Annotated in this window: 45 protein-coding genes (2 of these 45 cut by a window edge); 31 read left to right on the top strand and 14 right to left on the bottom strand. The window is 72.4% G+C overall.

The annotated features are described in order from the left end of the window. Positions 1-1,276 carry the 3' portion of a SpoIIE family protein phosphatase gene (locus ACH4TG_RS30735; RefSeq protein WP_398245856.1) on the top strand. It extends 1,253 nt beyond the left edge of the window, so the window shows 1,276 of its 2,529 coding nt (coding positions 1,254-2,529); its start codon lies off the left edge, out of view; its stop codon occupies positions 1,274-1,276. 256 nt (positions 1,277-1,532) lie between these two features. Beyond that, complete coding sequence (locus tag ACH4TG_RS30730; protein WP_398245934.1) at positions 1,533-4,100, top strand: SpoIIE family protein phosphatase; 2,568 nt, start codon at positions 1,533-1,535, stop codon at positions 4,098-4,100. Here the strand turns inward: ACH4TG_RS30730 and ACH4TG_RS30725 are convergent. The 6 genes from ACH4TG_RS30725 to ACH4TG_RS30700 form a co-directional block, all read right to left on the bottom strand. Further along, positions 4,097-4,813, bottom strand: coding sequence for a PspA/IM30 family protein (locus ACH4TG_RS30725; RefSeq protein ID WP_398245855.1), 717 nt, complete (start codon positions 4,811-4,813; stop codon positions 4,097-4,099). The two genes, ACH4TG_RS30730 and ACH4TG_RS30725, sit on opposite strands and share 4 nt — an antisense overlap. Positions 4,814-4,895: 82 nt before the next feature. After that, positions 4,896-7,025: a TPM domain-containing protein gene (locus ACH4TG_RS30720; protein WP_398245854.1), complete on the bottom strand. Its 2,130-nt coding sequence runs from the start codon at positions 7,023-7,025 to the stop codon at positions 4,896-4,898. A 107-nt stretch (positions 7,026-7,132) separates the two neighbouring features. Continuing rightward, positions 7,133-7,903 (bottom strand): succinate dehydrogenase/fumarate reductase iron-sulfur subunit, encoded by a 771-nt coding sequence (locus tag ACH4TG_RS30715; protein ID WP_398245853.1) that lies wholly within the window; start codon positions 7,901-7,903, stop codon positions 7,133-7,135. After that, complete coding sequence (locus ACH4TG_RS30710) at positions 7,900-9,834, bottom strand: fumarate reductase/succinate dehydrogenase flavoprotein subunit (RefSeq protein WP_398245852.1); 1,935 nt, start codon at positions 9,832-9,834, stop codon at positions 7,900-7,902. The genes ACH4TG_RS30715 and ACH4TG_RS30710 overlap by 4 nt, the downstream gene beginning before the upstream one ends. Before the next feature lies 1 nt (position 9,835). Further along, positions 9,836-10,666 carry a hypothetical protein gene (locus ACH4TG_RS30705; RefSeq protein WP_398245851.1) on the bottom strand — a complete coding sequence of 277 codons (831 nt, stop codon included), beginning with the start codon at positions 10,664-10,666 and terminating at the stop codon, positions 9,836-9,838. Between the two features lie 159 nt (positions 10,667-10,825). Continuing rightward, a complete protein-coding gene (locus ACH4TG_RS30700; protein WP_398245850.1) occupies positions 10,826-11,113 on the bottom strand; it encodes a hypothetical protein in 288 nt (95 codons plus the stop codon). Between the two features lie 358 nt (positions 11,114-11,471). Between ACH4TG_RS30700 and ACH4TG_RS30695 the strand changes: the two genes are divergently transcribed. Beyond that, entirely contained in the window at positions 11,472-13,256 is a 1,785-nt protein-coding gene (locus ACH4TG_RS30695; RefSeq protein WP_398245849.1) for an ABC transporter family substrate-binding protein, read from the top strand. A 478-nt stretch (positions 13,257-13,734) separates the two neighbouring features. On the opposite strand, the gene ACH4TG_RS30690 is transcribed toward ACH4TG_RS30695, so the two are convergent. Continuing rightward, on the bottom strand, positions 13,735-14,889 hold the full coding sequence (locus ACH4TG_RS30690; RefSeq protein WP_398245848.1) for a hypothetical protein: 1,155 nt from the start codon (positions 14,887-14,889) through the stop codon (positions 13,735-13,737). A 208-nt stretch (positions 14,890-15,097) separates the two neighbouring features. Here ACH4TG_RS30690 and typA point away from each other — a divergent pair, with 208 nt between their 5' ends. From typA to ACH4TG_RS30660, 6 genes are all read left to right on the top strand, one after another. After that, on the top strand, positions 15,098-16,966 hold the full coding sequence (gene typA, locus ACH4TG_RS30685) for a translational GTPase TypA (protein WP_398245847.1): 1,869 nt from the start codon (positions 15,098-15,100) through the stop codon (positions 16,964-16,966). A gap of 507 nt (positions 16,967-17,473) precedes the next feature. Next, on the top strand, positions 17,474-19,114 hold the full coding sequence (locus ACH4TG_RS30680) for an ABC transporter substrate-binding protein (protein ID WP_398245846.1): 1,641 nt from the start codon (positions 17,474-17,476) through the stop codon (positions 19,112-19,114). Positions 19,115-19,248: 134 nt separating this feature from the next. Then, positions 19,249-20,172 carry an ABC transporter permease gene (locus tag ACH4TG_RS30675; RefSeq protein ID WP_398245845.1) on the top strand — a complete coding sequence of 308 codons (924 nt, stop codon included), beginning with the start codon at positions 19,249-19,251 and terminating at the stop codon, positions 20,170-20,172. Continuing rightward, positions 20,165-21,100 (top strand): ABC transporter permease, encoded by a 936-nt coding sequence (locus tag ACH4TG_RS30670; RefSeq protein WP_398245844.1) that lies wholly within the window; start codon positions 20,165-20,167, stop codon positions 21,098-21,100. The genes ACH4TG_RS30675 and ACH4TG_RS30670 overlap by 8 nt, the downstream gene beginning before the upstream one ends. Positions 21,101-21,112: 12 nt before the next feature. After that, positions 21,113-22,138: an ABC transporter ATP-binding protein gene (locus ACH4TG_RS30665; protein WP_398245843.1), complete on the top strand. Its 1,026-nt coding sequence runs from the start codon at positions 21,113-21,115 to the stop codon at positions 22,136-22,138. Beyond that, positions 22,131-23,192 (top strand): ABC transporter ATP-binding protein, encoded by a 1,062-nt coding sequence (locus tag ACH4TG_RS30660; protein WP_398245842.1) that lies wholly within the window; start codon positions 22,131-22,133, stop codon positions 23,190-23,192. Before ACH4TG_RS30665 ends, ACH4TG_RS30660 begins: the two co-directional genes overlap by 8 nt. 298 nt (positions 23,193-23,490) lie before the next feature. Here ACH4TG_RS30660 and ACH4TG_RS30655 read toward each other — a convergent pair whose 3' ends face one another. Continuing rightward, complete coding sequence (locus tag ACH4TG_RS30655; RefSeq protein WP_398245841.1) at positions 23,491-24,267, bottom strand: D-Ala-D-Ala carboxypeptidase family metallohydrolase; 777 nt, start codon at positions 24,265-24,267, stop codon at positions 23,491-23,493. Positions 24,268-24,493: 226 nt separating this feature from the next. Between ACH4TG_RS30655 and ACH4TG_RS30650 the strand changes: the two genes are divergently transcribed. The 7 genes from ACH4TG_RS30650 (at position 24,494) to ACH4TG_RS30620 (ending at position 32,243) form a co-directional block, all read left to right on the top strand. Continuing rightward, on the top strand, positions 24,494-26,128 hold the full coding sequence (locus ACH4TG_RS30650) for an ABC transporter substrate-binding protein (RefSeq protein ID WP_398245840.1): 1,635 nt from the start codon (positions 24,494-24,496) through the stop codon (positions 26,126-26,128). 64 nt (positions 26,129-26,192) lie between these two features. Further along, a complete protein-coding gene (locus ACH4TG_RS30645; RefSeq protein ID WP_398245839.1) occupies positions 26,193-27,116 on the top strand; it encodes an ABC transporter permease in 924 nt (307 codons plus the stop codon). Next, the gene (locus ACH4TG_RS30640; protein WP_398245838.1) at positions 27,109-28,110 is read left to right on the top strand and encodes an ABC transporter permease; all 1,002 of its coding nucleotides are present in this window, start codon (positions 27,109-27,111) and stop codon (positions 28,108-28,110) included. Before ACH4TG_RS30645 ends, ACH4TG_RS30640 begins: the two co-directional genes overlap by 8 nt. Before the next feature lie 10 nt (positions 28,111-28,120). After that, a complete protein-coding gene (locus ACH4TG_RS30635; protein ID WP_398245837.1) occupies positions 28,121-29,161 on the top strand; it encodes an ABC transporter ATP-binding protein in 1,041 nt (346 codons plus the stop codon). Beyond that, positions 29,139-30,212, top strand: a complete 1,074-nt coding sequence (locus tag ACH4TG_RS30630; protein WP_398245836.1) for an ABC transporter ATP-binding protein — start codon at positions 29,139-29,141, stop codon at positions 30,210-30,212. Before ACH4TG_RS30635 ends, ACH4TG_RS30630 begins: the two co-directional genes overlap by 23 nt. Before the next feature lie 116 nt (positions 30,213-30,328). Then, positions 30,329-31,213 carry a PP2C family protein-serine/threonine phosphatase gene (locus ACH4TG_RS30625; RefSeq protein WP_398245835.1) on the top strand — a complete coding sequence of 295 codons (885 nt, stop codon included), beginning with the start codon at positions 30,329-30,331 and terminating at the stop codon, positions 31,211-31,213. Between the two features lie 28 nt (positions 31,214-31,241). After that, complete coding sequence (locus ACH4TG_RS30620) at positions 31,242-32,243, top strand: MASE1 domain-containing protein (protein ID WP_398245834.1); 1,002 nt, start codon at positions 31,242-31,244, stop codon at positions 32,241-32,243. A gap of 70 nt (positions 32,244-32,313) precedes the next feature. Here ACH4TG_RS30620 and ACH4TG_RS30615 read toward each other — a convergent pair whose 3' ends face one another. The 4 genes from ACH4TG_RS30615 to ACH4TG_RS30600 form a co-directional block, all read right to left on the bottom strand. Next, on the bottom strand, positions 32,314-34,812 hold the full coding sequence (locus ACH4TG_RS30615) for a hypothetical protein (RefSeq protein ID WP_398245833.1): 2,499 nt from the start codon (positions 34,810-34,812) through the stop codon (positions 32,314-32,316). 154 nt (positions 34,813-34,966) lie between these two features. Then, positions 34,967-35,329, bottom strand: a complete 363-nt coding sequence (locus tag ACH4TG_RS30610; protein WP_398245832.1) for a DUF6113 family protein — start codon at positions 35,327-35,329, stop codon at positions 34,967-34,969. After that, positions 35,326-36,195 (bottom strand): N-acetyl-1-D-myo-inositol-2-amino-2-deoxy-alpha-D-glucopyranoside deacetylase, encoded by an 870-nt coding sequence (mshB, locus tag ACH4TG_RS30605; protein ID WP_398245831.1) that lies wholly within the window; start codon positions 36,193-36,195, stop codon positions 35,326-35,328. The genes ACH4TG_RS30610 and mshB overlap by 4 nt, the downstream gene beginning before the upstream one ends. Positions 36,196-36,227: 32 nt before the next feature. Beyond that, positions 36,228-36,422 (bottom strand): hypothetical protein, encoded by a 195-nt coding sequence (locus tag ACH4TG_RS30600; protein ID WP_398245830.1) that lies wholly within the window; start codon positions 36,420-36,422, stop codon positions 36,228-36,230. A gap of 280 nt (positions 36,423-36,702) precedes the next feature. Between ACH4TG_RS30600 and ACH4TG_RS30595 the strand changes: the two genes are divergently transcribed. Continuing rightward, on the top strand, positions 36,703-38,883 hold the full coding sequence (locus ACH4TG_RS30595) for an alpha/beta fold hydrolase (RefSeq protein ID WP_398245829.1): 2,181 nt from the start codon (positions 36,703-36,705) through the stop codon (positions 38,881-38,883). Positions 38,884-39,032: 149 nt separating this feature from the next. Here the strand turns inward: ACH4TG_RS30595 and ACH4TG_RS30590 are convergent, their stop codons facing one another. After that, positions 39,033-40,334, bottom strand: coding sequence for a proline-rich domain-containing protein (locus tag ACH4TG_RS30590; protein WP_398245828.1), 1,302 nt, complete (start codon positions 40,332-40,334; stop codon positions 39,033-39,035). 460 nt (positions 40,335-40,794) lie between these two features. On the opposite strand from ACH4TG_RS30590, the gene ACH4TG_RS30585 reads away from it, so the two are divergent. From ACH4TG_RS30585 to ACH4TG_RS30525, 13 genes are all read left to right on the top strand, one after another. Further along, the gene (locus ACH4TG_RS30585) at positions 40,795-41,826 is read left to right on the top strand and encodes an ABC transporter permease (protein ID WP_398245827.1); all 1,032 of its coding nucleotides are present in this window, start codon (positions 40,795-40,797) and stop codon (positions 41,824-41,826) included. A gap of 112 nt (positions 41,827-41,938) precedes the next feature. Further along, positions 41,939-43,732, top strand: coding sequence for an ABC transporter substrate-binding protein (locus ACH4TG_RS30580; RefSeq protein WP_398245826.1), 1,794 nt, complete (start codon positions 41,939-41,941; stop codon positions 43,730-43,732). Between the two features lie 108 nt (positions 43,733-43,840). Then, entirely contained in the window at positions 43,841-44,824 is a 984-nt protein-coding gene (locus ACH4TG_RS30575; protein ID WP_398245825.1) for an ABC transporter permease, read from the top strand. 56 nt (positions 44,825-44,880) lie between these two features. Next, complete coding sequence (locus ACH4TG_RS30570; RefSeq protein WP_398245824.1) at positions 44,881-45,942, top strand: ABC transporter ATP-binding protein; 1,062 nt, start codon at positions 44,881-44,883, stop codon at positions 45,940-45,942. A 22-nt stretch (positions 45,943-45,964) separates the two neighbouring features. After that, the gene (locus tag ACH4TG_RS30565; RefSeq protein ID WP_398245823.1) at positions 45,965-47,080 is read left to right on the top strand and encodes an ABC transporter ATP-binding protein; all 1,116 of its coding nucleotides are present in this window, start codon (positions 45,965-45,967) and stop codon (positions 47,078-47,080) included. A 192-nt stretch (positions 47,081-47,272) separates the two neighbouring features. Beyond that, positions 47,273-48,253 (top strand): ABC transporter ATP-binding protein, encoded by a 981-nt coding sequence (locus tag ACH4TG_RS30560; RefSeq protein ID WP_398245822.1) that lies wholly within the window; start codon positions 47,273-47,275, stop codon positions 48,251-48,253. Next, positions 48,250-48,990 (top strand): ABC transporter permease, encoded by a 741-nt coding sequence (locus tag ACH4TG_RS30555; protein WP_398245821.1) that lies wholly within the window; start codon positions 48,250-48,252, stop codon positions 48,988-48,990. Before ACH4TG_RS30560 ends, ACH4TG_RS30555 begins: the two co-directional genes overlap by 4 nt. Before the next feature lie 7 nt (positions 48,991-48,997). Beyond that, a complete protein-coding gene (locus ACH4TG_RS30550; RefSeq protein WP_398245820.1) occupies positions 48,998-50,230 on the top strand; it encodes a sensor histidine kinase in 1,233 nt (410 codons plus the stop codon). A 153-nt stretch (positions 50,231-50,383) separates the two neighbouring features. Beyond that, positions 50,384-51,502 (top strand): hypothetical protein, encoded by a 1,119-nt coding sequence (locus tag ACH4TG_RS30545; RefSeq protein WP_398245819.1) that lies wholly within the window; start codon positions 50,384-50,386, stop codon positions 51,500-51,502. Positions 51,503-51,598: 96 nt separating this feature from the next. Continuing rightward, positions 51,599-52,105 carry a hypothetical protein gene (locus tag ACH4TG_RS30540; protein WP_398245818.1) on the top strand — a complete coding sequence of 169 codons (507 nt, stop codon included), beginning with the start codon at positions 51,599-51,601 and terminating at the stop codon, positions 52,103-52,105. Continuing rightward, positions 52,102-53,325 (top strand): sensor histidine kinase, encoded by a 1,224-nt coding sequence (locus ACH4TG_RS30535; protein WP_398245817.1) that lies wholly within the window; start codon positions 52,102-52,104, stop codon positions 53,323-53,325. The genes ACH4TG_RS30540 and ACH4TG_RS30535 overlap by 4 nt, the downstream gene beginning before the upstream one ends. Continuing rightward, the gene (locus ACH4TG_RS30530; RefSeq protein ID WP_398245816.1) at positions 53,322-53,930 is read left to right on the top strand and encodes a response regulator; all 609 of its coding nucleotides are present in this window, start codon (positions 53,322-53,324) and stop codon (positions 53,928-53,930) included. Before ACH4TG_RS30535 ends, ACH4TG_RS30530 begins: the two co-directional genes overlap by 4 nt. Before the next feature lie 901 nt (positions 53,931-54,831). Further along, the gene (locus ACH4TG_RS30525) at positions 54,832-56,664 is read left to right on the top strand and encodes a TIGR03767 family metallophosphoesterase (protein WP_398245815.1); all 1,833 of its coding nucleotides are present in this window, start codon (positions 54,832-54,834) and stop codon (positions 56,662-56,664) included. Between the two features lie 34 nt (positions 56,665-56,698). Here ACH4TG_RS30525 and ACH4TG_RS30520 read toward each other — a convergent pair whose 3' ends face one another. Beyond that, positions 56,699-57,163 (bottom strand): hypothetical protein, encoded by a 465-nt coding sequence (locus ACH4TG_RS30520; RefSeq protein WP_398245814.1) that lies wholly within the window; start codon positions 57,161-57,163, stop codon positions 56,699-56,701. 214 nt (positions 57,164-57,377) lie between these two features. Between ACH4TG_RS30520 and ACH4TG_RS30515 the strand changes: the two genes are divergently transcribed. Beyond that, positions 57,378-57,671, top strand: the 5' portion of a protein-coding gene (locus ACH4TG_RS30515; protein WP_398245813.1) for a hypothetical protein. Its footprint extends 93 nt past the window's final position; only the first 294 of its 387 coding nucleotides appear in the window; it begins with the start codon at positions 57,378-57,380; the stop codon falls past the right edge of the window.

Raw genomic sequence — 57,671 nt, 5'->3', positions numbered from 1 at the left:
GCTGGCGCTGCCGCTGCGGGCGCACGGGGCGGTGCTCGGGCTGCTGGTGGTGAGCCGGGCGCGCGGGCGCGAGCCGTTCGACCAGGACGACCTGGCCCTGGCCGCGGAGCTCGCCGACCGGGCCGGCGCCGCCCTGGACAACGCGCGGCTGTACGTCCGGGAGCGGGAGGGCGCGCTGATGCTCCAGCGCAGCCTGCTGCCGCAGTCCGTGCCGCAGCCGCCGGGCGTGGCCGTCGCGTTCCGGTACGTGCCGGGCAGCAGCGGCGCGGAGGTCGGCGGCGACTGGTTCGACGTGATCCCGTTGGCCGGCGGGCGACTGGCGTTCGTGGTCGGCGACGTGATGGGCCACGGGCTGGGGGCCGCGGCCACCATGGGCCGGCTGCGGACCGCGGTGCGCACGCTGGCCGGGCTGGACATGGCGCCCGACGAACTGCTGCGCCGCGTCAACGAGTTGGGCGACGACCTGGCGCGCGGCCAGAGCGAGGGCTGGATGGCCACCGCGGTCTACGCGGTGTACGACCCGTCGACCCGGCGCTGCACCCTCGCACAGGCCGGGCACGTGCCGCCGGTGCTGGTGGAGCCGGAGCCGCGACCCGAGGACCCGGGGCGGTGCCGCGCCCGGCTGCTGCAGCTGCCGACCGGCGTCCCGCTGGGCGTCGGCGGGGTGCGGTTCGAGAGCACCGAACTGGAGGTGCCGGACGGCGCGGTGCTGGTGCTGTACACCGACGGGCTGGTGGAGTCCCGCACCAGCGACATCACCGCGGGCCTGGAGCGGCTGCGCGACACGCTGTGCCGGCCGCTGCACTCGCTGGAGGACGCCTGCGACGAGCTGCTGGCCACCATGGAGCCGGGCCGCGAGCCGGACGACGTGGCGCTGCTGATGGCCCGCCTCGGCGGCCTGCCCGCCGGCTCCACCGCCGCCTGGACGTTCCCCGCGGAGGCCAGCGCGGTGCGGCTGGCCCGCCGCCGGGTCCGCGACACCCTGGTGCACTGGGACCTGACGCCGCTGTCGGACGTGACGGTGCTACTGGTCAGCGAGCTGGTCACCAACTCCCTGCGGTACGCGCACGGTCCGATCGGCGTCCGCATGGTCCGCGGCTCCTCTCTGCTGGTGGAGGTGTCCGATCCGCTGCCCGACCCGCCGCAGGAGCGCACCGCCTCCGACACCGACGAGGGCGGCCGGGGACTGCAGTTGGTCGCCAGGACCTCCCGGCGCTGGGGCACCCGGCACGGACCGCTCGGAAAGACCGTCTGGTTCGAACTCGCCCTGCCCTGAAGGCCCGTTGGCCGGCCGCCGGAGGCGCCCACCCCCGGCCGGGGGTGGCACATGATTCGACGCGACTGTGCCGGGTATGCCGAAGAGGCGGAAGCGAAAGGTGCGGCCGTGGTGTTCCGGGGTCGAGCCCCCGTACCCCGGGAGCCGAGATGATGCTGTGATCGACAAGACCGTGTGCTGGACGGTCTGCATGCTGAATACTCGGCTCCAACCGGTCCATGTGTGCTGAGCTGGAGGGGTCGGGCGAGTGAGCGACATGCCGGCAGGGGCGGTTCCCCTCGGTGACGACGCGGACCTGGCTGCGCGCGCCGGGGTCTGGCAGTCGAGTCCGCCCGGCTCGATGTACGACTACATACGGGTCGCCTCCTTCTCGCTGGACCGCGCCGGCCGCATCGACCACTGGAGCAAGCGGGCCGAGGAGTTCTTCGGGGTCACCGCCGAGGAGGCGCTGGGCCGGGACCCGATCGCCGCCTTCGCGCCGTCCGACGTCCAGGTGCGCGCCCACGAGCGGCTCGCGCAGATCCTCGACGGCCGCGAGTGGAACGGCCTGGTGCCGTACAAGGACGCCTCCGGCGGCAGCGGGCTGGCCGAGGTGTACGTGATGCCGGCCGAGGACGGCGCCCTGTGCATCGCGCTGGACGTGGCCACGCTGCGGCAGATCGAGACGGACGTGGCCGCCTCCCAGGCCGTGTTCGGGCAGTCCCCGATGGGCTTCGTGCTGTTCGACACCCACCTGCGGCTGATCCGGGTCAACGAGCGGTTCGCCGAGGTCTTCGGGCGGCCCGCCGCGGGGCATCAGGGCCGCGGCCCGCACGACTTCCTGTCCCGGGTCGAGGCGGACCGGCTCAGCGCCGCGCTGCGGCAGGTCCTGGAGACCGGCGAGCCGGTGCTGGACATGCCGCTGATCGGCACGGTGCCCGGGGACCCGGCCAGGCGCCGCTGGTCGATGTCGCTGTACCGGCTGCACAGCGGCGGCACCCCGGGCGGCGGCGGGCGGCCGATCGGCGTGGCGGGCCTGGCCATGGACGTCACCGGGCGTCAGCGCGCGGAGCGCGAGGCCGCGCACGCCCGGCGCAACCTGCAGCTGCTCAACGAGGCCGGCTCGCGGATCGGCACCTCGCTGGACCTGGAGACCACCGCCCGCGAACTGCTCGACGTCGCCGTCCCGCACTTCTGCGACCTGGCGTCCGTCGACCTCTACCAGGTGCTGCTGTCCGGCGAGGAGGAGCTGACCGGCACCTCCGACGGCAGCGGCGAGGTGCGCCGGGTCGCCTTCGCCAGCGCGGTCTCCGACGCCCCGGTGGTGATGGCGGGCGACGACGACGCGAGTCCCGGCGACGGCCCGGTCTCGGTGGGCGCGGTGCACCGCTACCGGTTCGGCTCGGCCAGCGCCCGCGCGCTGCGCACCGCGCAGCCGCAGGTGCTCGACGGCGAGGGCGCCAACGACCTGGGCGGCACGCTGGTGCAGTCCACGCTGGTGGTGCCGATGGTGGCCCGCGACACCGTGCTGGGCCTGGTGCAGTTCTCCCGGGCCAAGGGCAGCGAGCCGTTCACCGAACGCGACCGGATGCTCGCCGAGGAACTCGCCGCCCGCGCCGCGATCTTCCTGGACAACGCCCGGCTGTACCGCAGGGAGCACGAGCGCGCGCTGATCCTGCAGCGCAGCCTGCTGCCGCCGGACGACCCGGAGGCGGCCGGCCTGGACATCGCCTGCCGCTACCTGCCCGGCAGCATGGAGACCGAGGTCGGCGGCGACTGGTTCGACGTCATCGAGCTGCCCGGGCACCGCACCGCGCTGGTCGTCGGCGACGTGATGGGCCGCGGGCTGCGGGCCGCCGTCGCGATGGGCGAACTGCGCACCGCTGTACGGACCCTGGCCATGCTGGACCTCGAACCCGCCGAGGTGCTGGCCGCGCTGGACGAGGTCGTCGGCGGCCTCGGCGCCCCCCGGCGGGGCGCGGCCCGCCGCGCCAAGGACCCGGGCGACGCCGACCTCGCCGAGGTGTACCTCGCCACCTGCATCTACGTCGTCTACGACGCGGTCACCCGGCGCTGCACCATCGCCAACGCCGGCCACATGCCGCCGGTCGTGGTCGAGCCGGGGGAGGACCCGCTGCTGCTCGAACTGCCGCGCGGCGTACCGCTGGGCGTCGGCGGCGAGCCGTTCGAGGAGATCGAGGTCGAACTCACCGACGGGGCGCTGCTGGCGCTCTACACCGACGGCCTGGTGGAGTCCCGCAGCCACCCGCTGGACGAGGGCCTGGACGCGTTCCGCGCCTCGCTCGCCGGCCCGCCGCGGCCGTTGGAGGACGTCTGCGACCACGTGCTGGCCACCCTGGACACCGCGCACGGCGAGGACGACATCGCGCTGCTGATGGCCAGGATCCGCGGCCTGTCGCAGGACAAGGTCGGCGACTGGACGCTGGAGGCCCAGCCCACCTCGGTGGCCAGGGCCCGCGAACTGGCCCGCGACCAGCTGCTGGCGTGGGGCCTGGACGATCTGGTGGACACCACCGAACTGCTGGTCAGCGAGCTGGTCACCAACGCGCTGCGGCACGGCTACGGCGACATCAGGCTGCGCCTGCTGCTGGACCGGACGCTGGTGTGCGAGGTGTGGGACAACGCGCTGATGCAGCCGCGCCGCCGCCGCGCCCGGGACACCGACGAGGGCGGGCGCGGCCTGCAGCTGGTCGCGATGCTCAGCCAGAGCTGGGGCAGCCGCCGCACCCACCGCGGCAAGACCGTCTGGTTCGAACTCGCCCTGCGCGGCACCGGCCCCGCCTCCGCCGGCCCCTCGGTGGAGGACCTGCTGAGCATGTACTAGCGCGCGGTGGACTTGAGCTGGGCGAGGCGGGCGTCGATCTCGGCGGCGTCGGAGAGGGAGTCCAGGGACTCGAACTGGGCGTCCAGCGAGGACGCGGCCAGCTCCTGCTTGCCCGTGGCGCGGGCCTCCTCGCGGCGGACCTTGTCCTCGAACCGGCCCAACTCGCTGGTGGGATCGAGGACGTCGATGTTCTTGACCGCGTCCAGCATGGTGTTCTGGGCGTGCGCGGACCGCGAGCGGGCCACCAGCTCGTCCCGCTTGGCCTGGAGCTGCGCCAGCTTGGCCTTCATCTGGTCCAGGCCGGACTTGAGCCTGTCGACCATCTCGTTCTGCGAGGCGATGATCGGCTCCGCGGTCCTCGCCTCCTTCTCCGACTGGAGCTGGCGGCCGAGCGCGATCTTCGCCAGGTTGTCGAAGCGGTCGCCCTCGGCCGCGTCGCCGGCGCCGCGCAGCTCGTCGGCCTTGCGGCTGGCGGCGGCCGCCTTGCCGCCCCACTCCGCCGCCGCGGCCACGTCCTCCGCGTGGTCCTGCTCCAGCAGCCGCAGATTGCCGATGGTGTCGGCGACCGCCGTCTCGGCCTCGCCGATGTTGCCGGTGTAGTCCCTGATCAGCTGGTCGATCATCTTCTGGGGGTCCTCGGCCTGGTCCAGCAGCGCGTTGACGTTCGCCCTCGCGAGCTGCGCCACCCGGCCGAGGATGGTCTGCTTGGTCATCCGTACTCCCTGCTCCGTGGGGTGTGGCCGACGCGGCCGCGGGGCCGCCGAGGTCACGGGGCTTGCTGGGCCCGCTGGATCGTCAGAATCTGCCCCCGCCGCCCATCCGGCCGCGGGTCTGGCCGCCGCCGAAACTGCCCGGCCCCCCGCCGTAGCCGCCGTAGCCGCCGCCCATGCCGCCGCGGCCGCCGAAGCCGCCGCCTCCGCCGCCGAGCACGCCGCCCAGCAGGATCCCGCCGAGCACCGCGCCGCCCATGCCGCCGAGCCCCGCCGTACGCCTGCCCCCGCCGAAGCCGCCGTACCCGCCGAGGTCCCCGAAACCGCTGACGTCCTGCCGGGCGAACTGCTGCGCCTCGCGGGCCAGCCGGTCCGCCTCATGGGCGTGCTGGAGTGCGGCCGCGGCGTCCGCGACGGCGGAGGACTCCGCGACGCGCAGCCGCCGCTCGGCCTCGGCGAGCCGGGTGCGGGCCTGGCTGCCGATCGCGCCGCGGTGCGTGGTGATCACGTCCCGGGCCGCCGCGACCTCGCTGCGCGCGGCCAGCAGGGCCTGGTCGAGCAGGCCGCGGGCGCGCCGGTCGGCGTCCTCCCGCTCCCGGGCGCCGGCCAGCGACTCGTCGAGGGCCGCGTCGGCCTCCTCCACCCGGCGCAGCGCCGCGATCGGGTCGTACCGGCCGGCGGCCAGCTCCTGCTGCACGGCGGCCGCGACGGCCTCGGCGCGGGCGATCCTGCCCTGCAGGTCGGCAGCCGTGCCCTCGGCGGAGCCGCCGAGCACGCCGCGGGCCTCGGCGAGGTCGGCGCTCGTCTCGGCGAGCGCGGCGCGCAGCTGGGCGTCGGCGGCGTGCAGTTCGTGCTCCCGGCGGGTCACCGAGTCGGCGAGGGTCGCGGCCTGGTCCAGCGCCCCCTCGGCGGCCCGGACGAAGACCGCGGCCCGGCCGTGGTCGGTGGCGAGCGCGGTCCGCGCCTGGCCCAGGCTGGTCCTGGCGAACTCCAGCCGGTCCCTGGCCTCCGCCGGATGCCCGGCGACCGGCTCCAGCGCGGCGTCGGAGTAGCGCTCGGCCAGCGGGACCAGCGCGCCCTCGGCGGCGGCGATCCGGCCCGGCAGCGCGGCCAGCGCCTGCTCGGCCTGCGCCAGCACCTGCGGGGCGTTGGCCTCCATCGCCCGCAGCCGGTCGAACGCCTCGGACTCCGCGTCCAGCCGCCGGTTGGCCTGGGTGCAGCGGGACAGGATCTCGTCCAGCATCTGCCGCCGGGTGTCGTCGTCCTCGGGGAAGGCGTCGTCGAGCCGCTGCCGCAGCCGGAACGCCGCGGTCAGCTCGCCCCTGGCGTAGTCCACGGCCTCGCCGAAGGGCTTGGCGGCCTCGTCGCCGAACTGCGCGGCGGCGAACCCGACGTCCTCCTGGCTGGTGCGCACCGCGTCGTCGGTGGCGACCAGCAGCTGGCGGGCCTGGGCGTCCAGTTCGGGCAGCGGGGTCAGCGGGGTGGGCCGCTTGGCGGGCCGGCCGCCGGAAGGGGTCCGCCAGGCCGGGGCGGTCCGGCCGCTGGGCGGGCCGGCCGACGGCACCCGCCGTCTGCGGTACGCCCACAGGCCGAGGAAGCCGGCCGCGGCGACCGCGGCCACCGGGATCCACAGCGCGGCGGCGCCGTTGGCGGTGGCGTCGCCCGGGGCGCCGCCGGGGTCCGGGGCGCCGGGGGAGATGGCCGGCGGTGTCACCGCCCGGCCGGCGAGCACCGCGTCGTAGCCGGTGGAGGCGCCGATCGCGGCACCCGCCCAGTCGTTCTCGCGCAGCGCGGGCTCGATGGCCCGGTCGCTGACGTCGTTGAGCTGGGCCTGCGTCAGGCCCGCGTCCTGGTCGGCGGAGACCGCGTACTGCCGGTCGTGGGTGGCCACCGCCAGCAGCAGGTCCTTGCGGCCCAGGCCGTTCTTGACGGCGGTGGCGTTCGCCCAGTCCTGCGGGGTGCGGCCGGAGAAGGTGCTCACGTACGCCACGAACAGCTGCAGCCGCTGGGCGGCGTACAGCTGCTGGAGGGCGGTGCGGACCTCGGTCGCCCGGTTGCCCAGCGCGCCCACCCGGTCGGTGACCTGGCCCGTCCGGGCGAGCGGGACGGGGGTCTCGCCCGGGCGGCTCGCCGCCCGGGCGGGTGCCGCGGTGCCCAGGGCCAGGGCTGCGCAGGCCGCGAGCACGGCCGGGAAAGCCTGACGTCTCGTCCGCACCGCGCCGCCTCCCGCTGCCGCGCCACGCCCCTCCGGGTGGCTCCATTTCGGAGGCTATGTGCGGTTCGTCCGTGGCGCGACTCCAGCCGGCGGCAGGGCCGCCCGGGCTACTGGCCCCGGCGGCGGATCTTGGACCCCAGCCAGACCAGCGGGTCGTACTTGCGGTCCACCGCCCGCTCCTTGAGCGGGATCAGCGCGTTGTCGGTGATGTGGATGCCCTCCGGGCACACCTCCGTGCAGCACTTGGTGATGTTGCAGTAGCCGAGGCCGTGGTCGTCCTGCGCGGAGGACGCGCGGTTGACGCCGGTCTCGTCGGCGGCGTCCAGCGGGTGCATGTCCAGTTCGGCGATGCGCATCAGGAACCGCGGCCCGGCGAACGCCGGCTTGTTCTCCTCGTGGTCGCGCACCACATGGCAGGTGTTCTGGCACAGGAAGCACTCGATGCACTTGCGGAACTCCTGCGAGCGCTCCACGTCCTGCTGCGCCATCCGGTACTCGCCGGCCGGCACGCCCTTGGGCGGGACGAACGACGGCACCTCGCGGGCCTTGGTGTAGTTGAACGACACGTCGGTCACCAGGTCGCGGATCACCGGGAAGGTGCGCATCGGGGTGACCGTCACCGTCTCCTCCCGGCTGAACACCGACATCCGGGTCATGCACATCAGCCGCGGCCGGCCGTTGACCTCGGCGCTGCACGACCCGCACTTGCCGGCCTTGCAGTTCCACCGCACCGCGAGGTCGGACGCCTGCGTGGCCTGCAGCCGGTGGATGATGTCCAGGACGACCTCGCCGTCGTTCACCTCCACCTGGAAGTCCTGGAGGCCGCCGCCGTCCGCGTCGCCGCGCCACACCTTGAAGTGCGCCTGGTAACTGCTCACGCGTCGAGCTCCTCGTCGGTCAGGTATTTGAGCAGCTCGTCCCGTTCGAACAGGGCGAGCAGGTCGGGACGGATCGCGTCCATCGGGCGGCGGTGCAGGCTCACCGCGGCCGTCCCCGCCTCCGGGGCGCCCGGGGTCAGCTCGCACACGAGGTTGACCTTGCGCCAGGTGCGGTCCATGTCGGGGTGGTCGTCGCGGGTGTGGCCGCCGCGGCTCTCGGTGCGCTCCAGCGCGGCGCGCGCCACGCACTCGCTGACCAGCAGCATGTTCCGCAGGTCGATGGCCAGGTGCCAGCCCGGGTTGAACTGGCGGTGGCCCTCGACCAGGGCGTGCCGGGACCGCTCGCGCAGGTCCGCCAGGTGCTCCAGCGCCTTGGCCATCTCGGGCGCGCGGCGGATGATGCCGACCAGGTCGTTCATCACCTGCTGGAGCTCCTGGTGCAGGGTGTACGGGTTCTCCGGGCCGTCGCCGCCGGAGGCCCCGGAGCCGACCTCGGCGTCCGTACCGAACGGCCGCAGCGCCTCGGCCGCCGCCGCGTCGATCTGCTCCTCGCCGGCCGCCGGCCGGTCCGCCTGGGCGAGCGCGGCCGCGTACTCGGCGGCGAACAGGCCCGCGCGGCGGCCGAAGACCAGCAGGTCGGACAGCGAGTTGCCGCCGAGCCGGTTGGAGCCGTGCATACCGCCGGCGACCTCGCCGGCCGCGAACAGCCCGGGGACCCCGGTGGCCGCCGCGGTGTCCGGGTCCACGTCGACGCCGCCCATCATGTAATGGCAGGTGGGGCCGACCTCCATGGCCTCGGCGGTGATGTCGACGTCGGCCAGCTCCTTGAACTGGTGGTGCATCGACGGCAGGCGCCGCTTGATCTCCTCGGCCGGCAGCCGGGTCGACACGTCCAGGAACACCCCGCCGTGCGGGGTGCCGCGCCCGGCCTTCACCTCGCTGTTGATCGCGCGGGCCACCTCGTCGCGCGGCAGCAGCTCCGGCGGGCGGCGGTGGCGGTCGGGGTCGGCGTACCAGCCGTCGGCCTCCTCCTCGCTCTGCGCGTACTTCTCCTTGAACACGTCCGGGATGTAGCCGAACATGAACCGCTTGCCCTCGCTGTTGCGCAGCACCCCGCCGTCGCCGCGCACCGACTCGGTGACGAGGATGCCCTTCACCGACGGCGGCCAGACCATGCCGGTCGGGTGGAACTGGATGAACTCCATGTTGATCAGCGGGGCGCCGGCCAGCAGCGCCAGCGCGTGCCCGTCGCCGGTGTACTCCCAGGAGTTGGAGGTCACCTTGAACGACTTGCCGACGCCGCCGGTGGCCAGCACCACGGCCGGCGCGTCGATGACGAACAGCCGGCCGGACTCGCGGACGTAGCCGAAGATCCCGGACACGCGGTCGTCGTCCTTCAGGATCCGGGTGACCGTGCACTCCTGGAAGATCTTCAGCCGGCTCTCGTAGTCGCCGGTCTCGGCGTGGTCCTCCTGCTGCAGCGAGACGATCTTCTGCTGGAGGGTGCGGATCAGCTCCAGGCCGGTGCGGTCGCCGACGTGGGCCAGCCGCGGGTACTCGTGGCCGCCGAAGTTGCGCTGCGAGATCCTGCCGTCGGGCGTGCGGTCGAAGAGCGCGCCCCAGGTCTCCAGCTCCCACACCCGGTCGGGCGCCTCCTTGGCGTGCAGCTCGGCCATCCGCCACTGGTTGAGGAACTTGCCGCCGCGCATGGTGTCGCGGAAGTGCACCTGCCAGTTGTCGTGCTCGTTGACGTTGCCCATGCTGGCCGCGATGCCGCCCTCGGCCATCACCGTGTGCGCCTTGCCGAACAGCGACTTGCAGATCACCGCCGTGCGCATCCCGCGCTCGCGCGCCTCGATGGCCGCCCGCAACCCCGCCCCGCCCGCGCCGACCACGACCACGTCGTACGCGTGCCGTTCCACATTCGTCATCTCAGAAGAACCTCGGATCGTCGAAGGCGCCGCTGGACACCAGGAACACGTACAGGTCCGCGACACCGACGCTGATCAGCGAGGACCAGGCGAGCAGCATGTGGCGGGCGGTCAGCGTGCCGACCCAGCCCCACAGCCGGTAGCGGACCGGATGCTTGGAGAAGTGCCGGAGCTTGCCGCCGATGACGTGCCGGCAGGAGTGGCAGGACACGGTGTACGCCCAGATCAGCGCCACGTTCGCCAGCAGGACCAGCGTCCCCAGGCCCATGTGGCCCCAGTTGCCGTGCGCGTCGCGGAAGCCCAGCGCGGCGTCGTAGGTGAGGATGCCGGCGACGACCACCGCCAGGTAGAAGAAGTACCGGTGGGAGTTCTGCAGGATCAGCGGGAAGCGGGTCTCACCGGTGTACTTCGCGTGCGGCTCGGCGACCGCGCAGGCCGGCGGGGACGACCAGATCCCCCGGTAGTAGGCCTTGCGGTAGTAGTAGCAGGTCAGCCGGAAGCCCAGCGGGAAGATCAGCACCAGCAGCGCGGGGGACAGGCCCCACCAGCTGCCGAACAGGGCCCAGTCGGCGCCGCCCTTCATGTCCACGCAGTTCGAGGCCAGGCACGGCGAGTAGAAGGGGGAGATGTAGGGCGCCGCGTAGTAGTGGCTGTTGGCGAACGCGCGCCAGGTCGCGTAGACGACGAAGATGCCCAGGCCGACGGCGGTGACCAGCGGCGGTACCCACCACCGGTCGGTCCGCAGGTGCGGTGCCGCGATCGCGGCGCGTCCGGGCGAGCGGACACCGCGTTCCTCTGAGGCTGGGGTGGTGGGTGTGGTTCCGGTGGCCAAAGGGTGACTCCGAACGGACGGGGGATGGGGCGCGGCGGCAGCGCGGGGGCTGGTGCGCGGTGGACGAGCCGGACAGGACGCGGGGCGAGCTGTGCGGGGACGGGAACGCGGGTGCGCGGCGCCCGTCGGCGCCGTGTGCGGTCCGCGTCAGCCGGGAGTTCAGGGCGCGTGCCGGTGCGGCGAACCCAGCCCCTCGTCCTCGGCGTCCACCCACAGCATGCGGTCGTACGGGTCGTCGGGGACGGTGACCATCTCGACGGTGCGGGCGCCCGCGGCGGCCGGCGCGGAGTCGCGCAGCAGCGCCAGGCTCTCCCGCAGGTGTCCGGCGTCCGCGCGTACCCGGCGCATGTCGAGGCTGTCGCCGGCGTGCTCGTCGAGGCGGGCCACGCATCGCATCAGGTCGTCGAGCCGTCGTTGGACCGAAGTCAGGTCGTCGTGCAGGGACATGGCACTGCCCTCACCATCTGCCGCCGTGCGGTGGGTGACGCTTCGCTGTCGCGGAAGCGAGTGTTGCGCGTCACACCACGCCTTGTGAAGACGCCTGCACCGATTCCCATCGGACGTGGTAACGCATGTGGCCCCCTCAGGTTGACGCGGCGTCGCGAGGGGAGTCCGGCCGAACAGGTTGTCGGCCGGACGGGTGGTCCCGGACGGCGGTCCGGCGGGTCGGCGGCGGGTGGCGGCGGACCTGGGGTGCCATGAGCGCGGTGAATGTCCGACAAACGGCATGTCAGACCACATGATCATGTCCCGGCCGGTGCGCGCTGCCACCGACGAGCCGCCGGGCCCGCGGAGGTGTCCCCCCATGAACCGCAGCACGAACCCGACCGCTCCCGCACCCGGGCTCCGGGCGGTGCGCATCGCCGTGGCCCTGACCACGGGAGCCGTGCTCACGCTCACCGCAGCCTGTTCGTCCTCGGGCACCCACGCGGCCGGCACCGCGGGCTCCGACGTGGCGACCGTCGCCCGCGCCGGCGTGCGCGACGGCGGCACCATGCGCTGGGCCGTCGACGAGATGCCGCCCACTCTCAACGCCTACCAGTCCGACGCCGACGCCGGCACCACCATGATCGCGGCCGCCACGCTGCCGCAGATGTTCCGGCTGGACGAGCACGGCACGCCGCAGCTCGACCGCGACTTCGTGACCGCCGCGAAGGTCACCTCGACGGACCCGCGGCAGGTCGTCACCTACGACCTGAACCCCAAGGCCAAGTGGAGCGACGGGCGGGCGGTGGACGCCGGTGACTTCACCTCCCAGTGGAAGGCGCTCAGCGGCAAGAACGCCGCGTACTGGACCGCGCGCAACGCCGGGTACGACCGGATCTCGGCGATCGCCCAGGGCGCCGGCGCCCACCAGGTCAAGGTCACCTTCGCCAGTCCCTACGCCGACTGGCGGTCGCTGTTCAGCCCGCTCTACCCCGCCGCGGTGACCGGCAGCGCGGACGCCTTCAACGACGCGGCCCGCACCAAGCTGCCCGCGGCGGCCGGACCCTTCGAGGTCAAGGCCATGGACACCAAGGCCGGCACCGTCACCCTGGTCCGCAACGACTCCTGGTGGGGCGACCGGGCCAAGCTCGACTCGCTCGTGCTGACCGCGGTGCCGCGCGCCCAGCGGGCCGCGCAGCTGGCCGCCGGCAAGCTGGACGTCGCCGACATCGACCCCGGCGCGCTCGGCGCGGTGACCAGGACCAAGGGCGTCGGCGTGCGCAAGGCGCCGGACGCCGCCTACGCGCAGCTCGCCATCAACGGCTCGTCCGGCGCGCTCACCGACGAGCGGGTGCGCCACGCGGTGGCCAGGGCCATCGACCGCAAGCAGATCGCCGCGGCCGTGCTCAAGCCGCTGGGGCTGCCCCCGCAGCCGCTCGGCAACCACCTGGTGCTGCCCTCCCAGAACGGGTACGCCGACCACAGCTCGGCGCTCGGCAAGACCGACCTGCAGCAGGCGCTGGCGCTGCTGGCCGACGCGGGCTGGGAGCGGTCGACCGCCAAGACCGGTGAGAAGGCGGCCGGGCCCGGCCGGAGCGCGGCGTCCGGCACGCTGACGGTGGTCGAGCCCAGCCGGGTGCTGGCCAAGAATGGCAAGCAGCTGTCGCTGCGGATGGTGCTGCCGTCGGACTCCCCGACGCTGGACGACGTCGGCGGGCGGATCGCCCGCATGCTCTCGGTGATCGGGGTGCGCACCGAGATCGACAAGGTCGCCGACGCCGGCTACTTCCAGGACCACATCGCCGCCGGCGACTTCGACCTGGCGCTGTACTCGTGGCCGGGCAGTGCGTACCCGGCCACCGACGACACGCCGATCTTCGCCAAGCCGGTGCCGGCGCCCGACGGGTCGCTGGCGGTCGCGCAGAATTACAGCCGGGTCGGCACGGACCAGATCGACCAGTTGCTCAGCCGGGCCGGGGCTGAGCTCGACCCGTCGGCGGCCCGCTCGCTGACCGCCGAGGCCGACGCCCGCATCTGGGCTGCCGCCGGCTCCATCCCCCTCTACCAGCGCCCCGATGTCGTGGCGCTGCGTACCACCGTCGCCAATGCGGGCGCCTTCGGCTTCCAGACCCCCACCTACCAGAACGTCGGCTTCCGCAAGTAACCCCTCTCCCGCTGCCCGCGCGCAGCACGTGCCCCGCCAGGGGCACGTGAACCCCGCACGGACCATGCGACGGCGACGCTGCCCCAGGGGCAGGGCGTGCCCCGTAGGGGCGCGGGGAACTGCGCGCTCAGCCACGGCGGTGGCGCGGGTCGTCACCGGCCCGAAGGGGCAGTTCGGTACGTCCCGGACCACCGGCCGGTGGGTGGCTGGTCGCGCTGGGGGCACCTCCCAGGCGCAGCTCTGGGGGACCCCGCGCCCCTTGGGGGTGCACCCCGCCGTGCGGACAGCGGGCCGCCGTCGTGGCTGGGCGCGCAGTTCCCCGCGCCCCTTGGGGGCGGACCCGTCGTGGGGACGGGGGGCCGCCGTCGTGGCTGGGCGCGCTGGGGGCACCTCCCAGGCGCAGCTCTGGGGGACCCCGCGCCCCTGGTGGGGCGCACCCCGCCGTGCGGACAGCGCGCCACCGCGCCGGCGGAGGGGCTCAGAGGGGGGAGTGGCGGGAGGCGCGGGTGAGGGCGCGGGCGGCCTGGGGGGCGGAGCCGGTCCAGGTGAGGGCGGCGGCCAGAGTACGCAAGGCGTGGGCTCGGGTGAGGGCGTCGGGCGCCGTCGCGACGGCGTTGCGGGCCAGCCGCGTCCCCTTCACGGGATCCCCGTGGAGCAGCGCCTCGATCGCCCCGAGATCGGTGAACCTCAGGAGAGCCGGCCGCGTGGCCCGCAGCACCGCGAGCGCCGCCTCGAACGCGGGCAGCATCCGCTCCCGCGTCCAGACCCCGGCCGCCGCGCCGTCCGCCAGCGCCCGCGCGTAGATGACCAGCGCGGTCGACCGGTCCTGCTCCAGGCCGCTCCCCTGGTACAGGGCGTACGCCCTGTCCGCGGCCTCCGCGTACCGCCCCTCGGCCTCCGCCACCGCGGCCGTCGCCCACAGGTGGCGGAAGCTCCGCGGGTTCGCGGCCGTGTCGAGGGCGGCCCGGGCGGCCCGCACCCGGCCGGCGCTCAGCGCCCGCGCCACGTCCACCAGGGCCGGCTCGTGCGCCAGCCGGTCCAGCGGATCCGGGCGGAACGGCATCCGCAGCAGGATCCAGGCGCGCGAGCCGGCCGTCGCCGGGTTGCAGAAGGACACCAGCGCGGTCATCACCAGCACGCCCCAGCCCAGCGCCGCCACGTCCGGGCCGCCGAGGGCGACCAGCGCCGCGCCCGCCGCCAGCTGGACGCCGACGGCCGTCGCCGTCCCGCACCACAGCCGCCGCCGCAGGGTCGGCCGGTCCACGATGGCCAGGCAGCCGGTGAACGGGATCAGCGGCAGCCAGCGGAAGGTGACGAGCCGGCCGCGGAGCACCGCCGAGCCGGCCCAGCGCCCGCTGCCGACGGCCGCCCACACCACGGCGAGCCCCGACGGGCGGGCCAGCGCGGCGAGCAGCGCGTTGCTCACGCTCAGTGCCCCGAGGAAACCGAGGATGAACAGGGAGAAGGCGCCCCGGTGGTCGACGAACCCGATGCGGTGGGAGGCGGCGAGGTAGCCGAAGACGGCACCTGCGGCCGCGGCGATCAGCCGCTGCACCGGGCGCAGGCCGGCCTTGCGGACGCCCGGCGGGGCGGAGGGGAGGGCGAACTGCTGCTCGCCGGATATCTGTGGCATGGACACGAAGCGTGATCCTGGCACCTGCGCCCCCGCCGCCACCAGCGGAGGGGCTGGTTCCGCGGCGCCCGCGGGACCCCGTCGGGCGGCCGTGCGCCCGGCGGCCCCGTACCATGGGGTAAGGCCGTGGCGGGAGTGCGCCCGGCAGGCGTGTGCGTCGGGCAAGGGACGTGACGTCATCCACGATTTCCGGGAGAAACGCCACCGCATGTCCACGCGCCACGACATCCGTAACGTCGCCATCGTCGCCCACGTCGACCACGGCAAGACGACCCTGGTCGACGCCATGCTCAAGCAGGCGGGGGCGTTCGCCGCCCACCAGCACGTGGACGACCGCGTGATGGACTCCAACGACCTGGAGCGCGAGAAGGGCATCACCATTCTCGCCAAGAACACCGCCGTGAAGTACCACCCGAAGGACGGCGGCGACCCGATCACCATCAACATCATCGACACCCCCGGCCACGCCGACTTCGGCGGCGAGGTCGAGCGCGGCCTGTCGATGGTGGACGCGGTGGTCCTGCTGGTGGACGCCTCCGAGGGCCCGCTGCCGCAGACCCGGTTCGTGCTGCGCAAGGCGCTGTCCGCCCGGCTGCCGGTGATCCTGTGCATCAACAAGACCGACCGCCCGGACTCCCGGATCGACGAGGTCGTCAACGAGACGTACGACCTGTTCCTGGACCTGGACGCGGACGAGGACCAGATCGAGTTCCCGATCGTCTACGCCTGCGCCCGCGACGGCATCGCCTCCCTCACCAAGCCGGAGAACGGCACGGTGCCGGCCGACTCCACCAGCCTGGAGCCGTTCTTCTCCACGCTGCTGGCGCACGTCCCGGCCCCGACGTTCGAGGAGGAGGCGCCGCTCCAGGCACACGTCACCAACCTCGACGCCGACAACTTCCTCGGCCGTATCGCGCTGCTGCGGGTCGAGCAGGGCCACCTGAAGAAGGGCCAGACCGTCGCGTGGATCAAGCGCGACGGCAGCATCGCCAACGTCCGCATCAGCGAGCTGATGATGACCGAGGCGCTGACCCGCAAGGCCGCCGAGAGCGCGGGCCCCGGTGACATCTGCGCGGTGGCCGGCATCCCGGACATCATGATCGGCGAGACCCTCGCCGACCCGGAGAACCCGATCGCGCTGCCGCTGATCACCGTGGACGAGCCGGCGATCTCCATGACCATCGGCACCAACACCTCGCCGCTGGTCGGCAAGGGCGGCAAGGGCCACAAGGTCACCGCCCGGCTGGTCAAGGAGCGGCTGGAGCGCGAGCTGGTCGGCAACGTCAGCCTGCGCGTGCTGCCCACCGAGCGCCCGGACGCCTGGGAGGTGCAGGGCCGCGGCGAGCTGGCGCTGGCCATCCTGGTGGAGACCATGCGCCGGGAGGGCTTCGAGCTGACCGTCGGCAAGCCCGAGGTCGTCACCAAGGACGTCGACGGCAAGGTGCACGAGCCGATCGAGCGGATGACCATCGACTCGCCCGAGGAGCACCTGGGCGCCATCACCCAGCTGATGGCCTCCCGCAAGGGCCGCATGGAGACCATGACCAACCACGGGTCCGGCTGGATCCGGATGGAGTGGATCGTGCCGTCCCGCGGCCTGATCGGGTTCCGCACCGAGTTCCTCACCCAGACCCGCGGCACCGGCATCGCGCACTCCATCTTCGAGGGCCACGAGCCCTGGTTCGGCGAGCTGCGCACCCGCAACAACGGCTCGCTGGTCGCCGACCGCTCCGGCGCGGTGACCGCCTTCGCGATGACCAACCTCCAGGAGCGCGGCGTGCTCTTCATCGAGCCCGGCACCGAGGTCTACGAGGGCATGATCGTCGGTGAGAACTCGCGGTCCGACGACATGGACGTGAACATCACCAAGGAGAAGAAGCTCACCAACATGCGGTCCTCGACCGCCGACGTGGCGGAGTCCATCGTGCCGCCGCGGAAGCTGTCGCTGGAGCAGTCGCTGGAGTTCTGCCGCGACGACGAGTGCATCGAGGTGACCCCGGAGACCGTGCGGATCCGCAAGGTCGTCCTGGACCAGAAGGAGCGCGGGCGCGCCGCCTCGCGCGCCAAGCACGGCTAAGGGCCCCGTCAGGGCCCGTCAGGGGCGCGGGGAACTGCGCGCTCAGCCACCGCGCGCCGCGGGTCGTCAACGGCCCGGCGGGGCAGCTCGGTCCGTCCCGGACCACCGGGCCGGCGGGTGGCTGGTCGCGCAGTTCCCCGCGCCCCTTTGGGTTGCCCCCGCCCGCGCAGGGCGAGCCCCTGAACGAGGCGGCGACGTCCGTTATTCGGACACTGTTCACCGTTGAGCGGAGTGATACTGCTCACCATGCCCGATTGATTCCTGTCTGCGTACGTTCCGGAATGTCCGGATTCCGGACGCGATCGTGACCATAGCGAGACCCGGGACGGCGCCATCCGCCCCCATACGTGCCGGATAGTGGACGAAGTTGAGCTCGGGTCAATGGGTCACGCGCTGCTGGCAGCGCCGACTCACGAGCAGAGAAGGCCGCCGCGGCTGTCAGGGGTGTCAGCCCACGTTCGGCCTTCTCTTTCACGTAGTGACAGTGACTCCTGAGGAGGCATACCCATGCGCGGTGCCAAGAGCGCCAAGTGGGTCATAGGTGCGGCAGTCGTCGCCCTGGCAGCGACCGCCTGCGGTTCCGGCTCGGACAACGCGGGCGGATCCAACGACGGCATCGTCCGGGCCTGGTGGGGCGACCCGCAGAACCCGCTGGAGCCGGCCAACACCAATGAGGTGCAGGGCGGCAAGGTCCTGGACATGATCTTCATGAACCTCAAGGAGTACGACCCCCAGACGGGGAAGGCCAACCTTGAGGCCGCGGACTCCATCACCACCACCGACCAGCAGAACTTCACGATCAAGCTGAAGCCGAACCTGAAGTTCTCGGACGGCACGCCCGTCACCGCCAGCTCCTTCGTGGACGCCTGGAACTACGGCGCGCTGGTCACCAACAAGCAGCTGAACTCGTACTTCTTCGCGGACATCGACGGCTACGACGCCGTCCACCCGGAGAAGGAGGGCGCCGCCCCGACCGCCAAGACCATGTCCGGTCTGAAGGTCGTCGACGACAGCACCTTCACGGTCAAGCTGACCCAGAAGTTCTCGACCTGGCCGGACCGCCTGGGCTACAAGGCCTTCGCCCCGCTGCCGAAGTCGTTCTTCACCGACCACGCCGGCTACCTGAACAAGCCGGTCGGCGACGGTCCGTACAAGGTCGAGTCGTACAGCAAGGGCTCCAGCATGAAGCTGGTCCCGAACCCGTACTACACCGGCCCGAGCAAGCCCAAGAACAAGGGCGTGCTGCTGAAGGTCTACACCGACAGCAACACCGCGTACGCCGACCTGCAGGCCGGCAACCTGGACGTCCTCGACGACATCCCGGCCGAGCAGCTCAGCCACGCCAAGTCCGACCTGGGCGGCCGCTACCTGAACCAGCCCGCGGGCATCATCCAGACCGTCTCGTTCCCGCTGAACCAGAAGTCCTGGAACGCCCCCGGCATGGACAAGGTCCGCCTCGGCCTGTCGATGGCGATCGACCGGAAGACCATCACCCAGAAGATCTTCCAGGGCACCCGCACCCCGGCGAGCGACCTCACCTCCCCGGTGCTGGGCGCGTCCGGCGGCTACAGCGCGGACATCGCCGGCCAGGCCACGACCTACGACCCGGTCAAGGCCAAGCAGCTGATCCAGGAGGGCGGCGGCATCCCCGGCGGTCACATGACCATCGGCTACAACGCCGACTCCGGCTCCCACAAGCAGTGGGTGGACGCGGTCTGCAACAGCATCAACAACACGCTGGGCAACGACAAGGCCTGCGTGGGCGCCCCGACCGGCACCTTCGCGGACTTCCGCAACCAGATCACCAAGGGCCAGATGACCCAGCCGTTCCGCTCCGGCTGGCAGATGGACTACCCGCTGATCGACGACTTCCTGACGCCGCTCTACGCGACCGGCGGCAGCTCGAACGACTCGCACTACAGCAACCCGCAGTTCGACGCCCTGATCAAGCAGGCCAACGCCGAGCCGGACACGGCCAAGGCCACGGCGCTGTACCAGGACGCCGAGAAGCTGCTCTTCAAGGACATGCCCGTCATCCCGCTCTGGTACCAGAACGGCGAGGCCGGCTGGTCGTCGCGCGTGTCCAACGTGACGGAGAACGCCTTCAGCTACCCCGTCTACACCGACATCACGGTCAACAACAGCTGACCTGATGTTTCCAGTGCCCGTCCCCACCCCTAAGGGCGGGCGCGCTGGGGGGAACTGACAGCAACCGCTCGCGGTGCGGATGCCGGTCCGGGGCACGACCCCGGACCGGCATCCGCCCGATCCCTGGAGGGCACATGGGGCGCTACGTCATCAGGCGACTGCTCCAGATGGTTCCGGTCTTCATCGGTACCACCTTTTTGATCTTCGTCATGGTCTACGCGCTCGGCGACCCGGTGGCCGCCATGTTCGGCGACCGTGCGCCGGACCCCGCCACGGCGGCACAGATCAGGCACGACCTGTACCTGGACCACCCGCTGCCCATGCAGTACCTGCACTACATGGGGCAGATCTTCACCGGCAACTTCGGCAAGGCCGCCACCGGTCAGCCGGTCACCGAGCTGATGGGCCAGGCGTTTCCGGTCACCCTGCGGCTGACCCTGGTCGCGTTCGCCATCGAGGCGGTCGTCGGCATCGGCCTCGGCCTGCTCGCCGGCCTGCGCCGCGGGCGGTTCGCCGACAGCGGCGTGCTGGCGTTCACCCTGCTCGTGGTCGCCATCCCGACCTTCGTCACCGGCTACCTGCTGCAGTACTTCGTCGGCCTCAAGTGGGGTCTGGCCAACCCGGCGGTCGCCGAGGGCGCACCGCTGGGCGACCTGATCCTGCCCGGTGTCGTACTGGCCGGCGTCTCGCTGGCGTACGTGGCCCGGCTCACCCGCACCTCGGTCGCCGAGAACTCGCGCGCCGACTACCTGCGCACCGCGGTCGCCAAGGGCCTGCCACGGCGCCGCGTGGTGACCGTCCACCTGCTCCGCAACTCGCTGATACCCGTGGTGACCTTCCTCGGCACCGACATCGGCGGCCTGATGGCCGGCGCGGTCGTCACCGAGCGGATCTTCAACATCCACGGCGTCGGCTACCAGCTCTACCAGGGCATCCTGCGGCAGAACCCGCCGACGGTCGTCGGCTTCGTCACCATCCTGGTGCTGATCTTCCTCGCCGCCAACCTGCTCGTCGACCTGCTGTACGCGGTCCTGGACCCGAGGATCCGGTATGCCTGAAATGACCGACTCCCAGCCCCTGACCGACGCCGTCAGCACTCCCGCCGGCCCCGCCGCGATCGCCGCCGCGGGCCAGCAGGAGAAGGCGCGCAGCCTGGCCGGCGACGCCTGGCGCGACCTGCGCCGCAAGCCGATGTTCTACATCTCCGGCCTGCTGATCCTCTTCCTGATCGTCATCGCGATCTGGCCCAGCACCATCGCCAGCGGCAACCCGCTCGCGTGCGACCTGGCCAAGTCGCAGATGGGCCCGACCGGCGGCCACCCCTTCGGCTTCGACACCCAGGGCTGCGACGTCTATACCCGCACGGTGTACGGCGCCCGCGACTCGGTCGCGGTCGGCATCCTCACCACCCTGGGCGCCACCGTGCTCGGCTCGCTGCTCGGCGGCCTGGCCGGCTTCTTCGGCGGCTTCTGGGACTCGCTGATCTCCATGGTCAGCAACATCTTCTTCGGCATCCCGATCCTGCTCGGCGGCGTGGTCTTCCTGTCCGTCGTCAAGGGCGGCTCGGTGGCCACCGTCACCCTGTTCATGGTGCTGCTCGGCTGGCCGCAGATCGCGCGTATCGCGCGCGGCGCGGTGATCACCGCCAAGCAGCAGGACTACGTGCAGGCGGCCAGAGCGCTCGGCGCGGGCAACAGCCGGATGCTGCTGCGGCACATCATGCCCAACGCCCTCGCGCCGATCATCGTGGTGGCCACCATCGCGCTGGGCACCTACATCTCGCTGGAGGCGACGCTGTCGTTCCTCGGCGTCGGCCTGAAGCCCCCGGCGGTCTCCTGGGGCATCGACATCTCGCAGGCGTCCAACCAGATCCGCAACGCCCCGCACATGCTGCTGTGGCCCGCCGGTGCGCTGAGCATCACGGTGCTGGCGTTCATCATGCTCGGCGACGCGGTCCGCGACGCCCTCGACCCCAAGCTGCGCTGAGGGAGGCGTACGTTGACTGTCATCGATGAGACCGTGGCCGCGTCGGCTCCCACGCAGACCGCCCCACTGCTCGAAGTGCGCGACCTGCACGTGGAGTTCCACACCCGCGACGGGGTCGCCAAGGCCGTGAACGGCGTCAACTACTCGGTCCAGGCCGGGGAGACGCTGGCGGTGCTCGGCGAGTCCGGTTCCGGCAAGTCCGTCACCGCGCAGGCCATCATGGGCATCCTCGACATGCCCCCCGGCCGTATCCCGCAGGGCCAGATCCTGTTCCAGGGCCAGGACATGCTCACCATGTCCGGCGAGCAGCGGCGCCGCATCCGCGGCCGGAAGATCGCGATGATCTTCCAGGACGCGCTGTCGTCGCTGAACCCGGTGCTGTCCGTCGGCTACCAGCTCGGCGAGATGTTCCGGGTGCACCAGGGCCTGTCGCGCAAGGCGGCCAAGGCCAAGGCGATCGAGCTGATGGACCGGGTGCGCATCCCGGCCGCGGCCGAGCGGGTCAACGACTACCCGCACCAGTTCTCCGGCGGCATGCGCCAGCGCATCATGATCGCCATGGCGCTGGCCCTGGAGCCGGACCTGATCATCGCCGACGAGCCCACCACCGCGCTCGACGTGACGGTGCAGGCCCAGGTGATGGACCTGCTCGCCGAGCTGCAGCGCGAGTACAACATGGGCCTGATCCTGATCACCCACGACCTCGGCGTGGTCGCTGACGTCGCGGACAAGATCGCGGTGATGTACGCGGGGCGGATCGTGGAGACCGCGCCGGTGCACCAGATCTACAGCGCGCCGGCCCACCCCTACACCAAGGGCCTGCTCCAGTCGATCCCGCGCCTGGACCGCAAGGGCCAGGAGCTCTACGCGATCAAGGGCCTGCCGCCCAACCTGCTGCACATCCCGTCCGGCTGCGCCTTCAACCCGCGCTGCCCGATGGCGCAGGACATCTGCCGCACCGAGGTGCCCGTGCTCCACACGGCCGGCCCCGGACGCGGCAGCGCCTGCCACTTCTGGAAGGAGACCCTCGGTGAGTGACTCCGCGCTGAACCCCGCACCGCAGACCCGCGAGCCGATCCTGCAGGTGCGCAACCTGGTCAAGCACTTCCCGCTGACCCAGGGCATCCTGTTCAAGAAGCAGATCGGCGCGGTCAAGGCCGTCGACGGGATCTCCTTCGAGCTGTACCCGGGCGAGACCCTGGGCATCGTCGGCGAGTCCGGCTGCGGCAAGTCCACCGTCGCCAAGCTGCTGATGAACCTGGAGCAGGCCACCTCCGGCGAGGTGTTCTACAAGGGCCAGGACATCACCCGGCTGTCGGGGCGGGCCCTGAAGGCGGTGCGCCGCAACATCCAGATGGTGTTCCAGGACCCGTACACCTCGCTCAACCCGCGGATGACGGTCGGCGACATCATCGGCGAGCCCTTCGACATCCACCCCGAGGTGGCCCCCAAGGGCGACCGGCGCCGGCGCGTCCGCGAACTGCTGGACGTCGTGGGCCTCAACCCGGAGTACCTCAACCGGTACCCGCACCAGTTCTCCGGCGGCCAGCGGCAGCGCATCGGCATCGCCCGGGGCCTGGCGCTCAACCCCGAGGTGATCATCTGCGACGAGCCGGTGTCCGCGCTGGACGTCTCGGTGCAGGCGCAGGTGGTCAACCTCATGGAGAAGCTGCAGGACGAGTTCGGCCTGTCGTACATCTTCATCGCGCACGACCTGTCGATCGTGCGGCACATCTCCGACCGGGTCGGCGTGATGTACCTGGGCAAGATGGCGGAGATCGGCACCGACGCCGAGATCTACGACCACCCCACCCACCCGTACACGCAGGCGCTGCTCTCCGCGGTGCCGGTGCCGGACCCCGAGGCGCGCGAGAAGCGCGAGCGGATCATCCTGTCCGGCGACGTGCCGTCCCCGGCGAACCCGCCGTCCGGCTGCCGGTTCCGCACCCGCTGCTGGAAGGCGCAGGAGCGCTGCTCGCAGGAGGTGCCGCTGCTGGCCGTTCCGTCCGTGTTCGCCGGCAAGGACACCCCGGCCGCACACGAGTCGGCGTGCCACTTCGCCGAGGAGAAGGACGTCATCGCGGCGGCCTGACGCACGAGCTCCCGCAGTGGCCGGCCGAGGAACGAGGCCGTCCGCGGAGGGAGTGAGCAGGAAGGTCAACCCAGAACAGGCGCGGCCTGACGCACGAGCTCCCGCAGTGGCCGGCCGAGGAACGAGGCCGTCCGCGGAGGGAGTGAGCAGGAAGGCCGACCCAGAACAGGCGCGGCCTGACGCACGAGCTCCCGCAGCGGAACGCACAGGAGATCTCTGCAGCCCATGACAAGGGGCGTCCCGGTCCGGGAGGGAAGGACCGGGGCGCCCCTGCGTGCTGCCGGGGGAGGGGCGGCCGTCAGGCCGTGCCGCTCTCCCACCACCAGGACTGCGCCCCGTAGGCGTACTCCACTCGGCTGTCCATGTGCTGCCAGGAGTTGGTGTACGCCTCCAGGCCGGAGAAGCCGCTGCGCTCGCCCAACTGGTAGAGCGTCTTGGTGGCCACGCCGGACACCACGACGTCGGCCGCGATGCCGTACTGGTGCTGGGAGTTGGTCGCGTACCCGTAGATGCTGGTGTTGTACGCGACGCTGCGGAAGCCGGAGTTGATGGTCATCGGCTTGTTGCCGACCTTCGTGCGGACCGCCTCCAGCTTATACATCAGCCGCCGGACGTTCTCCTTCACGGTGGCCGCCGCGACCTTGCCGCCGGAGAAGCCCGCGCCGTCGTGGCTGTAGAACTCCGAGAAGTCGAAGTGCGCGGTCGAACCGTCGCTCGCCTCCAGCGAGTTGAGCACCCCGAAGGTCTGCGGTCCGGCCACGCCGTCCACGCCCAGCCCGTACGCGGCCTGGAAGCGCCGGACCGCGGCGGCCGTGCCCGGGCCGAAGTCGCCGTCGACGGACACGTAGCTGTGCGAGGCGGAGTCCGCCGCCCAGCCGGCGACCCGGATCTGCAGTTCGCTGACGGCCGCGCCGGTCGATCCCTGCTGCAGGGTGGCGGGCCAGCCGTACGCCGCCGCGGGCCCGGCGAATCCGACGCCGGCCGCGGTGGCCAGGCCGGCGGCCAGCGCGCCGGTTCCGAAGCGGAGCAGGGTGCGGCGGTCGGTTGCGGGGTGTGCGGGGATCGCGTCGCTCACGGGGTCTCCTCGGGTCGGACGCAGAGGCGGGTCCCGCCTCATGTCCCCCGCATTCTTGACGCGCACAGGTCACTTCATGCCGCCGTCCGGGTGAACTCGTGACATCGGGTGGCCTGGTGGCCAACGCATTGGGCGTCGCGACACGAGTACGAATGAGTGCGGGTTTGACCTGATTGCGGTGTGATGGGTCATGAAGTCTCATTTGTGACCATCGAGGAGGCAGCCGATGCACGGAGCCACACGCGTGAAGTGGGCCGCAGGGGCGGTGGTGGTCGCCCTCGCGGCCGGCGCCTGCGGCGGCGGCAGCAGCGGGAGCGGTGGCAGCGGCAACGGCATCGTGCGTGCCTCGTGGGGCGACCCCCAGAACCCGCTGGAGCCGGCCGACACCAACGAGGTGCAGGGCGGCAAGGTGCTCGACATGATCTTCCGGGGCCTGAAGAAGTACAACCCGAAGACCGCCGCGGCCGAGAACTGGATCGCCCAGTCGATCACCACCAGCGACTCGCAGACCTTCGACATCAAGCTCAAGCCGGGCTGGACGTTCAGCAACGGCGAGCCGGTGAACTCCGACTCGTTCATCAACGCCTGGAACTACGGCGCGGCCCTGAAGAACGCTCAGCTCAACGCGTCGTTCTTCGCGCCCATCGCCGGCTACGCCCAGGTACACCCGGACACCAGCGGCGCGTCGGCCGTCACGGACAAGCTGTCGGGTCTGCACAAGGTCTCGGACACCGAGTTCACGGTCAAGCTCAGCTCGAAGTTCGCGCTGTTCCCCGACACCCTCGGATACTCCGCGTTCTACCCGCTGCCCCAGGCGTTCTTCACCAACCACTCCGCGTGGCTGCAGAAACCAATCGGCAACGGTCCGTACGAGATCCAGTCCTACACCAAGGGCACCGGGATGAACCTGGTGAAGTGGGACGGCTACAAGGGCTCAGACGCGGCCGCGAACAAGGGCGTGGACCTGCGCGTCTACACCGACAACAACACCGCGTACACCGACCTGCAGGCCGGCAACCTCGACCTGGTCGACGACATCCCCGCCACGCAGTTGAAGAACGTCAAGAGCGACCTGGGCAGCCGGTACATCAACGAGCCGGCCGGCATCATCCAGACCATCGCCTTCCCGCTCTACAGCTCCCGCTGGAACACCGCGAACTCGGCGAAGGTGCGGCAGGGCCTGTCGATGGCGATCAACCGCCAGCAGATCACCCAGCAGATCTTCCAGAACACCCGCACCCCGGCGAGCGACTGGACCTCCCCGGTGCTCGGTGACGCCGGCGGCTTCAAGCAGGGCCTGTGCGGCCAGGAGTGCACGTACAACCCCACCAAGGCCAAGCAGATGATCGCGCAGGCCGGCGGCCTGCCCGGCGGCCACATCACCATCTCGTACAACGCCGACACCGGCTCCCACAAGGAGTGGGTGGACGCGGTCTGCAACAGCATCAACAACGCGCTGGGCAACAACACCGCGTGCGTCGGCGCCCCGGTCGGCACCTTCGCCGACTTCCGGAACAAGATCACCAACAAGCAGATGAACGACCCGTTCCGGGCCGGCTGGCAGATGGACTACCCGCTGATCCAGGACTTCCTGCAGCCGCAGTACTACACCAACGCCTCGTCGAACGACTCGCACTACAGCAACGCCAACTTCGACAACCTGGTCAACCAGGCCAACGCGGCGAGCAGCACCTCCGAGTCCGTCTCGAAGTTCCAGGACGCGGAGAAGCAGCTGGTGATCGACATGCCGGCGATCCCGCTCTGGTACCAGAACGGCAGCGCGGGCTACTCGACGAGCGTCAGCAACGTGTCGCTCAACCCGTTCAGCGTCCCCGTCTACAACGAGATCAAGGTCAGTTGACGCCGGCCGGAGGCCGCACCGGGACCGCCCGGTGCGGCCTCCGCCCGCCTTCCCGGGAGGCCCCATGGGACGCTATGTGATCCGGCGGCTGCTGCAGATGATCCCCGTCTTCATCGGCAGCACGTTCCTGATCTTCTTCATGGTGTACGCGCTCGGCGACCCGGTGGCCGCGCTCTTCGGCGACCGCGCCCCCGATCCGGCGACCGCCGCGCAGATCCGGCACGACCTCTACCTCGACCACTCGCTGCCGGCCCAGTACGTGCACTACATGGGCAACCTGTTCCGGGGGGACTTCGGGCAGGCCTTCAACGGGCAGTCGGTGATCGACCTGATGCGCGCCGCGTTCCCGGTGACCATCCGGCTGACCATCGTCGCGATCTTCTTCGAGATCATCATCGGCATCACGCTGGGCGTGATCACCGGCATGAAGCGCGGCAAGCCCGTCGACACCGGAGTGCTGCTGCTGACCCTGGTGGTCATCTCGGTGCCCACCTTCGTCACCGGCTACGTGCTGCAGTACGTCTTCGGCGTGCAGTTGAAGTGGACCGCGCCCTCGGTCTCGCCCAGCGCCCCGCTGAACGAGCTGATCCTGCCGGGCCTGGTGCTCGCGCTGGTCTCGCTGGCCTACGTCACCCGCCTCACCCGCACCTCCATCGCCGAGAACACCCGCGGCGACTACGTGCGGACCGCCGTCGCCAAGGGCCTGCCGCGGCACCGGGTGGTCATCCGCCACCTGCTGCGCAACTCGCTGATCCCCGTGGTGACGTTCATCGGCACCGACATCGGCGCGCTCATGGGCGGCGCCATCGTCACCGAGCGGATCTTCAACATCCACGGCGTCGGCTACAACCTCTACCAGGGCATCCTGCGCAACAACGCGCCGACCGTCGTCGGCTTCGTCACCGTCCTCGTCCTGGTCTTCCTGATCGCGAACCTGCTCGTCGACCTGCTCTACGCGGTCCTGGACCCGAGGATTCGGTATGCCTGAGAAAGACCCGCTCGAGCCCATCGACCCCAGCCAGGGGCCGATGGCACCGGCCGGCGGCTACGGCGGCGGGTTCGACCTGGCCAACGCCGACGCGGAGACGCTGGAGACGCCGCCGGGCCACGAGCAGGAGCCGGGCGGGCCGGGCGGAAAGCCGCGCAGCCTGTGGTCCGACGCCTGGCACGACCTGCGGCGCAACCCGATCTTCATCATCTCCGCGCTGATCATCCTGTTCCTGGTCTTCATCTCGCTGTGGCCCGGGGTCATCGCCACCCAGGACCCGCTCAAGGCCAACCTCGCCAAGGCCCAGGCCGGTCCGGAACCCGGGCACCCGTTCGGCTTCGACAGCCAGGGCCGCGACGTCTACACCCGGGTCGTGTACGGGGCCCGCGCCTCGGTCACCGTCGGCGTGTGCGCCACTCTCGGCGTGGTGCTGCTCGGCAGCGTCCTCGGCGGCCTCGCCGGGTTCTTCGGCGGCTGGTGGGACTCGGTCCTCTCCCGGATCAGCGACATCTTCTTCGGCATCCCCGTCATCCTGGGCGGCCTGGTGTTCCTGTCCGTGGTCACCAACAGCACGGTCTGGCCGGTGGTCGGCTTCATGGTGCTGCTGGGCTGGCCGCAGATCGCCCGTATCGCCCGCGGCTCGGTGATCACCGCCCGCCAGAACGACTACGTGCAGGCCGCCCGGGCCCTCGGCGCGGGCAACAGCCGGATGCTGCTGCGGCACATCGCGCCGAACGCCGTCGCCCCCGTCATCGTCGTCGGCACCATCGCGCTCGGCACCTACATCGCCCTGGAGGCCACGCTCTCCTACCTGGGCGTCGGACTGAAACCGCCGACCGTCTCCTGGGGCATCGACATCTCCGACGCCTCCAACCAGATCCGCAACGCGCCGCACATGCTGCTGTGGCCGGCCGGCGCGCTGAGCCTGACCGTGCTGGCGTTCATCATGCTCGGCGACGCGGTCCGCGACGCCCTCGACCCCAAGCTGCGCTGAGGAGCACGCGATGGCCACCAGTGCCGAGTTGAGCCCGGAACCCGTCGGCGAGGGCGAGGGCCCGCTGCTGGACGTCCGGGACCTGCACGTGGAGTTCCGCACCCGCGAGGGCGTCGCCAAGGCCGTGAACGGCGTCAACTACTCGGTGCAGGCCGGGGAGACGCTGGCGGTGCTCGGCGAGTCCGGGTCCGGCAAGTCCGTCACCGCGCAGGCCATCATGGGCATCCTGGACTCCCCGCCCGGATTCGTCACCGGCGGCCAGGTGATCTTCCAGGGCCGGGACCTGCTCACCCTCAGCGGCGAGGAGCGGCGCAAGGTGCGCGGCGCCCGGATGGCGATGATCTTCCAGGACGCGCTGTCCGCGCTCAACCCGGTGCTGAACGTGGGCGAGCAGCTCGGCGAGATGTTCATCGTGCACCGCGGGATGTCGCGCAAGGACGCCCGGGCCAAGGCGGTCGAGCTGATGGAGCGGGTGCGCATCCCGGCAGCCCGCGAGCGCGTCCGGCAGTACCCGCACCAGTTCTCCGGCGGTATGCGGCAGCGCGTGATGATCGCCATGGCGATGGCGCTGGAACCCGAACTGATCATCGCCGACGAGCCGACGACCGCGCTCGACGTCACCGTGCAGGCCCAGGTCATGGAGCTGCTCGCGGACCTGCAGCGCGAGTACAACATGGGCCTGATCCTGATCACCCACGACCTCGGCGTCGTCGCCGACGTCGCCGACAAGATCGCCGTGATGTACGCCGGGCGGATCGTCGAGACCTCGCCGGTCCACGACATCTACCGGGCGCCCGCCCACCCCTACACCCGGGGCCTGCTCGACTCCATCCCGCGCGTCGACCAGAAGGGGCAGGAGCTGTACGCGATCAAGGGCCTGCCGCCCAACCTGCTGCACATCCCGCCCGGGTGCGCCTTCAACCCGCGCTGCCCCCTCGCCCAGGACGTGTGCCGTACCGACGTGCCCCCGCTGTACCGGGTGAGCGCGACCCGCGCCAGCGCCTGCCACTTCTGGAAGGAGACCCTCGGTGAGTCAGCCGACAACGCATGAGCCGGCGCCGGCCCGGGCCACCACCCGCGAACCGATCCTCGAAGTGCGGGGCCTGGTCAAGCACTTCCCCCTCACCCAGGGCATCCTGTTCAAGAAGCAGATCGGCGCGGTCAAGGCCGTCGACGGCGTCGACTTCGACCTGTTCCCCGGCGAGACGCTGGGCATCGTCGGCGAGTCCGGCTGCGGCAAGTCCACCGTCGCCAAGCTGGTGATGAACCTGGAGCAGCCGACGGCCGGTTCGATCCGCTACAAGGGCCAGGACATCAGCAAGCTGTCCGGGCGCGCGCTGAAGGCGGTACGCCGCAACATCCAGATGGTGTTCCAGGACCCGTACACCTCGCTCAACCCGCGGATGACGGTCGGCGACATCATCGGGGAGCCGTTCGAGATCCATCCCGAGGTGGCGCCGAAGGGCGACCGGCGCCGGCGGGTGCAGGAGCTGCTGGACGTCGTCGGCCTGAACCCGGAGTACATCAACCGCTACCCGCACCAGTTCTCCGGCGGCCAGCGGCAGCGCATCGGCATCGCCCGCGGGCTCGCCCTGCGCCCGGAGATCATCGTCGCGGACGAGCCGGTGTCGGCGCTCGACGTGTCCGTGCAGGCGCAGGTGGTCAACCTGATGGAACGGCTGCAGGACGAGTTCCAGCTGTCGTACATGTTCATCGCGCACGACCTGTCGATCGTGCGGCACATCTCCGACCGGGTCGGGGTGATGTACCTCGGCAAGATCGTCGAGGTCGGCGCGGACGCCGCGATCTACGAGCACCCCACCCACCCCTACACCCAGGCCCTGCTGTCCGCGGTCCCGGTCCCCAACCCGGAGGCCCGCGAGCAGCGCGAGCGGATCATCCTGGCCGGCGACGTGCCGTCCCCGGCGAACCCGCCGTCCGGCTGCCGCTTCCGCACCCGCTGCTGGAAGGCCCAGGAGAAGTGCGCCCTGGAGGAGCCGCCGCTGGCCGTCCCCGCGGTCTTCCGCGGCACCGGCGGCCCGGCCGAGCACGAGTCGGCCTGCCACTTCGCCGAGGAGAAGCAGATCGTCCCCGAGGACTGAGGCCGCGCCGCCGACCCGGCGGTGCGGCCGGCCGGCTCGGCGGCCACCGGGTGCGCGCAGGATACCCGGGCTATGGTGAAGAGGCAGGAGCAGTCGCAGACCCCCTGGGAACGGCCATGCGCGAACGCGGGCGGCAGACGCAGCACCGGGACGGCCCCCAGTACCGGGACCAGCCCGACGGAGTCCTGCCCACCGCGAGCACCCAGGAGCTGCTCAGCACCCTGGGCGATCTCGTCGACGAGGCGCTCCAGCGGATCAAGGTCGAGCGGACCCGGGTCGAGCTGGCCCTGGCCCTGCAGCGGCACATGCTCCCACCCGAGCTGCCCCGCGTGGACCGGCTGCAGCTGGCGGCCCGCTACGCGCCCTCACAGCGCGGCCTGGACGTCGGCGGCGACTGGTACGACGCGTTCGCCATGGCCGACGGGACCGTGGGCCTGGCCATCGGCGACGTCCAGGGCCACGACGTGGAGGCCGCCGCGTTCATGGGGCAGATCAGGGTCGGGCTGCGCGCGCTGGCGGGCGCCACCAGCGACCCCGGCGAGGTCCTCGGCCACGCCAATGACCTGCTGGTCTCCATGGGCGGCGGCCTCTTCGCCACCTGCTGCTTCCTCCGCTTCGACCCGCAGACCGGCTGCCTCGACCTGGCCCGCGCCGGCCACATCCCGATGGTGTGGGCCTGCGGGGACGGCCGGTGGGGCATCGCCTACGACCGCGGCGGGCCGCCGCTGGGCGTGCTGGCCGGCGAGCGGTACCCGGTCACCCGCCGGCAGGTGCTCGTCGCCGGATCGCTGGTGCTGCTCACCGACGGCGTGGTGGAGGGACCGGACTGCTCGATCACCAGCGGCCTGGACGAGGTCGCCCACCGGGTGCGCACCGGCTACCTGACCGACGCGGGCGAGCTGGCCGAGCAGGTCATCGGGGTGGCCGAGCGCACCGGGCACGAGGACGACGCGGCCGTGCTCGTCGCGCGCTACGACGGCCCGGCCCTGCGAGCCGCCTGACGCCGCGAGCAATCCGGATTATGGCGTTATGTTCGGAAACATGCTGGACCCCGGCCCTGCCCGCACCCACCGCCTCCCCGGTGTGCGCGAGCTCGCCCGGGGGCCGGTCCTGCCGATCGTGCTGCTCACCGCCGCGTACTACGGCACCGCGCGGCTCGGCCTGCTCGAACAGCTGGTCCGCGGCCAGGTCACCCCGCTGTGGCCGCCGACCGGCCTGGCGCTGACCGCGCTGCTGGTGTTCGGGACGCGCATCTGGCCCGGCATCGCGCTGGGCGCCTTCACCGTGAACGTCACCCTCGGCCCGTCGATCGCCGTCGTGGTGGCCATCACCGCGGGCAACACCGCGGCCCCGCTCGCCGCGTACCTGCTGCTGCGCCGGGCCGGCTTCCACATCGAGCTGGACCGCCTGCGGGACGCCCTCGCGCTGATCTTCCTGGGCGCGCTCGGCGCCATGCTGATCAGCTCGGTCGTCGGCTCCTCGGCACTGCTGCTCTCCGGAGCCCTGGCGGCGGCCGACTACTGGCAGACCTGGTCCGTGTGGTGGACCGGCGACGCGATGGGCGTGCTGGTGGTGACGCCCTTCCTGCTGGTGCTGTACCAGGCCCTGACCCGCCGCGGGTGGCCCGCCCTCAGCGGCGCCCGCTGGGCCGAGGCGGCCGCGCTCGCCGCGGCCACCCTCGGCATCGGCTACCTGGTGACCGGCGCCGGACCGACCTCGCTGCTCTTCCTGGTCTCACCGCTGCTGATCTGGGCGGCGTTCCGCTTCCGGCTGTCGGGCGCCGCGCCCTGCGCGCTGGTCCTCTCCACGCTGGCCATCATCGCCGCGACCCGCGGCACCGGGCCGTTCGCCCACCACGACGTGCTGCGCAACATGGTCACCCTGCAGGCGTTCAACGGCGTGACGGCGCTGACCGGGCTGCTGCTGTCGGCCGTCATCGCCGAACGCGCCCGCACCCACGACGAGATCCGGCGGCTCTGCAGCCGCCTCCAGGAACTGGTCGACGCCGGGGACCTGCGCCGGGAGGACTGACCCTCCCGGCGCCGCTCCCCGGCGCCTCCCGTGCCGCATGCGTGCGGCCCGCGCCCCGTGGCTGCCCGTGCTACTTGGCGACGTGCGGCAGCGTGACGGTGCGGCCCGCCGGGTCGCTCGAACCCAGCGCCTGGATCAGCGCGGTGGCGACGTCCTGCGCGGTGACCGCGGTCTTGCTGCCGTTGGAGCGCTGGAGCAGCACGCCGTCGAACTTCGTGCCGTACAGCGACTTGAGCACCTTCAGGTCGATGTGCGGGGCGAGCTTGCCCTGCGCGTCCGGCACCATCGTCAGGAACGTGGGCAGCGTGTTGTTGAACGGGATCATGTGCGCGCCGTCGGCCCGCACGACGACCTGGCCGGACATCGCGGTCTTGCCGAACCCGTGGACGGCCTTGTCCAGCTCGGCCTGGGTGACCTTCGGCGGGACGGTCGTCACGGCGAGGGAGACCGCTTGGTCGGCGCCGGTCTCGGCCCGGGTCCGGTAGGCGGCGGCGACCTGGGCGGCCGCGGCGTTGACGTCGAAGGACGTGCCGGACGTGCCGGGCACGGCGATCGCCTTGTGGTTCGAGAAGCGGACCATGCCGTCGCTGCCGCTGCTGTTCCTGCCGGCGATCCCCTGGAGCGCCGCCTTCAGCTTGTCGTTGTCCACGCGTATCACCGCGTCCGCGGCCTTGCTGCCGCCGAACAGCGAGCCGATCACCGACACCGGGTTGTAGTCGGTGTGCGCGACGGCGCGGACGGTGGCGTCGGTGTCGACGGTCAGGCCCGCCACCGACGGCTTGAGCGACTGCTTCTTGCCGCCGATGGTCAGGGTCAGCGGCGCGGTGGTGCGGTTCCCCAGCGCCTTCGTCAGCTTCTGGGAGGCCGCGTCCTTGGTCATGTTGCCGATGTCCACGCCGAGCACGGTGGTGCCGCGGGGGACTTCGGCGTGGTTCATCAGCAGGCCCGCGCCGTAGGCGAGCACCAGCACGGCGCCGATCCCGGCACCGGCCAGCACCGCCTTGTTACGGCCCTTGCCCTTGCTCTTGCCGGCGGCGGCCGGGACGCGCTCGGGTGCCGGAGCGGGCGCCGGGCCCTGACCGGGCAGCGGGCCACGGGTCTCGCCCGGCGGGACCGCCGGGATGCCGCTGACCAGCGTGTCGCCCGACAGGCGCTCTCCGGGCGGACCGCCGGGGCCGCCGGGACCACCCGGGCGGGCGGGACCGCCGGGCGCCGGCGGGCGGAAGCCGTTCGGGCCGCCGGGGCCCGCGGCGCCGGGGCCCCCGGGACCGCCGGTCATGTTCGGGCCGCCCGGGCCGGGCAGGCCGCTCGTGAGCCCCGGGCCGCCCGGCCCGGACGGGGTGTACGGCGGCACCGGCATGGGCCCGGTCGCGGGACCGGTCGTGGGGCCCGCGGGTGGCGCGAACGGCGCCGCGGCGGCCGCGTCGAACGGTGCCTTAGGGCTGGCGAGCGGGTCGACCGGGCGCGGCACGCCGGGCGGGAAGTCCTCGGTGCCGAACGGGGCGGGGATGCCCGCGGCCGGGGTGTCGTGCGGGCCGCGCTGCCCCGGGCCGACAGCGCCGGGCCCGGCGGGGCTGCCGGTGCCGACCGGAGGCGGCAGGAAGGCGCCGGTCGTCGAGCCCGTGTCGGACTCGGGGAACGCGTCCGGGCCGGGGAACGGCCGCGGGCCCGAGTGGGTGTCGGACTCGGGGAATCCGGAGGGGAACGGGTGCGGGCCGGATCCCGTGTCGGACTCCGGGAACGCGTTCAGGCCGCCGAACGGGTGCGAGCCCGTGTCGGAGTCGGGGTATCCGTCCGGGGTCGGGAAGGGGTGCGGGCCGGAGCCGGTGTCCGAGTCCGGGAATCCGGGGGTGAAGGGGTGCGGGCCCGAGCCCGTGTCGGACTCCGGGAATCCGGGGGTGAAGGGGTGCGGGCCCGAGCCCGTGTCGGAGTCGGGGAAGGGGCCGGCGGGCGACGGGCGGAAGAAGTCCTCCGGCCCGTTGAAGGGGGCGCTGAACGGCTCGGCGGGGGCGTCCGGCCCGGGTGCGGGGGAGGGCGCGGCGGCCGGGGGCTGCGGGCGGTCGCCGAACGACGGGCCCGGCTCGGGGGCCGCGGGTGCCGCCGGCGGGACCGCCTTGCGGGGCGCGAACCAGTCGCTCGCCTTCTCCGGCTCGGGCTCGGGCTCGGCCGGGGCCGCCGTGGACCCGGTGGCCTCCGCGTCGGCACCTGCCGGGCCGCCCGGACCGCCGGAGGCGAGGTCGGGCGCCTGCGTGCCCTCCTCGACGGGCGTGCGCACGACGACCGGCGGGATCGGCCGCGACCCGGGGATGTTGATCCGGATCCGGGTGGTCAGCGTGGTCTCGGTCCTGGGCTCGTCCGGGGCGGGCTGGTCGGCTCCCGGTGCGCCCGCGCCGTCGGGCGCGGCCGGCTCGGGTGCGCCGTCGGGCGCCGGAGTGCCTGCGGGGCGGGGCCGCTCCTGGGGGTGCAGCGACGGAAACGGGCGGGCGCCGTACGGCGGGGTGCCCGACGGGTACGCGGCACCGCCGCGTCCCTGGGGACCCGAGGACGAACTGTCTGTTTCACGACTCAAAGCAGGCTCTCCCGGTTAGCTTCGCCGCCCTTCACGGTTCCTTCTCGGGCGGCTCGCCGGCGCGCACCACGATACCGACCGGCGTGGAACGGCAACCGTGCTGCGGCGGAACGCTCGGGGTCACCCAACCACGAGCGCCCCCCCACCTGCCAAGTCAGGTCCGGTTGCCACCAGATGAGGGCACATGGGGCACAGTGGCGCATACCACCGCGGACAGGGCGCCGCCGAGCAGGTAGATGTACGGACCGACACCGGCGGCGAACAGGAAGTCGCCTTCCGGCCGGCTGGTGCTCAGCAGGATCACGGACACGACCCACACCGCGGCCGGCACGGCGGCGCCCGCCCGCGACCCGGTGGCCTTCGCCCCGCCGTAGAACAGCGCGACGCAGCCCGCGAGGGCCAGCAGCAGGCCGCCGGGGAACAAGCCCGCCTGGACCAGGGCGCCGGCCGCCGCGACGAACGCGCCCAGCACCCCCAGCAGCACGTACAGGGCGATCCGCCCCGGCCGGGCGGTCACGCCTCGCTCCCGAACAGGTCGGCGGCCGGTCCCTCGCCGGCCGGGGCCGGCGGCTCGCCCTGGACCTGGCGGTAGTACTCGACGGCGAAGAACGGCTGGCCGAGGTCGTTGGAGAGGGCGAAGAACGGTCCGTCCACCGCGATCTGGGTGGCGTGCGCGCGCATCGCGGCGGTCTTGCGGTCGGCGTAGCCGCTGCCGTCGACCGCGACCGTGACGAACTCGTCGGCCACCACCCCGGGCACGTCGTCGACGCCGGCGACGCCCTCGAAGGGGACGTCCGGGCCGGACGCGGCGAGCCGCGCGAAGCCGTCCTCGACGACCGAGCGCGGGTGGCAGATCTCGTAGACGCGGTCGATCCGGTGGCCGCGCTCCGCGGCGAGTTCGGTGCCGCGCAGGGCCACCCGGTGCGCCTGGATGTGGTCGGGGTGCCCGTAGCCGCCGTTGCCGTCATAGGTGACGAGCACCTGCGGCCGGACCTCCAGGACGACGTCGGCGAGATGCCCCGCGGCCTCGTCCAGGTCCGCCTGCCAGAAGCAGCCCGGCACCTCGTTCTGCGCGGTGCCCATCATCCCGGAGTCGCGGTAGCGGCCGGCGCCGCCCAGGAAGCGGTGGTCGGTGACCCCCAACTCGGCCATCGCCGAGGCCAGTTCGCCGATCCGGTGGGTACCGAGGGTGTCGTCCCGGTCGGCCGCGAGATGGGCCAGCTCAGGCGGGATCACCTCGCCCTCCTCGCCCAGCGTGCAGGTGACCAGGGTGACGAGCGCGCCTTCGGCCGCGTACTTGGCCATGGTGGCGCCGTTGTTGATCGTCTCGTCGTCCGGATGGGCGTGGACGAGCAGCAGCCGCCTGGCGGGATGGTCGGTCATGGGGGAAGCCTACGTCCCGCCCGCGCGTGCCCTCAGAACTTGATGTTGGAGATGGTCTGCGCGACGTTGTTGGTGAGGTCGGTGATCTGTGGCGCCCACGACGAACTCGCCAGATAGAACCCGAGCAGCGTGCACGCGACTGCGTGCCCGGCCTTGAGCCCGGAACGGCGGATCAGCAGAACGACGACGATCAGCAGCAGCAGCACCGCCGAGATCGAGAGTGCCACAGCGGCTCACCTCCCAGTACGCAGGGTCATGTCAGTTGCCACATGCTTATTACCCACCCACGGCTACGGATCATAACTTTCCGTGCGACCGCATAGGTCGGGGCACGGAAGCACGCGGGGGCGCATGACGTGATCCGGCCATCCGCCTCCCGGCACCGGGATCGCGTGCCGGCGCGCGGCCGCGCACGGCCGCGCTGGTCAGCGCCGAGCGGGGGAGCAGGACGGGCGGCGCGCGGAAATCGGGCGGCGATTGTCGGAGCCACCCTCTAGTGTCACGGATATGACCTACCTCTCATTCCCGCGGCAGCACGCACGGACGCAGCGGTTCACCCTCGGGGTGCCGCGGGGCTTCGTGGTGGCGCCCCGGGAACCCGGCGGCGAGGGCGACGCCGGGGGGCGGGTGGTGTTCGTCAGGGCGCGAGCGGGGAGCGGGAGTTCGGCGGACGGCGGGGGCGGCGAGCACCTGCTGTGGGTGCTGGACCTGACGGCCGGCGGGGACGCGGTCGAGCGCGTCGCGGCCGATCCGGTGGCGCTGCTGGGCGGCGCCGACGAGGAGCTGCCGGCCGCCGAGCGGGCCCGCCGCGAGCGCAGCAGGGAGGGCTCCGCGGGCATCGTGGCCTTCGCCACCGACGACGCCGTCGCGACGGCCGCCTTCGCGCTGTCCGGCCGGCTGTTCGTCGCCGGGCTGGCGCCCGGGGCGGACGCGGCACGGGAGTTGGCCGTCCCCGGCCCGGTGGTCGACCCGCGCCCGTCGCCGGACGGCCGCCTCGTCGCGTACACCGCGCAGGGCGCGCTGCGGGTCGTGGAGGCCGCCGGAGCGGGCGACCGGGCGGTCGCCGAGCCGGACGGGGACGGGGTCACCTGGGGCCTCGCGGAGTTCATCGCGGCCGAGGAGATGGGCCGCAGCCGCGGCTACTGGTGGTCGCCCGACAGCACCGCGCTGCTGGCCGCCCGGGTCGACGAGACGCCGGTGCAGCGGTGGTGGATCTCCGAGCCCGCGCACCCCAACCGGGCGCCCGTCGAGGTGGCGTACCCGGCGGCCGGCACCGCCAACGCGGACGTCTCACTGAGCCTGTTCACCCTCGCGGACGGCGCGCGCCGGGACGTGGAGTGGGACCGCGCCCGCTACCCCTACCTCGCCGCCGTGCACTGGTCGGCGAGCGGGGCACCGCTGCTGCTGGTGCAGACCCGCGACCAGCGCGAGCAGCGGTACCTGGAGGTCGACCCGGCGACCGGCGCGACCAGCACCCTCGCCGTCGAGGAAGATCGAATTTGGCTTGATCTTTTCCCCGGTTCTCCGGTCAGGACGCCCGCCGGCGAGCTGGTCCGGATCACCGACGAGAACGGCGCCCGCGTGCTGAAGGTGGGCGAACAGACCCTGACCGGGCCCGAGTTGCACGTCCGCGCGGTGCTCGACGCGGGCGGCCCCGGGGTGCTGGTGTCCGCCTCGGCGGGCGCGGCCGCGGGCGACCCCGAGATCGGCGAGGTGCACGTCTACCGGGTCGACGCCTCCGGCGCCGAGCGCGTCTCCCAGGAGCCCGGCGTGCACGGCGCGGTCCGCTCCGGGGAGCTGACCGTGCTCACCTCCGCGGTCCTGGACCGGCCCGGCTCGGTGACGCGGGTGCTGCGCGACGGCAAGCCCGTCGCCGAGGTCGCCTCGCACGCGGAGACTCCGTCGCTGACCGCCCACCCCCGGCTGCTGGAGGCGGGCGAGCGGCGCATCCCCACCGCGGTGTTCCTGCCGTCCGGCTACCGGGAGTCCGACGGGCCGCTGCCGGTGCTGCTCGACCCGTACGGCGGCCCGCACGGCCAGCGGGTGTACGCGGCGCACAACCCGCACCTGGTGTCCCAGTGGTTCGCCGACCAGGGCTTCGCGGTGATCGTGGCGGACGGCCGCGGCACGCCGGGCCGCTCCCCGGAGTGGGAGAAGTCGATCGCCGGGGACTTCGCGGGGGTGTCCGTCGAGGACCAGGCCGAGGCCCTCGAGGCGCTCTCCGGCATGTTCCCGCTGGACCTGGAGCGGGTCGCGATCCGCGGCTGGTCGTACGGCGGCTACCTCGCGGCGCTGGCCGTGCTGCGCCGCCCCGACGTCTTCCACGCCGCCGTGGTGGGCGCCCCGGTGACCGACCTGCGGCTGTACGACACCCACTACACCGAGCGCTACCTCGGCCACCCCGACGAGCAGCCGGAGGTCTACGACGCGAACGCCGTGGTCACCTCCGAGGGCCTGCGGGACGCCGCGGAGCCGGCCCGGCCGATGATGGTCATCCACGGCCTGGCCGACGACAACGTCCTCGTCGCCCACTCGCTGCGCCTGTCGACGGCGCTGCTGGCCGCCGGCCGCCCGCACGAGGTGCTTCCGCTGTCCGGCGTCACGCACATGACCCCGCAGGAGCAGGTCGCGGAGAACCTGCTGCTGCTCCAGGTGGACTTCCTCAAGCGCTCGCTCGCGCTGGACTGAGGGATCGCCCGCGGCCGGGCGCAAGCCGGCGGCGGTGCGGGACCGGTGACCGGGAAGCCGCCGGGACTTGGGCCTGGGACCTGCCCGGCCGGGACCGGATCAGCCGGTACCGGCCCCGATGCCCCCGCCAGGTCCGGGCCGCGTCCGGGTCAGCGGGAGTCCGAGGGCCAGTCGCGGTGCGGCGGCGGGGGAGCGGCCGGGGGAACGGGCGGAGGCCCGGCGGGCGGCGGCGGGGTCCCGGGCGGCAGATTGGGCGGCAATTCCGGCGCCGGCCCGAAACCCCCGACGCCAGGCGGCTGTTGAGGCACCTGATACCCCTGGGGCGTCGGAGGCTGCTGGTACGGGGAGCCCCAGGCCGGCGGCTGCCCCCCGGCCTGCCAGGCGGGCGGCGGCTGCGGCGTCCACCCCGGGCGGACCGGCCCGGCCGGCGTCGTCGCGGCTTGCGCGAACAGGGCGATCAGCAGCAGCCCGGCGACGACCTGGAACACCGCGAACCCCTGCTCGGCCACCATGTAGCCGGGCATGTTCTTGGTCTTGAACAGCATGTGCGCGTGGTGCCAGTTGCACAGGTCGATCACGCCGTTGAGCAGGACCAGCAGGCCGAGCGCCAGCCCCAGCGGCCGGGCCGCGGGCAACCGCCGGAAGGCCAGCACGGCGCCGAGGACGGCCAGCGCCGCCGTGATCCACGCGGCGTAGGCGAAGGGCGTGTCCAGTAGCGAGGTCAGCGTGCCCTCGCCGGTGATCAGGTGCTTGTACAGATGCGGCGGGTACCCGGAGTCGTCGTACTTCTGGACGTAGTAGACCTGCCAGCCGACGGTCTCCAGCGCGACGGCGAGCAGCGCCAGCCCGCCGACGACCGCCGCGGCCGTCGCGGGCGCCGGCGGCTCCTGCGCCCGCGCGGCGGCCGGGGATGCGGGGCCCGCCGGTCCCGCCGCCGAGAAGCTGGGGATGCTGCGTTCCCGCCCGAGCAGGGCGAGCAGCGCCAGTGCGGCGCCGCCGACCACGAAGGCCACCGAGGTGGTGAGCGCCCGGTCGTGCAGCGGCGCGTCCTTGGCCCAGTCCGCGGTGAAGACCCACAGCCCGGACAGCCGGTAGACCAGGGCGAACAGGCCGGCCGCCAGGAAGGCCCAGGTGCCGGCGGGGCGGCGGCCGGCGACCAGCGCCCCCACGAGCGTGGCCGCCAGCGCCACGTCCAGACCGCTGGTGGCCGGGAACGCCTTGGCCTCGTCGGCGGACTTCAGGCCCAGCCACATCCACACGGTGTCGTGGAGTCCGGCCACGTGGATGTCGCGGACCACCCAGGCGATCTCGACCCCCAGCAGGACCGCGCACACCGCGATCCCGGTGACCCGCGCGCCGGGCGTGAGCCGCCCGCTGACCGTTCCCCCTGCGGGGCCGGATCCGGCCCCCTGTCCGGCGCTTCCCCAGCCGGGTTGCATGCTCTGGTGCATCGGCCTACTTCCCCCATGGGCCTGGTGTTGCCTCAGATATACCCGTCAGGCCCGGGCGGGAACAGCCGATCCGCAAGGGGAAATGGGGGGTTGAGTGGACTCGGCACGCTTTCGCGGGGATGGCCGGCCGGAGCCTCGAACGTCCCCCGGCCGGCCTACGGCACCCGCACGGCCGTACGTTGTTCAGACTGCTCGGTCCGTATATCGGTGTCACGACAGTCAAGTTGCCAGTATGTAAACGCGTTCTGCCCTGACATATCCGATGTGTCCGTTCTTGTCGAACGATGTCAAGCACGTACGGAGGACGATCTGCAAAACCTTCGCTCAAGATGCCAAACAACAAGCTTTCTTCCCCCCGTCACCCCTTGACTGGAAGTTGATTCCATTGCGAAAGTCCGCTCAACCCGCGACGCACGCAAGGCGTCGCAACGCACGCTCTCGGTCCCGGGGGATGTAACCAATGACGAGTCCAAGCCAGGCTGCCGCGGACGGCGACAGCCTCACCCTCGAGCCCGAGGGCATACCCGGCGCACCGGGTGGAAAGGGCACCCCGGATCTCGCCGGACGGACACCGCGCCAGCTGGCATGGCTCCGGTTCAAGCGGGACAAGACCGGCATCGTCTGTGCCGTCATCGTCGCCGGCTTCCTGATCGTCGCGGTGCTCGCGCCGCTGATCACCAAGATCTACGGGCAGAACGCCTACGACCTGTACGGCCAGGACGACGGCCTGCTGAACAGCTACGGTCTGCCCATCGCGCCCAACGGCGGCATCAGCTCCACCCACTGGTTCGGCATCGAGCCCCAGCTGGGCCGCGACGTGTTCGCGCTGCTGCTGTACGGCATCCGCAACTCCCTGGGCATCGCGGCGGTGGTGACACTGATCTCGGTGGTCACCGGTGTGCTCTTCGGCCTGGTCCAGGGCTACATCGGCGGCAAGACCGACTACTTCATGGGCCGCTTCTCGGACTTCATGCTGTCGTTCCCGTCCCAGCTGTTCTTCATCGCGTTCTCCCCGGTCGCCATCTCCCTGTTCGTGGGCGTCGGCGAGCAGGAGGGGTGGTGGGTGCGCCCGCTGGTCCTCGTCGGTGTCCAGTTCCTGCTGGGCTGGATGAGCATCGGCCGCCTGGTGCGCTCCCAGGTACTCAGCCTCCGGGAGCGGGAGTTCGTGGAGGCCGCCCGGATCAGCGGCGCCTCCTCGTGGCGGATCATCCGCAAGGAGCTGCTGCCGAACATCTGGAGCACCATCCTGGTCCAGTCGACCCTGATGCTGCCGGTGTTCGTCACGGCGGAGGCGGGCCTGTCCTTCCTCGGTGTCGGTCTGCTCGCGCCGACCCCGGACTGGGGCCTGATGTTCCAGACGGGTGCCACGTTCTACCAGAGCGACATCACCTTCATGTTCTTCCCCGGTATCGCGATGGTGATCTTCGTGGTCGCCTTCAACCTGCTCGGGGACTCGGTCCGGGACGCTCTCGACCCGAAGACCCTCCGCTAGTCCGCTAGCAGCTTCCAGTTACACCAGTTGTCCAGGTCGGCACACGGGCCCCGTCTCCTGCGGGCACGGACGCCGGCGTCGGTGGCAGTTCACCAGTGACAGGCAGGATTTCATGAGAAACAGCAAGGTTCGCTTGGCGGCAGCCCTCGTGGCAGCCGGCGCGCTGTCGCTGACCGCCGCTTGCAGCAGCGGTAACAGCGGCGGTGGTAACAGCGGCGGCGGCGGCAAGGGCAGCTCGGGGGGCCCCAAGGCGACGGTCCCGAACTACGGCCTCGGCACCGCGGCCGACTCCACCGGCCCGGCTCCGGCCGTCCCCGGTGCGGTCAAGGGCGGCACGGTCCAGGACATGGACCAGGCCGGCTTCGACTACCTGGACCCGGGGCAGCAGTACGTCAGCGACCAGCTGTCGGTCTCGCCCCTCTACGCGCGTACTCTGACCGGGTACAAGATCGACCCGACCACCGGGAAGACGATCCTCGTCGGCGACATGGCCACCGACACCGGCAAGATGTCGGACGGCGGCAAGACCTGGACGTACACCCTCAAGGACGGCCTGAAGTTCGACGACGGCACGCCGATCACGTCGAAGGACGTCAAGTACAGCATCGAGCGGCTGTACGCGGACTTCGAGACCCAGGGCCCGCAGTACCTCCAGTCCTGGCTGTACGGCCCCGACTACCGGAAGCTGTACAAGGGCCCGTACTCCGGCCAGGAGATCCCGGACTCGATCCTCGCCACCCCTGACGAGAAGACGATCGTCTTCCACTTCAAGGAGGCGCACGCCGACGCGCCGTACGCGATGGCGATGCCGGTCACCGCTCCGGTCGAGAAGTCCAAGGACGACAAGGCCGCGTACAACAACCACCCGGTCTCCTCCGGCCCGTACATGATCTCCTCGTACAAGCCGGGCAAGTCGCTGGTCTTCAAGCGGAACCCGTACTGGGACCCGAAGACGGACCCGATCCGCAACGCGTACCCGGACTCGTGGAACTTCCAGCTGGGCATCCAGCAGCCGGGTCTGACGCAGCGCATCATGGCCGGTGCCGGCACCGACAAGAACGCCCTCGACCTGTCCGGTGTGGCCGACCCGTCGCAGATGAGCACCCTGGTCAACGACGCGCAGTACAAGTCGCGCACGGTCAACGAGTACCAGCCGTACGTCGAGACCCTCGACATCAACACCAAGCGCATCACCAACGTCAAGGTGCGCCAGGCCATCGCCTACGCGTTCCCGATGGCGCAGGTGCAGCAGGCGTTCGGTGGCGCGGCGCAGGGCGACCTCGGCACCACGCTGATGAGCCCGACCGTGGCCGGCTGGAAGAAGTTCGACCCGTTCGGCAAGCTCGCCAAGCCGACCGGTGACATCGAGAAGGCCAAGCAGCTCCTGCAGGAGGCCGGCCAGCCGCACCCGAAGCTGGTCTTCCCCTACGCGAACACGCCGCGCTGGCAGAACATCTCGCTGACCGTCGCCAACGCCCTGCAGAAGGCCGGCTTCGAGGTCGTGCGCAAGCCGATCGACCCGACGTCCTTCTACACCGTGGTCGGCAAGGTCAACAACCAGTACGACATCTACCGCACCGGCTGGGGTGCCGACTGGCCGAACGCCTCCACGGTCATCCCGCCGACCATGGACGGTCGCAACCTCCAGGACGGTACGAACAACTACTCGTTCCTGAACGACCCGCACATCAACTCGGAGATCGACCGCATCAAGCAGATCCCCGACCTGAACCAGCAGGCCTCCGAGTGGGAGAAGCTGTCGGAGTACTCCCTGCAGACCGACACCGCCCAGGTGCCGTTCCTGTACGACAAGTACTTCAACATCCACGGCACGGGCCTGGGTGGCGTCACCTTCAACTCGGTGATCGGCACCGTCAACGCCAGCACCGTGTTCGTCAAGCAGTAGTTCCCGCATAGGACGGCCGGCCCCGGCACTCACCGCCGGGGCCGGCCTCCCTCGGATCCGGCCGCGCGGCCGTCCCGCCGGCCCGCGCCCCACGGAAGAGCCTCACCGATGCTCCGTTTCCTCACACGACGCGTCCTCGGCGCGATCGTCATTTTGGTGCTCATCACCCTCGTCACATACTTCATGTTCTTCGTGCTGCCGTCGGATCCGGCGCAGCTCGCCTGCGGCAAGAACTGCTCGAACAAGGACCTCGTCGCGGCGATCCACCACCGCATGGGGCTCGACCAGCCGATCTACCAGCAGTACTTCGACTACATGAAGGGCATCTTCGTCGGCCGGCACATGCCCGACGGACAGAACTGCTCTGCCCCCTGCTTCGGGTTCTCCTTCGTCAACGACCAGCCCATCTGGCCGATCCTGAAGGACCGCTACCCGACCACGTTCTCGCTGGCCATCGGCGGATCCGCGGCGTTCCTCATCATCGGCGTCGGCCTGGGCATGCTGGCCGCCTGGCAGCAGGGCAAGGCGTTCGACCGCGTCGCCAGCTCGATCTCGCTGCTCGGCAACTCGGTCCAGATCTACTTCATCGGCCCGCTGGCCATCGCGCTGTTCGCCGACCACCTCGGCTGGTTCGACCACGGGCACGACCCGACGTGGACGTCCGACCCGATCGGCTCGCTCAACGGCCTGGTGCTCCCCTGCCTGGTGATGTCGGTCATCTTCTGGTCCAACTACAGCCGCCAGACCCGCTCCCTGATGGTCGAGCAGCTCTCCGAGGACCACATCCGCACCGCCCGCGCCAAGGGCATGGGCTCCAAGTACGTGTTCTACCGGTACGCGCTGCGCGGTGCCGCCGCGTCCATCATCACCATCTTCGGCATCGACCTGGGCAGCGTCTTCGGCGGCGCGATCATCACCGAGGCCACGTTCGGCCTGCACGGACTCGGCAACCTCGCCGTCACCTCGGTGTTCTCGCTCGACCTGCCGATGGAGATGGCCCTGATGATCTTCAGTGCCAGCGCCATCGTGATCTTCAACATCGTCGTCGACGCCGCTTACGCCATCATCGACCCGCGGATCCGGCTCGCGTGACCGCGGCAGCCACGACCCGCCGCGACCAGCGCACCACCCGGTAGGAGAACCCGCCCGTGACCACTCTGACGAAGCCCGAGGCCCAGCCCACGCCTCAGGGATCCGAGCACTTCCTGTCGGTGCGCGACCTGTACGTCCAGTTCGCCACCGAGGACGGCACCGTGAAGGCCGTCGACGGCCTGTCGTTCGACCTCGACCGGGGCAAGACCCTCGGCATCGTGGGCGAGTCCGGCTCCGGCAAGTCGGTCACCAACCTGGCGATCCTGGGCCTGCACAACCCGCGCAACACCACCATCGCCGGCGAGATCGTCCTCGACGGCCAGGAGCTGACCGGCGCCTCCGAGCGGACGCTGGAGAAGCTGCGCGGCAAGAAGATGGCGATGGTCTTCCAGGACTCGCTCACCGCCCTGTCGCCGTACTACACCGTCGGCCGGCAGATCGCCGAGCCCTACATGAAGCACACCGGCGCCTCCAAGAAGGAGGCCAAGGCCAGGGCCGTCGAGATGCTGGCCCGCGTCGGCATCCCGCAGCCGCAGACCCGGGTGGACGACTACCCGCACCAGTTCTCCGGCGGTATGCGCCAGCGCGCGATGATCGCCATGGCGCTGGTCTGCGACCCGGACTTGGTGATCGCCGACGAGCCGACCACCGCGCTCGACGTCACCGTGCAGGCCCAGATCCTCGACCTGCTCAAGGACCTCCAGCAGGAGATGGGCACGGCGATCATCCTGATCACGCACGACCTGGGCGTGATCGCCAACACCGCCGACGACGTCGTGGTGATGTACGCCGGCCGCGCCGTCGAGCGGGGCACGGTGCGGGATATCCTCAAGACGCCGGAGCACCCCTACGCGTGGGGCCTGCTGGGCTCCATCCCCCGGCTGTCGGCGGACGTCGACGTGCCGCTGGCGCCGATCCCGGGCTCGCCCCCGAGCCTGCTGAACCCGCCCTCGGGCTGCCCCTTCCACACCCGGTGCGCCTTCATGGACGCCGTGGGCGGGGACCGCTGCCGCACCGAGCGGCCGCAACTGCCGGACGGGCGGGGGTCCGCGTGCCACCTGACGGCGGACCAGAAGCGTGACATCTTCATCGAGCAGATCCAGCCGCGGCTGCGCTGACCAGGAGTCGAGGGAACAAGCAATGAGTGAACAGCAGACCCTGGACAAGGTCCCGGCTCCGCGCCCCGCGACGGGCGAGCGGCTGCTCGAGGTCACCGGACTGCAGAAGTACTTCCCGATCCACGGCGGCTTCGTCGTAAAGCGCCGGATCGGGGACGTGCGCGCGGTCGACGGCGTCGACTTCCACATCAACGCCGGCGAGGCGCTCGGCATGGTGGGCGAGTCCGGCTGCGGCAAGTCGACCACCGGCCGGCTGGTGACCCGGCTGCTGGAGCCGACCGGCGGCAGCGTCAAGTACGCCGGCCAGGACATCACGCACCACAACCGCAAGCAGCTGGCGCCGATCCGGTCCGAGATCCAGATGATCTTCCAGGACCCGTACGCGTCGCTGAACCCGCGGCAGACCGTGGGCTCGATCATCTCCGCGCCCATGGAGATCAACGACGTCAACCCGACCGGCGGCCGGGAGCGCCGGGTCCGCGAGCTGCTGGAGATCGTCGGCCTCAACCCGGAGCACTACAACCGCTTCCCGCACGAGTTCTCCGGCGGCCAGCGGCAGCGCATCGGTGTGGCCCGCGCGCTGGCCCTGGACCCGAAGCTGATCGTCGCGGACGAGCCGGTGTCCGCCCTCGACGTGTCGATCCAGGCGCAGGTCGTCAACCTGCTGCAGAAGGTGCAGAAGGAACTCGGCATCGCGTTCCTGTTCATCGCCCACGACCTGGCGATCGTCCGGCACTTCTCGCAGCGCATCGCGGTGATGTATCTGGGCAAGATCGTGGAGATCGGCGACCGGGACTCGATCTACAACGGCCCCCGGCACCCGTACACCCACGCGCTGCTGAGCGCCGCGCCCGAGGCCGACCCGGACGACGACGGCCGCGAGCGCATCCGGCTGGCCGGCGACGTGCCCTCGCCGATCAACCCGCCGTCCGGCTGCCGCTTCCGCACCCGCTGCTGGAAGGCGCAGGACAAGTGCGCGACGGAGGAGCCGCCGCTGGTGCAGATCAGCGGGAACCGTGAGGGCCACCTGACGGCCTGTCACTTCCCGGAGGAGCCGACGACCGAAGCGCGCGACGAGGACATCGTCCTCGACCCGGCGCTGGCCGCGATCGAGGAGGCGGCGACTGAGGAGGGCTGAGCCCTCCACCCATTGACCCGGGCTCAGTCCCGGCCTCCTGCGGAAACGGCCCGTACCCGGACACCCCAGATTCACCCGGGTACGGGCCGTGCCATGTCCGCGGCTGGAGACGGCCGTCACATGACATCTGTCATGCGGAAGACACGACCGGCGGCACTGCCGCGCGGGGGACGCAGACGCGACCCTGATGGCATGACCGCACCTGCCGCACAGCCCGGGACCGGGACCCGTCCCGGCGCCACCGGAGAGCACGCCGCCCCGGCGGCGCCCGTCGTCGCCTTCTCCGGCGTCGACAAGAGCTTCGGCTCCGTCAAGGCCGTCGCCGACCTGAGCCTGACGCTGTACCCGGGCGAGACCGTCGCCCTGCTCGGCCCGAACGGCGCGGGCAAGTCGACCACCCTCGACCTGCTGCTGGGGCTGAAGAACCCCGACCACGGCACGGTGCGGGTCTTCGGGCAGACCCCCGCGCAGGCCATCGCGGCCGGCCGGGTCGGCGCGATGCTGCAGACCGGCGGCCTGATGGAGGAGGTCACGGTCCGCGAGCTGGTCCAGCTCGCCTGCGACCTGCACCCGCGGCGCTACCCGGTGGCCGACGTGCTGGCCGCGGCCGGCATCTCCGACATCCACGACCGCAAGGTCAACAAGCTCTCCGGCGGCCAGGAGCAGCGGGTGCGGTTCGCGCTGGCGACCGCCGGCGCCAACGACCTCATCGTGCTCGACGAGCCGACCACCGGCATGGACGTCTCCGCCCGCCAGGCGTTCTGGTCGACCATGCGCGCCCAGGTCGACCAGGGCAGGACCGTGCTGTTCGCCACGCACTACCTGGAGGAGGCCGACGCCATCGCCGACCGCGTCCTGGTGCTCCACCAGGGCCGGCTGATCGCCGACGGCACCGCCGCCGAGATCAAGGCCAGGGCCGGCGCCCGCCGGATCACCTTCGACCTGGACGGCCCGATCGACCTGGAGCGGCTCGGCACGCTGCCGCACCTGGTCGGCCTGGACGTCACCGGCCCCACCGTGCGCATCCGCTCCGACGACGCGGACGCCACCGTGCACGCCGTCTACGGCCTGGGCCTGTACCCGCGGAACCTGGAGGTCGCCGGCCTCGGCCTGGAGCAGGCCTTCCTCGCCATCACCGACGCTGCGACCGCCGAGGAGGCGGGGAACCGATGAAGACCCTGGTCAAGCTGGAGATCATCCGCACCCTGCGGAACCGCAAGTTCATGTTCTTCTCGGTGATGTACCCGGCGATCCTGTTCATGATCGTCAGCCTCAGCTACAAGAAGGACACCGCGGCCGGCACCACCGGGCTGACCGCGGTCGCCTACCTGATGACGGCGATGGCCGCGTTCGGCGCGATGACGGCGGTCCTGATGGGCAACGCCGAGCGGATCGCCCGCGAGCGCGAGAAGGGCTGGGTGCGCCAGCTCCGGCTGACCGCGCTGCCGGGCCGCGGCTACGTCACCGCGAAGATCGCGTCGGCGGCGACCGTCAGCCTCCCGTCGATCGTCATCGTGCTGGTGCTCGGCGCCACCGTGAAGGGCGTCCACCTGGCCGCCTGGCAGTGGATCGGCATCGGCGTCGCCACCTGGGCGGGCAGCCTGGTCTTCGCCGCGCTCGGCGTCGCCATCGGCTACCTCGCCACGGCCGACGCGGCCCGCCCGATCTCGATGATCTTCTACTTCGGCCTGGCGGCGCTGGGTGGCCTGTGGGTGCCGCTCTACACTTTCCCGCACTGGCTGCAGACCATGGCGGGCTACCTGCCCGCGGGACCGTACGCGGCCCTCGGCCGGTCCATCGAGCTGGGCGACGCGCCGCACGCCAAGGACGTCACCGTCCTCGTCGTGTACCTGCTGCTCTTCGCCGGCGCCGCGGCCTGGCTCTACCGCAAGGACACCCGGAAGGCGTGACGACCCGATGAGCTCCGACGAGCGGACGCGGGAGCAGTGGCCACCGTGGCGCGCGCAGGTGGAGGCCGCCGACGCGACCCCCATCGGCCGCCCGCCGGAGAACCGCCGCCAGGCGCTGATCAAGCTGGCCTGGGTCGGCATCTGGCTGGTGTACCTCGGCGCCCCGGTGAGCGAACTGGCGCACGGCACCTACGGGGCCCTGGTGACCACGGCCGCCGCGCTGGGGCTGACCGTCTTCGTCGTCTCCTACCTGGCCCTGGTCTTCCTGCGCACCAACACCCGCGAGACGCCCGAGCGCTGGGTGTACGCGGTGCTGGCCGGGCAGACCGTGCTGTCCACGCTGCTGTCGGCGACGCTCGGCAAGTCCTGGCTGGTGCTTTTTGTGTACGTGGCGGTGGCCTGCGGGGCGGCGCTGCCGGTCCGGCAGGCCCGCTGGGCACTGCCGGCCGTCACCGCGGTGCTGGCGGTCGTCGGGATCAGCGTGGACCGCAGTGGCCATTTCTACCCCGCGCTGCTGATCCCGGCGCTGCTGGGCGGGTTCGCGATGATCGGGGTCAAGCGGCTGGTCCGGACGATGCAGGAACTGCGCGAGGCGCGGGAGACGGTGGCGCACCTGGCCGCCACCGAGGAGCGGCTGCGGCTCGCCCGGGACCTGCACGACCTGCTGGGGCACTCGCTCTCCCTGATCACGCTGAAGAGTGAACTGGCCGGCCGGATGCTGCCGGACCGGCCCGCGGACGCGGCCGAGCAGGTCGCCGACATCGAGAAGGTCAGCCGCCAGGCGCTGGTCGACGTCCGCGAGGCGGTCAGCGGCTACCGCAGGCCCACGCTGGACGCGGAGCTGGCCGGCGCCCGCACGGCGCTGGCCTCGGCCGGCGTCGCCGCCCGGATCCACGCCGACGGCGCCCCTCCGGGGCTCGCCCCGGACGCCGAGGGGGCCCTGGCCTGGGCGCTGCGCGAGGCGGTCACCAACGTGGTCCGGCACAGCGGCGCGAGCACCTGCGTGGTGGCGCTGGCCTCGGAGGACGGCGTGGCCACGCTCACCGTCTCCGACGACGGCCGCGGCCCCGCCGAGGACCACCGGCCGGGCAACGGCCTCACCGGCCTCACCGAACGGCTGATCCTGGCCGGCGGCACCCTGGACACCGCGCGCTCCGGCGACGGCGGCTTCACCCTCAGGGCGTCCGTCCCGCTGGACGCGGCGCCGGTCGTGGCGGAGCGGCACGGCCCGGGCGAGTAGCGCGGGCCTCGCGTCGCGCGCGGACCGGGCGCCTGCGGGCGGCGGGCGGCACGTGCGGCCCGGGCAGGCCGGGCAGGCTGGGGTGGGTGGCCGCGCGTGGCGCGCGGGCGGGCGGCGCACGGGCGGGGAGCGGCGGGTAGTAGGGTCCGGGACGTGCCCGAGACCCCTGAGACGTCCCGCAGTTCCGACTCCGCCGAGAGCGCCGGCGGCCCCCCGCACGCCGACGGCGCCGGCGAGGGTGCGACCGAAGGCCGGAAGGACGCCGCGGACGCGGCCGAGGCCGCCGCGGACGGCACCGGCGACGGCCCCGCGACGGGTCCCGGCACGGCCGCTGAGGACGCTGTGGACGGCGAGGCGGCCGAGGAAGTCGCCGGCGCCGCGGGCGAGGACGGCGGGGCCTTCGAGCCCGCCGGGTCCGCCGACGAAACCGTGGGCGGGGTGGACGACGTCGACCCCCTCCAGGTGGTCGAGAACGCCGTGCGGGCGGCGGCCGGACGTGCCACGCTGCCCTTCCAGGCGGCCCGTGCCGACCGCAGCTTCGCCACCGCGTTCTGGTACAACGACCTGGTCGAGGCCGGGCCCGGGCGCGAGGTGATCCGGCAGTACCTGGTCACCGCGGAGGCCCGCACCCGCTTCGAGCTGGGCCAGTTCACCCTCCGCGAGGGGCTGGCGTCCCCGGAGCTGCCCGCGGACGAGCTGGTACTGCCGTCCTTCGCCAAGAAGTGGACGCGGCTGGGCGGGCTCGGGGTGGCCGTGATGCCGACCACCGACCTGCACATCCACGCCGAGAAGCGCGGCTGGAGCTGGACGACCGACGAGGTCACCGCGGGCCTGGCCGCGCAGCCCGCGGACATCGCGTTGATCGGCGCCGAGCCGCTGCCCGCGTACGTGCTGGGCCACGCGGTCGACCAGGAGGGCGGCCGCAAGCACCCGGAGCGGCCGCAGGTGCTGCTCGCGGGCGCGGTGACCCGGACCTCCGACGATCCGACGGCGCCGGTGCGCTGGACCACCCCGCTGCCCGAGGGCTTCGACGGCGCCCCGGTCTTCGCCGCCCTGCCGATGGACGACGACCAGGTCAAGCTCGTCTGCCTGGGCCTGGTGCTGCCCGGGGCCAGGCCGGCGACCGTGCCCGACTCCCGGCCCGCACCGGACGGCGCGCCCGGCGCCTCCGCACCGGCCGCCAGCGCCACCGTCGTCACCTTCGACCTGTTGCGACCGGCCATCCACGCGGTGACGCCGTCCCGCAAGCGCCGCTGGTGGCAGAGCCGCTGACGCACGGGGCGCGGGGCGGCACCCTGACAAATGTCATGGCCGAGTGATGGGTGAACTCACTGCCGGAGAGAGGCCGTTGAAGGCCACTCTGACGGTATGAACGCACTCGACGCGAAGACCGCGACCACCGACCGCCCCTCCTGCGACCTCGACTCCACCTCCTCCGCCGACTCCACCTCCTCCGCCGCGTACCGGCACGGCGAGCGGGCGTTCCGCCGGATCAAGCAGCTCATCGGCGGCCACATCGCCCTCAGCGTGCTCACCCTCGCCGTCGCGGCGGTGCTGCACGGCCACACCTCGCTGGTCACCCCCGCCGTCTGGATCCGGGGGGCCCTCGTGGCCGCCGGAGGCGTGGTGCTGGCCCTGTGCGCCGCCCGCGCGGCACGCGGCTCCCGCGGCGCCTACCGCAGGCTGCGCATCCTGTCCGCGGTCACGCTCGCCGCGCTCGTCGCCATCGTCTCGGTGCCGGGCACGCTCCCGGGCTGGATGAAGGTCGAGCAGGGCGCCTGCGGCCTGGCGCTGGTCGCCACCGTGGCCATCCTCAACAGCCGCGCCGTCCGGCAGACGTTCACCTGCTCGCCCGCCGGGACGGCCCGCTCGTGACGGCGGCTCCGGCCGGCGGCGAGGCCGCGGGCGCCCCGGCGCCCGAGCCCCTGCGCGATCCGCTCCCCGACCCCTCCCAGGGGCCGGGGAGCGCGTCGTCGCCCGGCGGCGAGGCGGAGTTCTGGCCGCAGGGCTGGCGCCTCACGATGCTGTCCGCGGGCATGCTCGCCTACCCGTCCGTGACCGCGGCCAACCTGTCGCAGTACGCCTCCGGGGGCCGCGCGCTCGCCGGGTACCTGATCGTGGCCGCCTTCGCCTGCGCCTACGTGCTGGCGGCGGTCGGCGCCGCCCGGCACGCCTGGAACCTGGTGTTCGCGGTGCTCGGCGTGATGGCCGCGCTGTTCGTCGCCGAGCTGCCGTTCGCCCGCGAGTACGCGTTCTTCCTGTGCGCGGTCGTCGTGTCGTTCGCGGCCTCCTTCCAGCGCAGGTACGCGGTGCCGATCGTGGCGGCCGGCGCGCTGGGCGCCCTCGTCGTGCCGGCGGCGGTGCGGCCGTGGCACAGCGGGCCCGGCTGGTTCGAGGCGATCGCCGTGGTGTTCACCGCGGTGACCGTGTACGGCTTCTCGGGGCTCACCGCGACCAACCGGGCGCTGCTGGAGGCGCGGGCGGAGGTGGCCCGGCTGGCGCAGGAGGCCGAACGCAACCGGATCGCCCGGGACCTGCACGACCTGCTCGGCCACTCGCTGACCGTCATCACCGTCAAGAGCGCGCTGGCCCGCCGGCTCACCGCGGCCGGCTCGCCGCTCGCCCTGGCCGAGATCACCCAGGTCGAGGAGCTGACCCGGCAGGCGCTGGCCGACGTGCGGGCCGCGGTCACCGGCTACCGCGAGGTGAGCCTGGCCGGGGAGCTCGCCCGCGGGCGGGAGACGCTGCGCGCCGCCGGGATCCTCGCCGACCTGCCCCCCGCCGCCGACGAGGTGCGGGCCGAGCACCGCGAGCTGTTCGGCTGGGTGGTCCGCGAGGGCCTGACCAACGTGGTCCGGCACTCCCGCGCCACCCGGTGCACGATCACCCTGTCCGCCTCCCAGGTGGAGATCCGCGACGACGGCACCGGGGCGCCGCAGCCGGCCGCCGCCGTGCCGTCGGGCGGCGGCAACGGGCTGAGCGGGCTGCGGGAGCGGGTGGCCGCCGCCGGGGGCACCGTGGAGGCCGGCCCCCTCGCGCCGCGCGGCTGGCGGCTGCGCGTGACGCTCACCGGGACGGGCAGGACTCCGTCATGACGATCCGCCTGCTGCTCGCAGACGACCAGGACCTCATCCGCGGCGCGCTGTCCGCCCTGCTGGACCTGGAGGAGGACTTCGAGGTCGTCGCCTCGGTGGGCCGCGGGGACGAGGTCGCCGACGCCGCCGCCGCGCACCGGCCCGACGTGGCGCTGCTGGACATCGAGATGCCCGGCCTCGACGGGCTGGCGGCGGCCGCCGTCCTGGCCGCGCGCGTCCCCGGGTGCCGTGTGGTGATCCTGACGACCTTCGGCCGCGCCGGCTACCTGCGCCGGGCGATGGAGGCCGGCGCGGTCGGCTTCGTCGTCAAGGACGCGCCGCCCGAGGCGCTGGCCGACGCGATCCGGCGGGTGATGGCGGGGCAGCGGGTGGTCGACCCGGTGCTGGCCGCGGCGACGCTCGCCGCCGGAGAGTCCCCGCTGACCGCCCGGGAGCGCGACGTGCTCAACGCGACCCGGTCGGGCGCGAGCGTGGCCGACATCGCCGCCCGGCTCTTCCTGTCCGAGGGCACCGTACGCAACTACCTGTCCGCGGCGATCGCCAAGACCGGCACCCGCAACCGGACCGAGGCGCTGCGCACCGCCGACGACCGCGGCTGGCTCTGACCCGTTCCCGGTCCGCCCGGTGCCTTCTCTCGGGCCTCCTCGGAGTGCGTCCTGCTCCCTGGTCTGCCCTGCCGCCTGCCGCGCCGTCGTGGTTGTTCGCGCAGTTCCCCGCGCCCCTTCGGGCTCCGGGGTGCCTCGCGCTGCGCTTGGCCGTCTGCTGGTCTCGTCCCGCCTGGTCGCGCCGTTCCCGGCGCCCCCTGCGGCTTCTGGGGTGCCTCGCGCTGCGCGTGGCCGTCTGCAGGTCTCGTTGTGGCTGGTGGCGCAGTTCCTCGCGCCCCTGGCGGTGCACCTTCGGTGGGTGGGGTCGGGGCCGCCACGGGAGTATCTCCTCGGAACTGTGCGTGCGGGTCTTTTCGTTGGGTGGGCCGGGTGTGTGCACAGTTCCTGCGGGGACACTCCCGCACCGTCCCCTCCCGGGCCGGCCCCCGTCTGCGGGAGGAATATGGGCCGGGGGTCACCCCAAGGGGCGCGGGGAACTGCGCGACCAGCCACCCACGCACCGTGCACCCGGCAACCCACCCCCGGAGGCAGCCCGGATTCCCGCCCCGGAGGGGCGATGCTCCCAGGAGTGCGGGGAACTCCGCGCCCAGCCACCTGAGCGCGTTGCAGACGGCAAAGCGGCCCAGGGGGCTGCCGAGCTGCCGCTGGGGCGCGGGGAACTGCGCGCTCAACCACAGCGGCGACGCGGGCCCGGGGGCAGCCCGGATTCCTTGCCCCGGAGGGGCGGAGGCGCAAGCGTGGGGCGCGGTCGTCCCGAGGGCGGGGTGGGAGGAACTCGTCAGGCGGATTGGAGGCGTTGGCGGGGGGTTCACGCCGTGGACATCGGCGGCGGTGAGATTCACGGGGAGACACCGGCCCGATGAGCGTGTGCCGATGCGGCGCACCGCACCGGAGGACCCCCATGACCGGGACCCGATCCGCCGTCAACCGCCGTCACATCCTTCTCAGTTCCGGTGCCGCCGTCGCGGCGGCCGCCGCCGCGTGGCCACTGGGCGCGCTGGGCGGACGCAGCGGGGCGGCCGCTGCCGCCGCGCCCCGTCCGCCGCTGCCCGCGCCGGCCCCCGTGGTCCGCGAGGCGCACCGGGCCGTCGTGCGGCGGGCCGCGCCGTACGGGCTGACCACGCTCGACACGACCGCCCGGCTCGCCGGGAGCCACGGCTACCGCCGCATCGTCGAGGGGCCTGGCTGGCCCCTGACCGTCCGGGCCGAGCTCGCGTCCGCCGGCTCCCGGCGGGCTGCCACCCGCACCCCGCTGGCCGGCTTCGTGCAGCTCACCGACCTCCATCTGGCGGACGTGCAGAGCCCGTTGCGCACCGAGTTCCTGCGGGCCCGCTCGCCCGGCTCGTGGCGGCGCCAGGAGGCGCTGACCGTGCAGGGCGCGGTGGCCCTCGTCGAGCAGGTCAACGCGCTCGGAACGGGCCCGCACACCGGCCGCCCGCTCTCCTTCGCGGTGTCCACCGGCGACAACGTCGACAGCAACCTGACGATCGAGCTCCAGTGGTTCCTGACCCTGATGAGCGGCGGCCGGATCACCCCCAACACCGGCGACCCCGCGCGCTACGAGGGCACCCAGGACTCCGGCCTGCCCCTGTTCTGGCAGGCCGACAGCGCGCTGCGCGACAGCGACAAGCTGCTCGGCATCCCGCACATCCCCGGGTACCTGGAGGCCGCGATCCGCCCGGTGACCAGCCCGGGCCTGGCCATCCCGTGGTTCTCCACGCCCGGCAACCACGACGCCCTGCCCGGCGGCTGCCTCGCGCCCGAGGACCCGCAGCTGCGGGACCTGGCCGTCGGCGGCCGCAAGCTGCTGACCGTGCCCGACGCCGACGTGGCCGCGTACGCCAAGGTGCTCAACAGCGGCGACGACCCCAAGAGTTCGGTGTTCAAGGACATCCTGCGGCGCAACGCGGCCAGGGCCCGCACGGTCACCCCCGACCCGCTGCGCCGCCCGTTCACCCCGCACGAGTACCTGACCGCGCACCTCGACCCGGCCTACGCCGGGGCAGGGCCGGCCGGCCACGGCTACACCGCGGACCACCTCGACGACGACCGCCTGTACTACGCCTTCCCGATCGCCGACGGCGTCGTCGGCATCAGCCTCGACACCACGTACCGCAGCGGCCACTTCCAGGGGTCGGTGGGCGGCGCCCAGATGGCGTGGCTGGAGCGGACGCTGCGCGCGTACAGCGCCGTGTCGTACGACACCGACGGGCACCGGGTCCGCAACGCGGCGGCCGACGACGCGCTGATCCTGGTGTTCAGCCACCACCACAGCCCGAGCATGACCAGGCGCCGCGACGCCGCGCGGCCGGAGGAGGACCGGCACGACGGGCAGGACGTCATCGACCTGCTCGGCCGCTTCCCCAACGTGGTCGCCTGGATCAACGGCCACAGCCACGTCAACCGGATCACGCCGCACCCGCACCCCACCGCGAGCCGGTCGCTCTGGGAGGTCAACACCGCCTCGCACGTGGACTATCCGCACCACGCCCGGGTCTTCGAACTGGCCGACAACCACGACGGAACGGTCTCGCTGTTCACCACGCTCATCGAGTCCGCGGCGCCGTACCGCACCGACCTCGGCGACCTGTCGCAGACCGGACTGGCGTCCCTGTACCGGGAGTTGTCCTACAACGCCCCCGGCCTGCCCGAGGCCATGTCCGGCGGGGTGCGGGAGTCCTCGGCGGGCGCCGCAGGCGACCGCAACACCGAACTGCTCGTGCGCCGCGCCTGACGCGGGCGCGCCGGAACGGGGTTCCGCACCCCGTTCACGGCCGGTGCGCGGCCTTGCGGGCGCTGTGCGCCAGGCAGGTGGCCGCGACCAGCAGCACGCCGGTCGGCACCACGAACACGCCGATCAGGAAGGTCACGAAGCCGGCGAGGGCCGCGGCCAGCAGCACGACCGACAGCGTCCAGGCCACCGGCAGCGTCCAGCGATCCTGGCCGTGCCGGCCCGCGTGGAGCACGGCGGTCACCAGCGCGGCGACGAGCAGCGGCACGGCGGACGGCAGCAGCACCGCGGCGCCGTGCACCTGCAGCAGGCTGTGCCGCGGCTGCACCCCGGCCCGCCCGGTGTCGACCGTCTCGATCGGCAGCACCGCGGCCAGCAGCAGCACGACCGCGCCCGACGCGACCGCTGCCAGCGCGGCCGTGTCCCCGGCCCAGCGCCAGGCCGCCCGCGGCCCGGCCGGCGGCATCGGCCGTGCGGGCCAGGCGGAACCTGATGCGTCCATGCGGCATCGACCTCCGGTCGGCGGAACGGAATCCGGCCTCAACGCTCCGGCGAGGGCAAGCGTACGGGCGGCCGCGCCGGTTGCGCCCTCGCGGGGGCGTGACGCTCGTGCCGACGGCCCACCGCCGCGTGGCCGGGGCGCGGCAGCCGTGAATCGTCCGGCGTGGCCGGTTCGTTGCGGTGCCGGGGGCCGGGTGCGGGCCTAGCATCGACGGATGACGCGCAGCAGCAGAACGCCGCGGCAGCTGGTGGTCGGCGGCGACACGTTTCTCTGGTCCGTCCGGCACGAGCACCACGGGGATGCCGGGTGTTACGAGGACTGCACCGAGGTCCTCACCGTCCGCAGGCCCGGCGCGCTCGGACGCCTCCGCATCGTCTTCGCGAGCTGCCCCGGCCATGTCGTGCCGGACGGGCACACCCCCTCCGGCATGGTCGGCACCGCGGACGGCCTCAGCCTGAACCTCCACGAGCCCGGTACGGTCCGGGCTCTCGTCGACGCGGTCACCTCG

It is taken from the genome of Streptomyces sp. NPDC020917, assembly GCF_044333795.1.
Taxonomy (GTDB): Bacteria; Actinomycetota; Actinomycetes; order Streptomycetales; family Streptomycetaceae; genus Actinacidiphila.
Note: the sequence above shows the minus strand (reverse complement) of the source record. Positions and strands in the feature narration are given on the sequence as shown.

Excerpts from the sequence above, each read along its gene's own strand:
- ACH4TG_RS30645 (WP_398245839.1), top strand. The coding sequence starts at position 26,193 with ATGGGACGCTATGTGATCCGGCGGCTGCTGCAGATGATCCCCGTCTTC.
- ACH4TG_RS30565 (WP_398245823.1), top strand. The coding sequence starts at position 45,965 with ATGAGTGAACAGCAGACCCTGGACAAGGTCCCGGCTCCGCGCCCCGCG.
- ACH4TG_RS30710 (WP_398245852.1), bottom strand. The coding sequence starts at position 9,834 with ATGACGAATGTGGAACGGCACGCGTACGACGTGGTCGTGGTCGGCGCG.
- mshB (WP_398245831.1), bottom strand. The coding sequence starts at position 36,195 with ATGACCGACCATCCCGCCAGGCGGCTGCTGCTCGTCCACGCCCATCCG.
- ACH4TG_RS30625 (WP_398245835.1), top strand. The coding sequence starts at position 30,329 with ATGCGCGAACGCGGGCGGCAGACGCAGCACCGGGACGGCCCCCAGTAC.
- typA (WP_398245847.1), top strand. The coding sequence starts at position 15,098 with ATGTCCACGCGCCACGACATCCGTAACGTCGCCATCGTCGCCCACGTC.
- ACH4TG_RS30690 (WP_398245848.1), bottom strand. The coding sequence starts at position 14,889 with ATGCCACAGATATCCGGCGAGCAGCAGTTCGCCCTCCCCTCCGCCCCG.
- ACH4TG_RS30725 (WP_398245855.1), bottom strand. The coding sequence starts at position 4,813 with ATGACCAAGCAGACCATCCTCGGCCGGGTGGCGCAGCTCGCGAGGGCG.
- ACH4TG_RS30590 (WP_398245828.1), bottom strand. The coding sequence starts at position 40,334 with ATGCACCAGAGCATGCAACCCGGCTGGGGAAGCGCCGGACAGGGGGCC.
- ACH4TG_RS30585 (WP_398245827.1), top strand. The coding sequence starts at position 40,795 with ATGACGAGTCCAAGCCAGGCTGCCGCGGACGGCGACAGCCTCACCCTC.
- ACH4TG_RS30680 (WP_398245846.1), top strand. The coding sequence starts at position 17,474 with ATGCGCGGTGCCAAGAGCGCCAAGTGGGTCATAGGTGCGGCAGTCGTC.
- ACH4TG_RS30700 (WP_398245850.1), bottom strand. The coding sequence starts at position 11,113 with ATGTCCCTGCACGACGACCTGACTTCGGTCCAACGACGGCTCGACGAC.
- ACH4TG_RS30620 (WP_398245834.1), top strand. The coding sequence starts at position 31,242 with ATGTTCGGAAACATGCTGGACCCCGGCCCTGCCCGCACCCACCGCCTC.
- ACH4TG_RS30595 (WP_398245829.1), top strand. The coding sequence starts at position 36,703 with ATGACCTACCTCTCATTCCCGCGGCAGCACGCACGGACGCAGCGGTTC.
- ACH4TG_RS30540 (WP_398245818.1), top strand. The coding sequence starts at position 51,599 with ATGAACGCACTCGACGCGAAGACCGCGACCACCGACCGCCCCTCCTGC.
- ACH4TG_RS30695 (WP_398245849.1), top strand. The coding sequence starts at position 11,472 with ATGAACCGCAGCACGAACCCGACCGCTCCCGCACCCGGGCTCCGGGCG.
- ACH4TG_RS30730 (WP_398245934.1), top strand. The coding sequence starts at position 1,533 with ATGCCGGCAGGGGCGGTTCCCCTCGGTGACGACGCGGACCTGGCTGCG.
- ACH4TG_RS30650 (WP_398245840.1), top strand. The coding sequence starts at position 24,494 with ATGCACGGAGCCACACGCGTGAAGTGGGCCGCAGGGGCGGTGGTGGTC.
- ACH4TG_RS30670 (WP_398245844.1), top strand. The coding sequence starts at position 20,165 with ATGCCTGAAATGACCGACTCCCAGCCCCTGACCGACGCCGTCAGCACT.
- ACH4TG_RS30560 (WP_398245822.1), top strand. The coding sequence starts at position 47,273 with ATGACCGCACCTGCCGCACAGCCCGGGACCGGGACCCGTCCCGGCGCC.
- ACH4TG_RS30635 (WP_398245837.1), top strand. The coding sequence starts at position 28,121 with ATGGCCACCAGTGCCGAGTTGAGCCCGGAACCCGTCGGCGAGGGCGAG.
- ACH4TG_RS30575 (WP_398245825.1), top strand. The coding sequence starts at position 43,841 with ATGCTCCGTTTCCTCACACGACGCGTCCTCGGCGCGATCGTCATTTTG.
- ACH4TG_RS30555 (WP_398245821.1), top strand. The coding sequence starts at position 48,250 with ATGAAGACCCTGGTCAAGCTGGAGATCATCCGCACCCTGCGGAACCGC.
- ACH4TG_RS30550 (WP_398245820.1), top strand. The coding sequence starts at position 48,998 with ATGAGCTCCGACGAGCGGACGCGGGAGCAGTGGCCACCGTGGCGCGCG.
- ACH4TG_RS30640 (WP_398245838.1), top strand. The coding sequence starts at position 27,109 with ATGCCTGAGAAAGACCCGCTCGAGCCCATCGACCCCAGCCAGGGGCCG.
- ACH4TG_RS30520 (WP_398245814.1), bottom strand. The coding sequence starts at position 57,163 with ATGGACGCATCAGGTTCCGCCTGGCCCGCACGGCCGATGCCGCCGGCC.
- ACH4TG_RS30530 (WP_398245816.1), top strand. The coding sequence starts at position 53,322 with ATGACGATCCGCCTGCTGCTCGCAGACGACCAGGACCTCATCCGCGGC.
- ACH4TG_RS30580 (WP_398245826.1), top strand. The coding sequence starts at position 41,939 with ATGAGAAACAGCAAGGTTCGCTTGGCGGCAGCCCTCGTGGCAGCCGGC.
- ACH4TG_RS30675 (WP_398245845.1), top strand. The coding sequence starts at position 19,249 with ATGGGGCGCTACGTCATCAGGCGACTGCTCCAGATGGTTCCGGTCTTC.
- ACH4TG_RS30525 (WP_398245815.1), top strand. The coding sequence starts at position 54,832 with ATGACCGGGACCCGATCCGCCGTCAACCGCCGTCACATCCTTCTCAGT.